At 46.5% G+C, this 41,009-nt stretch carries 39 protein-coding genes and 2 tRNA genes (1 of these 41 only partly in view); 11 read left to right on the top strand and 30 right to left on the bottom strand.

Annotated elements, in window-relative coordinates; all coding sequences use genetic code 11:
• The first annotated feature begins 24 nt into the window (after nucleotides 1-24).
• Both JUB15_RS26525 and JUB15_RS26520 read left to right on the top strand, forming a co-directional pair.
• Nucleotides 25-102 (top strand) — tRNA-Arg (locus tag JUB15_RS26525).
• A gap of 105 nt (nucleotides 103-207) precedes the next feature.
• A tRNA-Cys gene (locus JUB15_RS26520) sits at nucleotides 208-285 on the top strand.
• A gap of 258 nt (nucleotides 286-543) precedes the next feature.
• Here the strand turns inward: JUB15_RS26520 and JUB15_RS26515 are convergent.
• Nucleotides 544-3,000: an ABC transporter permease gene (locus JUB15_RS26515; protein WP_207515686.1), complete on the bottom strand. Its 2,457-nt coding sequence runs from the start codon at nucleotides 2,998-3,000 to the stop codon at nucleotides 544-546.
• A 234-nt stretch (nucleotides 3,001-3,234) separates the two neighbouring features.
• On the opposite strand from JUB15_RS26515, the gene hemN reads away from it, so the two are divergent.
• Nucleotides 3,235-4,605, top strand: a complete 1,371-nt coding sequence (hemN, locus tag JUB15_RS26510; protein WP_207515685.1) for an oxygen-independent coproporphyrinogen III oxidase — start codon at nucleotides 3,235-3,237, stop codon at nucleotides 4,603-4,605.
• 286 nt (nucleotides 4,606-4,891) lie between these two features.
• Here the strand turns inward: hemN and JUB15_RS26505 are convergent, their stop codons facing one another.
• The 17 genes from JUB15_RS26505 to JUB15_RS26425 all read right to left on the bottom strand — a co-directional run bounded on the left by JUB15_RS26505 (nucleotide 4,892) and on the right by JUB15_RS26425 (nucleotide 22,682).
• On the bottom strand, nucleotides 4,892-5,596 hold the full coding sequence (locus JUB15_RS26505; protein WP_207515684.1) for a sulfite exporter TauE/SafE family protein: 705 nt from the start codon (nucleotides 5,594-5,596) through the stop codon (nucleotides 4,892-4,894).
• A 20-nt stretch (nucleotides 5,597-5,616) separates the two neighbouring features.
• Complete coding sequence (locus tag JUB15_RS26500; RefSeq protein WP_207515683.1) at nucleotides 5,617-6,060, bottom strand: FixH family protein; 444 nt, start codon at nucleotides 6,058-6,060, stop codon at nucleotides 5,617-5,619.
• A 40-nt stretch (nucleotides 6,061-6,100) separates the two neighbouring features.
• A complete protein-coding gene (gene ccoG, locus JUB15_RS26495; protein ID WP_242696528.1) occupies nucleotides 6,101-7,528 on the bottom strand; it encodes a cytochrome c oxidase accessory protein CcoG in 1,428 nt (475 codons plus the stop codon).
• 8 nt (nucleotides 7,529-7,536) lie between these two features.
• Entirely contained in the window at nucleotides 7,537-8,643 is a 1,107-nt protein-coding gene (locus JUB15_RS26490) for a cbb3-type cytochrome c oxidase N-terminal domain-containing protein (RefSeq protein WP_207515682.1), read from the bottom strand.
• 22 nt (nucleotides 8,644-8,665) lie between these two features.
• Nucleotides 8,666-8,824 carry a CcoQ/FixQ family Cbb3-type cytochrome c oxidase assembly chaperone gene (locus JUB15_RS26485; protein WP_207515681.1) on the bottom strand — a complete coding sequence of 53 codons (159 nt, stop codon included), beginning with the start codon at nucleotides 8,822-8,824 and terminating at the stop codon, nucleotides 8,666-8,668.
• A gap of 5 nt (nucleotides 8,825-8,829) precedes the next feature.
• Nucleotides 8,830-10,944 carry a cytochrome-c oxidase, cbb3-type subunit I gene (gene ccoN / locus JUB15_RS26480; protein WP_207515680.1) on the bottom strand — a complete coding sequence of 705 codons (2,115 nt, stop codon included), beginning with the start codon at nucleotides 10,942-10,944 and terminating at the stop codon, nucleotides 8,830-8,832.
• A gap of 36 nt (nucleotides 10,945-10,980) precedes the next feature.
• Nucleotides 10,981-11,145: a cbb3-type cytochrome oxidase assembly protein CcoS gene (gene ccoS, locus JUB15_RS26475; RefSeq protein WP_207515679.1), complete on the bottom strand. Its 165-nt coding sequence runs from the start codon at nucleotides 11,143-11,145 to the stop codon at nucleotides 10,981-10,983.
• Nucleotides 11,146-11,320: 175 nt separating this feature from the next.
• Nucleotides 11,321-13,720, bottom strand: coding sequence for a heavy metal translocating P-type ATPase (locus tag JUB15_RS26470; protein WP_207515678.1), 2,400 nt, complete (start codon nucleotides 13,718-13,720; stop codon nucleotides 11,321-11,323).
• Between the two features lie 104 nt (nucleotides 13,721-13,824).
• The gene (locus JUB15_RS26465) at nucleotides 13,825-14,883 is read right to left on the bottom strand and encodes a response regulator (RefSeq protein ID WP_207515677.1); all 1,059 of its coding nucleotides are present in this window, start codon (nucleotides 14,881-14,883) and stop codon (nucleotides 13,825-13,827) included.
• A 16-nt stretch (nucleotides 14,884-14,899) separates the two neighbouring features.
• Nucleotides 14,900-16,141: a sensor histidine kinase gene (locus JUB15_RS26460; RefSeq protein ID WP_207515676.1), complete on the bottom strand. Its 1,242-nt coding sequence runs from the start codon at nucleotides 16,139-16,141 to the stop codon at nucleotides 14,900-14,902.
• A 75-nt stretch (nucleotides 16,142-16,216) separates the two neighbouring features.
• Nucleotides 16,217-16,963, bottom strand: a complete 747-nt coding sequence (locus JUB15_RS26455) for a DUF542 domain-containing protein (RefSeq protein ID WP_207515675.1) — start codon at nucleotides 16,961-16,963, stop codon at nucleotides 16,217-16,219.
• 90 nt (nucleotides 16,964-17,053) lie between these two features.
• The gene (locus tag JUB15_RS26450; RefSeq protein ID WP_207515674.1) at nucleotides 17,054-18,649 is read right to left on the bottom strand and encodes an MFS transporter; all 1,596 of its coding nucleotides are present in this window, start codon (nucleotides 18,647-18,649) and stop codon (nucleotides 17,054-17,056) included.
• Between the two features lie 5 nt (nucleotides 18,650-18,654).
• Entirely contained in the window at nucleotides 18,655-19,704 is a 1,050-nt protein-coding gene (locus JUB15_RS26445; protein WP_207515673.1) for an HlyD family secretion protein, read from the bottom strand.
• 11 nt (nucleotides 19,705-19,715) lie between these two features.
• Nucleotides 19,716-21,062 carry a TolC family protein gene (locus JUB15_RS26440; protein ID WP_207515672.1) on the bottom strand — a complete coding sequence of 449 codons (1,347 nt, stop codon included), beginning with the start codon at nucleotides 21,060-21,062 and terminating at the stop codon, nucleotides 19,716-19,718.
• 106 nt (nucleotides 21,063-21,168) lie between these two features.
• Nucleotides 21,169-22,041: a helix-turn-helix domain-containing protein gene (locus JUB15_RS26435; RefSeq protein WP_207515671.1), complete on the bottom strand. Its 873-nt coding sequence runs from the start codon at nucleotides 22,039-22,041 to the stop codon at nucleotides 21,169-21,171.
• A gap of 81 nt (nucleotides 22,042-22,122) precedes the next feature.
• Nucleotides 22,123-22,314, bottom strand: coding sequence for a hypothetical protein (locus tag JUB15_RS26430; RefSeq protein WP_207515670.1), 192 nt, complete (start codon nucleotides 22,312-22,314; stop codon nucleotides 22,123-22,125).
• A gap of 110 nt (nucleotides 22,315-22,424) precedes the next feature.
• Nucleotides 22,425-22,682 (bottom strand): hypothetical protein, encoded by a 258-nt coding sequence (locus tag JUB15_RS26425; RefSeq protein ID WP_207515669.1) that lies wholly within the window; start codon nucleotides 22,680-22,682, stop codon nucleotides 22,425-22,427.
• A 137-nt stretch (nucleotides 22,683-22,819) separates the two neighbouring features.
• On the opposite strand from JUB15_RS26425, the gene JUB15_RS26420 reads away from it, so the two are divergent.
• Nucleotides 22,820-23,083: a hypothetical protein gene (locus JUB15_RS26420; protein WP_207515668.1), complete on the top strand. Its 264-nt coding sequence runs from the start codon at nucleotides 22,820-22,822 to the stop codon at nucleotides 23,081-23,083.
• A gap of 30 nt (nucleotides 23,084-23,113) precedes the next feature.
• Here JUB15_RS26420 and JUB15_RS26415 read toward each other — a convergent pair whose 3' ends face one another.
• The 4 genes from JUB15_RS26415 to JUB15_RS26400 all read right to left on the bottom strand — a co-directional run bounded on the left by JUB15_RS26415 (nucleotide 23,114) and on the right by JUB15_RS26400 (nucleotide 26,252).
• Complete coding sequence (locus tag JUB15_RS26415) at nucleotides 23,114-23,929, bottom strand: DUF481 domain-containing protein (protein WP_207515667.1); 816 nt, start codon at nucleotides 23,927-23,929, stop codon at nucleotides 23,114-23,116.
• The gene (locus tag JUB15_RS26410) at nucleotides 23,898-24,638 is read right to left on the bottom strand and encodes a metallophosphoesterase family protein (RefSeq protein WP_207515666.1); all 741 of its coding nucleotides are present in this window, start codon (nucleotides 24,636-24,638) and stop codon (nucleotides 23,898-23,900) included. The genes JUB15_RS26415 and JUB15_RS26410 overlap by 32 nt, the downstream gene beginning before the upstream one ends.
• Before the next feature lie 2 nt (nucleotides 24,639-24,640).
• On the bottom strand, nucleotides 24,641-25,387 hold the full coding sequence (locus JUB15_RS26405; protein ID WP_207515665.1) for a nucleotidyltransferase: 747 nt from the start codon (nucleotides 25,385-25,387) through the stop codon (nucleotides 24,641-24,643).
• A 79-nt stretch (nucleotides 25,388-25,466) separates the two neighbouring features.
• Nucleotides 25,467-26,252, bottom strand: coding sequence for a helix-turn-helix domain-containing protein (locus JUB15_RS26400; RefSeq protein ID WP_207515664.1), 786 nt, complete (start codon nucleotides 26,250-26,252; stop codon nucleotides 25,467-25,469).
• 310 nt (nucleotides 26,253-26,562) lie between these two features.
• Between JUB15_RS26400 and JUB15_RS26395 the strand changes: the two genes are divergently transcribed.
• A complete protein-coding gene (locus JUB15_RS26395) occupies nucleotides 26,563-27,393 on the top strand; it encodes an HlyD family secretion protein (RefSeq protein ID WP_207515663.1) in 831 nt (276 codons plus the stop codon).
• Complete coding sequence (locus tag JUB15_RS26390; protein WP_207515662.1) at nucleotides 27,386-28,975, top strand: MFS transporter; 1,590 nt, start codon at nucleotides 27,386-27,388, stop codon at nucleotides 28,973-28,975. Before JUB15_RS26395 ends, JUB15_RS26390 begins: the two co-directional genes overlap by 8 nt.
• Here the strand turns inward: JUB15_RS26390 and JUB15_RS26385 are convergent.
• Nucleotides 28,972-29,322: a DUF6223 family protein gene (locus JUB15_RS26385; protein WP_207515661.1), complete on the bottom strand. Its 351-nt coding sequence runs from the start codon at nucleotides 29,320-29,322 to the stop codon at nucleotides 28,972-28,974. The genes JUB15_RS26390 and JUB15_RS26385 overlap by 4 nt on opposite strands.
• A 176-nt stretch (nucleotides 29,323-29,498) precedes the next feature.
• Here JUB15_RS26385 and JUB15_RS26380 point away from each other — a divergent pair, with 176 nt between their 5' ends.
• The 3 genes from JUB15_RS26380 (at nucleotide 29,499) to JUB15_RS26370 (ending at nucleotide 32,616) form a co-directional block, all read left to right on the top strand.
• A complete protein-coding gene (locus JUB15_RS26380) occupies nucleotides 29,499-30,518 on the top strand; it encodes a sensor histidine kinase (protein WP_207515660.1) in 1,020 nt (339 codons plus the stop codon).
• Nucleotides 30,515-31,222 carry a LytR/AlgR family response regulator transcription factor gene (locus JUB15_RS26375; RefSeq protein WP_207515659.1) on the top strand — a complete coding sequence of 236 codons (708 nt, stop codon included), beginning with the start codon at nucleotides 30,515-30,517 and terminating at the stop codon, nucleotides 31,220-31,222. Before JUB15_RS26380 ends, JUB15_RS26375 begins: the two co-directional genes overlap by 4 nt.
• Nucleotides 31,223-31,299: 77 nt before the next feature.
• A complete protein-coding gene (locus JUB15_RS26370; RefSeq protein ID WP_207515658.1) occupies nucleotides 31,300-32,616 on the top strand; it encodes a glycoside hydrolase family 28 protein in 1,317 nt (438 codons plus the stop codon).
• A 187-nt stretch (nucleotides 32,617-32,803) separates the two neighbouring features.
• Here the strand turns inward: JUB15_RS26370 and JUB15_RS26365 are convergent, their stop codons facing one another.
• The 5 genes from JUB15_RS26365 to JUB15_RS26345 all read right to left on the bottom strand — a co-directional run bounded on the left by JUB15_RS26365 (nucleotide 32,804) and on the right by JUB15_RS26345 (nucleotide 37,877).
• The gene (locus JUB15_RS26365; RefSeq protein WP_207515657.1) at nucleotides 32,804-35,554 is read right to left on the bottom strand and encodes a carboxypeptidase-like regulatory domain-containing protein; all 2,751 of its coding nucleotides are present in this window, start codon (nucleotides 35,552-35,554) and stop codon (nucleotides 32,804-32,806) included.
• 72 nt (nucleotides 35,555-35,626) lie between these two features.
• A complete protein-coding gene (locus JUB15_RS26360; RefSeq protein ID WP_207515656.1) occupies nucleotides 35,627-36,115 on the bottom strand; it encodes a hypothetical protein in 489 nt (162 codons plus the stop codon).
• Nucleotides 36,116-36,427: 312 nt separating this feature from the next.
• The gene (locus tag JUB15_RS26355) at nucleotides 36,428-36,778 is read right to left on the bottom strand and encodes a hypothetical protein (RefSeq protein ID WP_207515655.1); all 351 of its coding nucleotides are present in this window, start codon (nucleotides 36,776-36,778) and stop codon (nucleotides 36,428-36,430) included.
• 92 nt (nucleotides 36,779-36,870) lie between these two features.
• Nucleotides 36,871-37,371, bottom strand: coding sequence for a hypothetical protein (locus tag JUB15_RS26350; RefSeq protein WP_207515654.1), 501 nt, complete (start codon nucleotides 37,369-37,371; stop codon nucleotides 36,871-36,873).
• 2 nt (nucleotides 37,372-37,373) lie between these two features.
• Nucleotides 37,374-37,877, bottom strand: coding sequence for a hypothetical protein (locus tag JUB15_RS26345; protein WP_207515653.1), 504 nt, complete (start codon nucleotides 37,875-37,877; stop codon nucleotides 37,374-37,376).
• A gap of 105 nt (nucleotides 37,878-37,982) precedes the next feature.
• Here JUB15_RS26345 and JUB15_RS26340 point away from each other — a divergent pair, with 105 nt between their 5' ends.
• Nucleotides 37,983-38,747: a hypothetical protein gene (locus tag JUB15_RS26340; RefSeq protein ID WP_207515652.1), complete on the top strand. Its 765-nt coding sequence runs from the start codon at nucleotides 37,983-37,985 to the stop codon at nucleotides 38,745-38,747.
• 89 nt (nucleotides 38,748-38,836) lie between these two features.
• Entirely contained in the window at nucleotides 38,837-39,502 is a 666-nt protein-coding gene (locus JUB15_RS26335) for a DNA alkylation repair protein (protein ID WP_207515651.1), read from the top strand.
• An 8-nt stretch (nucleotides 39,503-39,510) separates the two neighbouring features.
• Here the strand turns inward: JUB15_RS26335 and JUB15_RS26330 are convergent, their stop codons facing one another.
• Both JUB15_RS26330 and JUB15_RS26325 read right to left on the bottom strand, forming a co-directional pair.
• On the bottom strand, nucleotides 39,511-40,659 hold the full coding sequence (locus JUB15_RS26330; protein WP_207515650.1) for a geranylgeranyl reductase family protein: 1,149 nt from the start codon (nucleotides 40,657-40,659) through the stop codon (nucleotides 39,511-39,513).
• A gap of 35 nt (nucleotides 40,660-40,694) precedes the next feature.
• Nucleotides 40,695-41,009, bottom strand: partial view of a DoxX family protein gene (locus tag JUB15_RS26325; RefSeq protein ID WP_207515649.1) — the 3' portion only. Its footprint extends 75 nt past the window's final position; only the last 315 of its 390 coding nucleotides appear in the window; its start codon lies beyond the right edge, outside the window; it ends in the stop codon at nucleotides 40,695-40,697.

Here is a 41,009-nt window from a genome sequence, read left to right as displayed (position 1 = left end):
ACACAATGTGAACCATAAGGTAACGGCGAGTTTAGCTCTACTGGTTTAGATCATCCCGACTGCGAGTCGGGAGGGTCGGCGGTTCGACCCCGTCAACTCCCACAGCGCTCACCGAAAGAGAGCAAAGAAACAGAAAGGTTCACAGCGATGTGAGCCTTTTTTTATTGAATGATCTTATTACGCACACAATGTGAACCATAAGGTAACGGCGAGTTTAGCTCTACTGGTTTAGATCATCCCGACTGCAAGTCGGGAGGGTCGGCGGTTCGACCCCGTCAACTCCCACAGCGCTCACCGAAAGAGAGCAAAGAAACAGAAAGGTTCACAGCGATGTGAGCCTTTTTTATTCCTTTCAAAGAATTACCGGGTGTAGTAGGATCGCTCAGTTGGTTTAATGCATCCCGACTGCAAGTCGGGAGGGTCGGCGGTTCGACCCCGTCAACTCCCACAGCGCTCACCGAAGCTCAGCGAAGGAGAGCAAAGAAACAGAAAGGTTCACAGCGATGTGAGCCTTTAGTTTTTTAAGTTGCTCCGATCGCCCTATCAATCGTTACGCAAGCTATTCACCGGGTTATCCAGAGCCGCCCGCACACTTTGCACACCAATCGTGACGAATGCTACGAACAGCAACAACATTGGCGCCGCTATAAAAACAAGCCAGCCGGGTTGAATATGAAAAGCAAAATTCTCCAGCCATTTACTGGCCAGGTAATACACGATCGGAATAGCGATCACTGCTGCCAGACAAACCAGTTTGATAAAATCACGGTAAAATAAATAGACGATACCCTGCGCCGAAGCGCCCAGCACTTTGCGGATGCCAATTTCTTTTGTCCGCAGTTTGATGGCATAAGTAGCCAGGCCCGTTAAGCCAAGGCAGGCAATAAATATGGCAAGTATTGTAAATAACCCGATGATATTGCCCAGCTGTTCATCTGCTTTGTATTGACGGTTAAAGAATTCATTCAGGAAAAAACGCTCAAACGCATTGCCCGGAAACAATTTATGATACAATTCCTCTATGTCTGCGAGGTTTTTCGACAGGTGAGTCGTTCGCATATTGATGGAAAAATACCCCCACTGGCCGAAGCCATTCAGATAATAAATGATAGGATCATAACCATCTTTCAACGATCGCTGGTGATAATTCTTCACGACGCCGGTCACTTCACTTTCAATTTCGCCGGCCCAAGTAGTAATATAAATGGTTTTATTCAGGGCCGCTTCGTTACTCGCAAATCCCAGTTTTTTAACTGTTTCCTCGTTGATCAGTACCTTGGTTTTCCTGGTCTTGAACATATCGACGGCCGCCCTTTCTGGCAGATTGCTGCCACAAGCCAGTTGCATTTGATAGGTAGGCAGAAAATGCTGATCAATTTCTACCAGGAAAGGCACAAAGCGAAGGTTCTTTTCCTCGCCTGCTTTTCTCACGCTGTTCCGGTCAAATATTCTTCGGCCAGGGATGTCAGAAGAAGGCGCCATATTCAGGACTGCCGGATTCTTTAACAACTCGTTTCTGAACGTATAGGTTTTGCTAATGAAAGTGGAATCAAACACGGCAGGCGCTTTCACGATCAATACCTGGTCCTTATTATATCCGAGGTGCTGGTTACGCATATACATCAGCTGTCTGAATACGATCATGGTGCCGGCTATGAGTAAAATAGACAATGCAAATTGAAAAGCCACCAGGCCTTTACGTAACAGGATGCCCCTATTGGAGCGGGTGAATTTGCCTTTCAGCACCAACGCCGGTTTGAACGCTGATAATATAAACGCCGGGTACACGCCGGTTTGTAATGCGCCGGTTATAAATACGGCACAAAAGATGAGTACAAACTGCCAACTATGCCAGATGCCTGATGATACAAAAGTGTTGCTGATCTTTTTACCTATAAAGCTATCGAACAGTGGCGTGCATGCGAGCACCAGGAGAATGGCTACCAGCAAAGCAATACTGTTGATAATAAAAGCTTCCAGCAGGAACTGCCGGGCTACCTGCCAGCGGCTTGCGCCTGCTACTTTACGCAATCCTACCTCGCGCGCCCGTTCCATCGATTTGGCGGTAGTCAAATTAATGTAATTGATCCAGGCTATGATGAGGATAAAAACGCCTAATACCGACAAGAAATAAACAGTCCTTTTATTACCAGGTGGTTCAGGTTCCATCCGGTAATGATCATTCAAATGTATATCCGCTAAAGGCTGAAGATGGAAATAGGACCTGAAATCGAACTCCTTCATAACAGCTTCCATATGCCTGTTGATAAAAGCCGGTAATTGAGCTTCCAGTTTACGTACATCAGCACCCGGCGTCAGTAATACATAATTATAGAACTCTGGCCAGGCCCAGTTACCCGGTTCAAAATTTTTATCCAGCGCAATGAGCATACTGAATTTAATATGCGAATTCTCCGGTACATCTTTACAAACAGCAGTAACGACTAATGGCTCTGTATTGATCTGAATTGTTTTACCCACCGGATCGGCATTGCCGAAATATTTTTTCGCCATTGTTGCTGTGAGAACAATAGATCCGGGCTTTTGCAGGGCAGTTGCAGCGTCACCGACAAGCAGTGGAAAAGAGAATACATTGAAAAAGGAATTTTCCGCAAAATAAAAATCCGATTCATTGAACCGTTTGGTTTGTCCGTCTTCATCGGTATATGATACTACAGCTGTTTTCAGAAAAACATTGGGCGGCACCAAACGAACATAGTCAACTACTTCAGGAAATTCGGCTTTCATGGCAGGCGCCACCGCGGGATGCGTAGCAGCCGTTGCACCCAGGTGGGCAAAGCTGCCTGAATAGGACATATTTATCCGGTACAGCCGGTCAGCATTTGTATGGAACTTGTCATAACTGCTCTCAAAATACACATACTGAAAAATAAAGAAGCCGGCCGCCATACCAATAGCGAGTCCAAAAATGTTTATGAGTGAATATACCTTTGAGCGAAACAAATTCCTGAATGCGACAGTAAGATAATTTTTGATCATGGATGTAGTATTTGGCTTGCCGTAATGCCAGTTACAGGTGCAATAAAACTGCCATACTAATAAACGATTAAATAGTAAGATCTTATGTATTGGCTGATAATGTAAGCTGTTCGAAAATGAACACTTGTTGTACGGTTTGTTAGGCTACCCGTTGTCTGCAAACACAGGGCGATATCACTTAATAGCATGATTTAGGTCATCTGTAAAAATAGCGGCAACTGCTAGTTTCGCTATATGGAAAGGGAAACTGTCAATTCTTTATTAGTCAAGAAATATAATCAGCCGGTACCAAGGTACACGAGCTATCCAACGGTTCCGTTCTGGAAAGAGCGGCTGAACGCTGATGAATGGACAACCAATTTTACAACCCGGTTCAATGAGTTGAATCATATCAACGGGATCTCCCTGTACATTCACCTCCCGTTCTGTGAATCGCTGTGTACTTACTGTGGGTGTAATAAAAAGATCACCACGAATCATAGTGTGGAAGGCGCTTATTTGGAGGCATTGGAAAAGGAATGGATGCTGTATCGGAAATTAATGAAACAAACACCGCTCATCCGGGAAGTTCATTTGGGCGGGGGCACACCGACCTTCTTTTCACCGGGCAGCCTGGAGCGGTTGATGAAATTTCTGTTGAAAAATACCCTTATCCATGCCCGCCATGATCTTAGTGTAGAAGGACACCCTAATAATACGACTACGCAGCATCTGAAAATGTTGCACTCCACTGGTTTCAGGCGCATCAGTTATGGCGTGCAGGACCTTGATCCTGCCGTACAACAGATCATTAACAGGATCCAGCCTTTTGAGAACCTGAAGGCGGCTACCGACAATGCGAGAACTGCCGGATTCCGGTCAGTGAATTTTGACCTGATCTATGGTCTGCCGTTACAAACCGCTGAAAGCATTGAAAGGACCATCAACAAAGTCCTGGAGCTACAACCCGACCGCATTGCATTTTACAGTTATGCCCATGTTCCCTGGACAAGCAAGGCCCAGCGGCTGTTCGATGAATCGCATCTGCCTGATGCGGAAACAAAACTCCAGCTGTATATAAAAGGAAAAGAATTGCTGATCAAAAACGGGTATGCCGACATTGGCATGGATCATTTTGCACTTCCTTCCGATGATCTGTATATAGCCTGGAAAGCCGGCCGCCTGCACCGGAATTTCATGGGCTATACCACGCAAAATACAGGGCTGCTGCTGGGCCTGGGCGTATCGTCTATCAGCGACACGGGTAATGCCTTTGCCCAGAACACAAAAACCCTGCACGAATATTATGAATATGTGAATGCAGGCCGGCTGGCTGTTCACAAAGGATACTTTTTAAGTGAACAGGATATTTCTTTCAGAAAATATATCCTCGATATCAGCTGCAAAGGCGAGACCTGGTTCAACAACGCCGACCTGCCTGTGCTGGAAGCACTCGTCTTCCCAAAACTGACTGCACTGGAAAATGACGGATTGATAGAATGGAACCACCTGTCCGTAAAACTTACTGTACAGGGTCATTATTTTATCAGGAATGTTTGCAGTGCTTTTGATCTCTACTTACACGAGGTTAACAGCCGGCAGCAATTATTCAGCAAGGCGATTTAACAGGTTTTGTATTTTTCGTAACTTAATAACATAATCTGTTGGTTATGTTGAAAAGTCCGGTTTTTGCAACCAGTGTTGTTACCATCTATCTGCTACTATATACTCTCTTATTCCAATTAGGCGCATCGAAAAACATAACGGCTGTTATGTTTTTCTTTTCGCCATTTTTAGTGATCTGGATGGCTATTACTATAATGAAATACGGAAAGTATTCGGGGGCTGACTTAAACGATAACGAAGAATGGGGCTATCAGGACGTTGATAAGAAGGAATTGTAAGAGATAGCTCAGTGGCAGGAGATAACCGGTTGTGGTGATCGGGCCATTACCGGGCTCACAAATGGAATGCCCAGGTTCAATCCTCTTAAAATAAGTAATACGGCCATTCCGGCGATTATAAAGGGCACTGCTTTTTTGAACTGCTGGCGCAGCGATAGCTTTATTCGAAAACCCAGGAAAGACAGGATCAGCATCGCGGGTAAAGTGCCTGCTCCAAAGAATGTCATGAACAACACGCTTTCGCCCATACTGCCTGTGCTCAATGTACCGGCAATGGCCAGGTATACCATTCCGCAAGGCAGTAAGCCGTTGGCCATACCCAGCAGTAGATAATGCGGTAAACGTGGTGATAGCAATAACCGGCCCATACCGTTTTGTATACTGCTATGAAAGTTTCGCAGCCAGCCGGGGCTGAATGGCCTTTGCTGGTAATAATAAAAGAAAGCAAGCAATAATATGATAACGCCCATGGCAATAGAGAACCATTGCTGAAAGCCGGCAATATAAATGCGCCGGCCCAGCCAGCCAAATAGAGCACCCAGGGCTGCATAAGTGATCACCCGGCCAGTGTTATACAAGATCACCGCTATTACCTGTTGTGTTCGCTGCAATCGATGCACGGGTAATGCCAGGGCCAGGGGACCACACATGCCCACACAATGGAAACTGCTTACCAGCCCGAGTAACAAACCTGCCATTGCTGCCTGCCACATAGAATATTGATATTACCTGGTTATTGAATGGTTACCGGTACCTCTGTGTAATACGATGTACCATTGGCCTGCCACTTTACCCTGGCTGTATAACGCCCGGGAATGAAAGACCGGCTGTTTATTACCTGTATGGCCTGCTCATTAACCTGCAAGGCTATTATTTTATCCTTCTTTGAATCGTCGGCACAGTAAAATAATATACTGCCTGTTACCGCCTGTTGCTGCATTTCGCCGGGCAATTGAATAATCAGCTGGTCGTTTGTACGGGTTATACTAGTACGGGTGCTCAGTTGATTGGCCCGGTACGCGCCGTCGATCACCTGCTGGTACTGCAATTCATCCTTGTAATATTCTTTCGATACCAGGTCGTAATGCGTTTGCATACTTTGAATGACCATATAAACGATCATACCGGCGAAAGCCAGAAATCCGAGTGTTAGTTTATGTCCCCAGTTGAAGGTCATAGTTTGTTATTTAATGTGAATGGTGAATGGTGGTCTACTATCAATCAGCAACCGGTCCCAGGAAATTGGTCCTGATCTCATCAATCCGTTCATCGCCGTTGTATAATCCGATATTGATTGGTAATTTTCTCGAATGGATACTATTCGCCGGTAATACTACGAAGAAGGTGCCGGCGCCCTGGCCTTCTTCTTTTACAGTGATGGCAGGCTGTTCTCCGATGATCTCGATCCTGCCGGGTATGCCTTCCAGCTTCAATTGCAACGGGACCTTTTCAATGGTCTTATTAGCCACTTTAATATTATACAGGTTCGAGATACTGTCGGTTCCCCGTTGCTGATACAACATGCCCGGCGTGCGTATAATGGTAGCATCTACGTCTTTCCTGGTATATAACAGGAAGCACAGAATAATAAGCAGGATAGCCAGCAGCCCGCTGTACAATTTCATTCGGCCGGTGTACTTCAATGGTTCCCGGCTCTCGATCCCGTTCTCAGATGCATAGCGGATCAAGCCCAGTGGTTTATTGATCTTTTCCATAACAGCATCACAGGCGTCGATACAGGCGGTGCAGCCAACGCATTCCATCTGTGTGCCATTGCGAATGTCAATGCCGGTTGGACAAACCTTTACACACTGCATGCAATCGATACAATCGCCTTTGTGCTGCAGCTCTTTTTTAGTGAACTTACTCCGCGGCTCACCGCGTTTATGATCATAGGCTACGATCATGGAATTTCGATCGAGCAGCACACCCTGCAGGCGGCCGTATGGACAAACGACCGTACACGCCTGTTCTCGGAAGAAAGCATATACCGCATAAAAGATCCCCGAAAAGATCAGGATCGAAAACAACCCGCCGATATGTTCAGTTACCGGTTCGGTTATTATTTTGCCCAGTGCTTTAACGCCGATGATGTATGCAAGGAAAGTATTGGCAATGATAAAGGAAAACAGGAAGAACAGCGCATGTTTGCCTGCTTTTTTGAATATTTTCCTGCCGGTCCAGGGTGCTTTGGCCAGTAATCTTTGTTCAGCAGCGCTGCCTTCGATGAAGTATTCGATCTTGCGAAAGAACATTTCCATGAAGATGGTTTGCGGACAAACCCAGCCACAGAACAGCCGGCCAAAAGCGGCGGTGAACAGCACAATGAACACAATAAAGGCGATCATGGCCAGGCCGAAAATGAAGAAATCCTGCGGCCAGAACACTTTCCCGAAAAGGATGAAGCGGGCCTTTGTTACATCAAATAAAAATAAGGGCCGGCCATGCACATATATAAACGGCAATGAAAAGAACAGGGTAAAAAAGAACCAGCTTATATAGGTGCGGGCCGAATACCATTTCCCCTTTGGTTGCTGCGCAAAGATCCATTTGCGTTTCCCTGAAGCATCGACGGTAGCGATGCGGTCGCGGAACGTCGATGCCTTGTCAGTTGAAACCGGGGCGCTATGTATTTCAGGTTCCAATGAGTGATCTATTTTGGAGTGGACAATGCTACTTTATTGGCAAGAGAATCAGTTTTAGCGTCGTTGGCAGCTTCTTCTTTATACAATTCACCCTGTTGTGCTTTGGCATTGGGCGGATTGGTGCCATGTATCGATTTGATATAGCTGGTAACCTGGGCGATTTGCACAGGCGACAGATCGTCTTTCCAGCTGCGCATGCCTTTTTCGGGCCAGCCGTATTTTATGCTTTTGAAAATAGCAGATAAACTGCCGCCATGTAACCAGTAATCATCGGTCAAGTTAGGACCAACGATCCCTTCGCCTGCTTTTCCGTGGCAGGCAGCACAGTTCTGGATGAATAATTTTTCTCCACTCGAAATTTCATTGGCCGCTGTCAGCAGCTGAACAGTATTTTCATCTACATTATTGGCTGACTTTTTCAGGTACTCGGCTTTTTGTTGTTCGGCCTCGGCCATCGCTATTTCCAGTTCCTGTCCGCTTAAAGGAGCAGTATGCGAAACGTGGTAACGCCACAGGTAAATGACTGCAAAGAAGATGGACACATAAAACCCGTACAGCCACCATGGCGGCAGGCGGTTATCCAGTTCGCGGATGCCGTCGTATTCATGCACCATGGTGATCTCGGCTTCCTGCTCAACGGGGCGGAATTTGTTCATTTTATTCCAGATGTTTACCCGCCGTTTTTGTGCAACAGCCGCTTTGGCCGCTGCCGCTTCCGGTGATCTTTCTTTGGAAAGGAAGACCCGCAGATAATGCAACAGCATAAATACAACCAGCAGCTCAATGGCAATAACGCCGGCCATACAATAAAAGGCAGTGGCCGATAAGCCGCCATAGGCATTACCTGTTTGTGTTATGGCGCCTGCTGTCTGGCTGTCCTGCGCAAAGAGCGGCGCAGCAAACAACAGTAAAATAATGGTAGTTGTGATGGCAGTGGCGTTGCCGTTCTTTTCTTGCGCTTTTTCTTTTTGTTGGGCGCTTTCTTTTTGCTGCTGGTAATAATAACCGGCAGCACCTGTTACCACATGGGCCAGTAAGCCAATGATCAACAAAAGTATAAGCATAATAATGATCATGGTAACAACGAAGGGATCATATATAGTTGATTCGGGCATATACAGAGTATTTAGGCTTTGTTTAGTCTAAAGGAATACGGCTGATGTCATAGATCAGTTTCTTATCGGCTTTGATCACCCAGACCAGCATAACGAGGAAGAACAGGCCAAATAAGGTAAACGATATCAGTGGGTAAATGCTTACACCGGTGATCTTTTCCAGGTAATGAATGAACTTCATGGTGTTTAATTTTTAGCGGTTCCTTTTATGTCTTTTCCCAGCCGCTGCAGATAAGCGATCAGCGCTACGATCTCTGCATCTTTGGGCGTTTCAATTTTATCCATTTTAAGGTTCAGGCGAATGCTATTGGCCTGTATAAGCAGGTTTTTATTAGCTACCTGGTCGTAACCTGCGGGGTAGGGCACACCCAGTTTTTGCATGGCCCTGATCCTGGCAGGGGTTGAAGCGGTATCAATTTTATTATCCAGCAGCCAGCCGTATGAAGGCATGATCGATCCGGGCGACATAATGCGTGGGTCCATCATATGGTTGTAATGCCAGCTGTCGGGATATTTGCCTCCTTCGCGCGCCAGATCGGGCCCTGTTCTTTTGGAGCCCCACTGAAATGGGTGGTCATATACAAACTCACCGGCTTTGGAATATTCGCCATAACGGGCCACTTCATCGCGGAAGGGGCGGATCATTTGCGAGTGGCAGGTATAACAGCCTTCACGCACATAAATATCGCGGCCATGCAGTTCAAGCGGGGTATACGGTTGTACGCTGGTTATGGTAGGAACATTGCTTTTCACCAGGAAAGTGGGTATCATTTCAATAGCGCCACCGATCGCTACAACGATCAAACTGAAGACCAGCAAGGTCATTGGTTTTTTCTCGATCCACCGGTGCCAGTGCTCGCGGCCGGTGCTGTGATGTGTTTCCAACGGCGCCGCTTCTGCTGCTTCATTGGCAATGAACTTACCTTTCGCCACCGTTTTATACAGGTTGTACACCATAATAAATGCCCCCAGCAGGTATAAGGCGCCGCCAACACTACGGGTAACATACATGGGGATAATATGGGTAACCGTTTCAAGGAACTGGAATTTCAGCTGGCCTTCCTCGGTGAATGTTTTCCACATTTGCGCCTGTGTAAATCCGGCCCAGTATAACGGTACTGCATATATCACAATACCGATGGTGCCCAGCCAGAAGTGGTTGGTGGCGAGCTTTTTTGAATACAGCGGAGTGCCCCACATGCGTGGAATGAGCCAGTACAGCATACCAAAGGCCATAAACCCGTTCCAGCCTAAACCACCAATATGCACGTGAGCGATCGTCCAGTCGGTGAAGTGGGAAATGGCGTTTACATTTTTCAATGACATCATGGGGCCCTCAAAAGTGGCCATGCCATAACAGGTAACAGCCACTACAAAAAATTTCAGTACGGGTTCTTCGCGTACTTTATCCCAGGCGCCGCGCAGGGTGAACAGGCCGTTCAACATACCGCCCCAGCTGGGGGCCAGCAGCATGATAGAGAAAACAGTGCCGAGCGATTGTGCCCAATCGGGCAGCGCCGTGTACAACAGGTGGTGCGGACCAGCCCAGATATAAATAAAGATCAATGCCCAGAAGTGGATAATAGAAAGCCTGTACGAATATACCGGGCGGTTGGCCGCTTTCGGCAGAAAATAATACATCAGGCCCAGGATCGGTGTGGTAAGGAAAAATGCAACCGCATTATGTCCATACCACCATTGCACCAGGGCATCCTGAACGCCGGCATACCAGCTGTAACTTTTAAGGAAGCTTACGGGTATTTCAAATGAGTTTACAATATGCAGCAGCGCTACGGTCACCCAGGTGGCTATGTAGAACCAGATGGCCACATACAGATGGCGCTCCCTTCTTTTGATGATGGTGCCGAACATATTAATGCCAAACACTACCCAAATGAGGGTAATGGCAATATCAATGGGCCATTCCAGCTCAGCATATTCTTTACCGGTGGTATAACCCAGTAACAGGGTGAGTGCACCGGCAATGATAATACCTTGCCAGCCCCAGAAATGAAGCCTGCTTAGTTTGTCGCTGAACATCCTGGCCTTACATAACCGCTGCAACGAATAATAAACACCGGTGAAAATACAGTTGCCCACAAAGGCAAAGATCACCGCATTGGTATGCACCGGCCGTAAGCGGCCAAAGGTAGTGGGGGCAAAATTCAGCGCGGCACCGGGCGCATAAAATTGTATAGCCACCCATAAACCAGCTATCATTCCCACGATACCCCACAGGGCCGTGGCGAATGCGAACTGTTTTACGATCTTATTGTCATAATGAAACTGCTCTACTTGCATATTGGAATTCTGATTTGAAAAGGTTAAACAGGGTAGTTATTTATCGGTCGTTGTCTTTGGCGGTGGGTTATCGAACAGGATGCGCTGTGGCGGAGAAAAATCATCATCAAACTGGCCATTGCGCACACTCCAGATAAAAGCGCCCAGGAAAATAGCGGCTACTGATATACTCGCGATCAAAAGAAGGACAATAGCACTCATAAAGACGGTTGATTTTTAACAGGGCAAAAGTATTTGTGCATCGCCCGCTGTTTAATGATATGACTCAAAGGAGGGACTGATTTTAATCATGCGGGGAGGTGAGCCACTCTTACCCTGGCGTCGATCAGAGAAGTGTGGCACACCTAACGATAAGGGAAGTGTGGCGCACCTGATCTTATAAGCGAAACAGGCGGGCTGCCACATTACTGGCGCCAAACGTTACCAGTAAAATACTAAGTGAACTGGCCGGCATCAGGATGGCCGCTACAAGCGGTGATAGCAGGCCCTGCACGGCAAAGCTGAGCCCTACGATATTATAGGCGATAGATAATATAAAACTGGCGATCACTATTTGTTTATTGATCTTGCACAGCCGGATGAATGTATGTAAATGCACCAGTTGACGGGCATCCATGATAGCATCACTGGCCGGCGTAAAATTGTTGCAGTTGTCGGTGATGGCAATGCCCACATGGCTTTGTTTCAGGGCGCCGGCATCATTCAATCCGTCGCCGATCATCATTACCTGTTCTCCTTTCTCCTGAAGATCCTTTATGTATTGTAATTTGTCAGCAGGTTGCTGATGGAACAACAGCGTTGCCTGTTTACCCATTAAACGTTGGAGCGTATCCTGTTCATGGGCGTTATCACCCGAAAGAACAGACAGTTTGTATTTTGCCAGTAAGGATCGCATCAATGGGGTTACTGATTCCCGGTAGTGATTGTGGATGGAAAAATGGCCGTACACTTTGTCATCGATGGCTACAAAGACCTCGGTGGTCTTGTTTTCTTCTCCGGTTATACCCATAATAAATTGTTTGGAACCCAGCGAGATCCGGACTTCACCCACCGAACCTTCAATGCCCTGGCCCGCAATTTCGCGGAATGCTGAAACGGGCAGGCGTTTTGTATTTGCCAGCCAGGTTGCCAGCGCTTTACTCAATGGATGGTTCGATTGCGCCGCCAGGCTGGCCACGGCGTTTTGCTGGTGCCCGCTTAATGTCAAACCTTCATAAACAATATCATGCTGGTTCGAGGCGGTCAGTGTGCCCGTTTTATCAAATACGATATGCGTAATGCCGGCGATAGCTTCAATGGTTTGGGCATTGCGTAAATACAGTTTATTGCGGCCCAATAACCGCAGGATATTTCCATTTGTGAAAGTATTCGAGAGCAACAGCGCACACGGACAAGCCACGATCAATACTGCCGTTATTACGTTCCATACTCTGGTGCTGTCTGTAAACAGCCAATAGGCGGCTGCTATAGCGGCGATGATAAATAATAGTAAGGTGAAGTACCGGCTCAGCAGGTGAACGAAGGAACCATTTTGGGGTGCTTTCTTCTTTTTAAAGGCATCGGCTGACCATAAGCGGGTGAGGTAGCTTTGCGCCACTTCTTTTATGACGAGTATTTCAATGGCGCCGCCGGTTTGTTTACCACCGGCATACACCATTTCGCCCATGTCTTTATTAACGGGCAACGATTCGCCCGTCACGAAACTGTAATCTATACACGCTTTACCGCGGGTGCAAATGCCGTCGGCCGGTATCAGTTCTTGGCTGTGGATCAACAAGGTGTCGCCGGCTTTAATGTCGGCCAGGGAAATGGGTGTTTCCTTTCCATCTTTCACCAGGGTGGCCGCCACCGGGAAATAGGAGGTGAAGTCCCGGTCGAATGACAATTGCTGGTAGGTCTTATCCTGTAATACGCGGCCCGTAAGCATAAAAAAAACAATGCCTGTCATGGAATCAAAATAGCCGGGGCCCGTGCCGCTGATCACTTCATACAGGCTGCGCGAAAAGGTAACGATGATGGCAAGTGCTATCGGCGCATCGATATTCAGGAATTTATGCCGCAGTCCTTTCCAGCCGCTTTCATAGAAGGGATAAGCGCTGTAAAAGAAAACGGGAAGGGCCAGTAATACATTCAGCCAACGGAAGATGCCCAGCAATTGCAGGTCGGCTGCCTCCAGGCCCAGGTATTCGGGAAAACTCAATAACATAATATTGGCGAAGCAAAATCCGGCTATCCCCAATTGACAGATAAGGGCCTTTTTAACGCCTGGTTTATGGTTTTGCAGGTCCTGTAAGCTGATATAAGGTTCGTAGCCAATGCTGGTTAACAGTTCTGCAATTCTTTGCAGTGAAATGGCCTTGTGATCGAAAACAAGGCTGACCTCTTTACGGGTGAAATTCACCGTGGCACTGATGATGGCCGGCTGCAAACGGTGCAGGTTTTCCAGGAGGTAGAGGCAGGAACTGCAATGGATCTGGGGCAGGTAAAAGGTGATATGCGTTTGTTCATCATTGTTGAAAGAGATCAGTTGCCGCTGAATGGCCGCATCTTCCAGGAAGGCGAATTTGTCTTTGCGCACCGGTATCCGCTGGTTTAAACCGGGATTCTCATTCAGGGTATAATAATCACACAACCCACTTTTGTTCAATAATTGATATACCATTTTACAGCCTTCACAGCAAAAATGTTTATCAGTTACGGTAATGGCGGTGATACAGGTTTCGCCACAATGGAAACAGGTGAGTTGTTCACCGATATTGGGGTGGGTGGAATGCATGACTGGTATTTTCGAAGTGCTAAAATAGCAGCCATGGTTTGCTGTACAGCTGATACGCCTCAATAAGATAACTGACTTCCGTCAGGTATGCGCCGGGGCGAGCATCAATACAATAAGTTCTTAAGTTTGTCGGGCTGGGTTATTCTTATTTTGCTATCCTTGATCTCTATTAATTTTTCCGATTTAAAATCGCTCAGGGTGCGAATGAGCGACTCCGTAGCCGTACCTACATACTGCGCGATATCCTCGCGTGAAATATCAAGGTGTTGCTGCTCCTGATCCTGTATGTTGAACTTCTGGTAAATATCTATTAGGGCCCTGGCCACGCGTTTGCGCAGGGAATCATAAGCCAGGTTCAGTAACCTCTCTTCTTTTTCCTTTACATCGCGGGAGATCAGTTTTATAAACTTGGTGGCGATATTCATGTCGCTGTATACCGCCTGTAAAAAATGATCTTTGGGAATGGAAATGACTTGTGCCTCTTCCAGTACTTCGGCTGTATCATCGTAATTAATGTCTTCCAGTAAAGTTACATGGCCTATATAATCGCCGGCGCTGTATAAATTAGTAATATACTCCTTGCCGTCTTCGTTCACCTTGAACGTTTTTATTTTACCTTGTTTAACATGGTACAGGTATTTGGGCCGTTTTCCCTCATTGTACAGGATCATTTTTTTGTTTAATTGCTCGCTTTCATATTGGTCAGGGTCAAGCGGCAAAAATCCACTGCCTTTCAGGTCTTTCATCAGATCATTGGCGCCTTTCTCTCCTGAAGGGTACTGCATTTTTATAATATCGACCTTCTTCAACCTTATTTCGATAGCATTCAGCAGCTCAATATCGTCAAATGGTTTACTGATATAATCATCAGCGCCCATTTCCATTCCTTTCCTGAAATCCCGGCGTTCGGCTTTTGCCGTGAGAAAGATGAAAGGAATATGTTCCGTGTCTGGATTCTTTTTCAACAGGTGTAATACACCATAGCCATCCAGCTCGGGCATCATTATGTCACACACAATGAGGTCGGGTTTTTGTTTCACCGCTGCTTCTACGCCCTTTTTACCGTTTTCCGCCGTAAAGGTGGTATATCCGGCCAGGCTTAATATTTCAGCTGTATTTTCCCTGATCTCCGTGTTATCGTCAATGACTAATATCGTTTTCATACTGCTGTTAGCTGTTTTATTGATGCTGCTCCAGTGCAGGTAGTTCAATGGTAATGGTGGTTCCTTTATCCAGTTTACTTTCGAGGCTGATCTTCCCCTGCAGCAAACCTACATAACGATGTACGATATGTAATCCCAGGCCGGTACCCTGGATATTGGTAGCGTTCCTTCCTCTGAAAAAGCTCACAAACATATGTTGCTGGTCGTCTTCTGAAATGCCAATGCCTTCATCTTTTACCAGTAAGCTGAGTTTGCTGTTTTTAAGATCGGCGTTTACCCAAACAGATGATCCTTCCCCCGAAAATTTAATAGCGTTGCTGAGCAGGTTGATCAGGATGTTCTTTAATAATTTTTTATCTGTCACAAACAATCCTTCGCTCTGGCAGGTAACATGAATTTGCTGGTCTTTCTTTATGATCGTTTTCATTTCCTCCGTCACTTCTTCGAGGAACTCTTTCAGGTCTATTTGTTCAGTTGTCACCTGTACCTTGCCTTCTTCCAGTTTTCCCAGCGAAAGAAAGTCTTCCAACAGATCGTTGAGGTGTTTCACCGCATCTTTTATTCGCTTGAGATGCCGTTCTCTTTTATCCTGGTCTTCCGGTTGCGTGTATTTCGATGCCAGGGCTGCTGATGACAGCACCGTACTCAGGGGTGTCCGGAATTCATGGGACGCCATGGAAACAAAGCGCGACTTTATTTCATTCAGCTCTTTTTCTTTATCAAGGGCTTCACTCAAACTGCGCTGTGATTTTTCCAGTTCCTGCAATGCTTCTTTCAGGATCATGGTCCTTTCCTCTACCTTGCTCTCCAGCTCGGCATTCAGCTTCCGCATATCGGTTGTCATCTGCTCCAGCTGCTTTTGTTGCGTCTGGATACTCTCCTCGATCTTTTTGCGGTGGGTGATATCAACGATAAATGCGATCACAAACAGTTCTTCGTCCCGTTTGTAAAAACTGAGGCTTACTTCCACGGGAATTTCCATGCCATCTTTTCGCCTTCCGTACAGGTCGCGGCCATGGCCCATTACCCGGTGCTGGGGCTGCTCGTAAAAACCGGCCCTCAATTCCTTGTGGTGTTTGCTGAACCGTTCGGGGATCAATACTTCTATGAGGCTGCCGATGATCTCGTTCTCCGTATAGCCAAATGTCCTTTGCGCAGCGGGATTAATAAGTATGATCTTCCCTTCTCCATTGGTAAGAATTATACCTTCTGTAGCATGCTCAAATAAGGAAGTAAGATGCGTGGCATCGATATTCATGGTAATTGGCGTCTATAACGCTTTAAGTTACTCAATAGAGCGAACATACAAAAAAATGATGACCCGGCAGCGGTACTAGTACTGAAGGAGCTTCTTTTCCATATCAATGGCCCGGGGAAAAAGAATGTTATTCTCCAGGTGTATATGCTGCCGGAGATCGTTCTCTATTTCGAGTAATTTGAAATACATTACCCTGTGATTGGTGCAGGCGTCAGGTGGCGGGGTGTATTGACCGGTCAGCTGTCTCATTGCCCTGAGTATTTTATGGATCGATTCGTGCTCGTGGTGCATTACCGTTTCAACCGGCTTACGCAGGGTGCGAACCAGCAGGCCTGCATACGATTCTTTATGGTCATACGCATGGGCAATTTGCCGGATATAAGGAAAAATGATCTCTTCTTCATGTACCATATGAGGCAGCATGTCAGTTAAAAGATCATTAAATACCACCTCCAATGCGGTAAGTTCAGGATATTTTCTGCGGTGGCCATTCGCAAATTTTGCTAACTGCTCTTTTGTATCAGGCAGGGCTTTTTTCAAATAGACATGGTGAATATTGATAATGTAATCAATGAGAAAATCAATGTCCCATGTTTCAAACGGTATGGTATACGGGATGGAGATCGTTTGCGTTGATTGCTCCAGTTCTTTTACCACCGCTGCAAGATCGAGGTTCTTCGACTCGCAGACCATTTTCAGCGGCCATTTGCCGCCGCAGCAATATTCAATACCATATTTCCGGAATACCTCGGCCGTTCGATAATCATTGGTTACGATGTCCGAAACAAATGAAAACGGACTTATCTTGCTTCCTGTGTTCATTATTTAATTAAATCTTAAGTCAGGCGCAAAATAAAGTATGGTCATTCGCCATCGACTGATTTTCGTCAGGTGGTTTCATGATTAAATTCATTATGGAGCGGTGGGGGCGTTGGTCGTATCGGCCGCCTTAAACAGATTAATTATCGCAAATATCAGGAGTACGATGACAATAATAGCCATCAATAAGGCAGCCAGGAGGAAAATAGCCCTGAATGTCAATAACTGGCTTTGAATGCCGGATGATCTCGCAATCAGCATATTCGAAATACCGGTAGCTGCATCCGCCGTGTATCCCTTTGATACAAGCAGGCCTTTGTAAAGCTCCAGTCTTTGCAAAAGAAGGTCATTGCCCGGGATCAGCCTGGCCAGGAAACCCAATTTGAACTGTTGGTTATAATTCAGTTGAAGCATATAGAAGCCGGCTATAGAGTTGAGCACTGCAATAAAGCGGGCATACGTGCAGATAATTATTCCGGTCAATCCGGTGTTGGGAGGCGCTGCTGCCATACAGAAGACAGTTAAGGGAACAAATAGTAATCCGCAGCCAAATCCCTGCAGGAACACAGGGATCCTCAGTTCGTTGACCGACAGGTCGGGTGTAAGGTACAGGTATACCCATAAATGGTAAAAGAACAAAACTGCAAACCCGGCTAATAACAGTTTTGGCAGATTTTGTTTGTTTGCCTGAATAAGTTTTACGGCAATGAATGTTGCTATTATTACGCCTGCTATATTGTACAGTCCTGCATTTACTATGTCTGCTGCGCTCCAGCCGAGTACGCCGGCTGAATAACCATAGACCAGGTTTATGGTATCCTTGATGCCCCAGAACAGCACCATGAGCACAATGGCAAATATAAATTTGCCTGATCTGAAAACGCGCAGGTCGATCAATGGCCTTTTGAGCGCTGTTTGCCTGATCAGGAAAAGCGCCAGGAGCGTGATAGCTGTTATTGCGGTAAACCGGATGGCAGGATCGTCCATCCAGTAACGTTTCGGTCCATAGATCATTACAAATGCGATGCCGGCCGCGCCGAACATAAATAAGATACACCCGGTCCAGTCTATTTGATATAAAGGGTAAGGCCTTACAGCAGTCCTGGTATTGAAGATAAAGAGGCAGAGCAGAATAGCCACTACTTGCAGGCCGATCAGTGCATAGAATAATGCCGTCCAGTCTGTTTGCAGCACCACCCGGGATGCGCCTATACCAATGATGAGCCCGCAGGTAAGGATCAGCGAAAAAAATAGAGAAACGCCTACCAGCATTCTTTTGGATGCAGCAAGGGTGGAGAAAATTGCCATGAGCATACAGCCTGCAATGATACAGGTAACTACACCAGTCAGAAAGCGCAATATCGAGAACAAAACGAGGTCGTGTATGTATGCGCTGATCATATTTAACAGTATCCCGGCAAGAAAGGCTGTTAACAGATAAGAGCGGGTATTGAAGTATCTTACCAGCCGGAACTGTACGGGCAACGTGGTGATGATCCCTGCATAAGGGATCTGTAAGGCAAAAGAAATATCTTCCGGTTGTGCGCCATAGAATGACAATACATGCGCCTGAATAAAACCAAAAGAAGCAAATTGGGAAATCGCCGCAAACAATATAACGATCAGCAAAACCCGCACAAGACCCGGGTACCGGCTGAGGCGGTCATTAAAGTAAATGGTAGGCAGCATGTTTTCTACTTTTTAGCTGTTTTTACGGTAACTTTTACATTCATTCCCGCTTTGAGTGCTGACAGGTCGCCCTTATCGAAAATTATTTTAACGGGAACACGTTGAATGATCTTTACAAAGTTGCCGGTTGAATTATCAGCAGGCAGCAACGAAAATTTTGAGCCGGTAGAAGCGGATATGGCTTCAATTTTTCCGGAATATGTTTTTCCGGGGATCGCATCTGCTTCAATTTGTACAGGCTGTCCTGCATACATGCCGTTCACCTGTGTTTCTTTAAAGTTGGCGATAACCCATTTGTCATTGGTATTTACAACGGATACCAGTGGTTGTCCTGCCTGTACCTGCTGGCCTTCCAGAATGGTCTTTCTTCCGGTAAAACCATTGTAAGGCGAAGTGATCACCGTATAGCCCAGGTTGAGTTTGGCCAGATCGAGCAATGCCGCTGCACGTTTACGGGCGGCAAACAGCGAGTTGTATTTAGCTTGTAATTCCTGCACTTTGCTGTCACCGGTCTTTAAACTATTAATGGCGGCATTGTAATCACTTTTGGAAACTTCATATCTTGTTTGCACCTGTTCAAAATCGGCTAATGTAACGGCATCCGCTTTCAGCAGGTTAGTGAATCTTTTTACATCCTGTTCCTGCTGCCAGAGTCTTGCTTTGGCCGAATTGATCTGGTCGCGGTTAATCAACGTAGCTGTTTTAACGGATCGGATAGCAGCGTCGAGTATTTGCTGTTGCGCCCTGGTGTCTTCGAGCATGGATTCGGCTTCCTTTACTTTCTGAACATACTCCCGGTCGTCCAGGATCACCAGGGTATCGCCCTGCTTTACCTGCTGGTGCTCTTCAAACAACACCTTCTTTATAAAACCGCCGGCCCTGGCAGAAACCGGATTGATAAAAGACTCTACCTGTGCATCATTCGTATCTTCATAATACTTTGTATAGATGATATATTTTATAAAATAAATGAGCGCGATAACGATGACCACCAGGGCTATTCCCACGGTAAGCCAGTTCATAAAACCACGTTTGGGTTTCTTTTTATTTTCCATGTTTTTATGCTTTAAAGTTTTCCGAGTGTAAAAAGTAAGCGATAATAAATTGACAGGGCGGCGATATTCGCCTGGATATAATTGAACCTGGATTCATGGTACAGGTTATCGGCTTCCAGGAGGTCGGTCAACAGGGTGAGTTGATTCAAATATTTTGTGTTTTGGATATTATAATTTGTTTCAGTCTGCTCTATGGATTTTTTGATGACATGCATGCGGTTGACCGCTTCATAATATTTTATGGCCAATGCCCTGGCCTCCTGTTGCACATTGTCTTCCAGCCAGTCTTTCTGTTCTTTCAGTGCTGTTTCTCTCAGGCGTGAAGATCTGATCTTGTTCTTATTCTGATATAGCGATGATATTTCGTAGGTGAATCTCACGCCAACAACACCTACCGCAAATGTTTGCGGCACCGGCGGAAATACAAGGGTGTTTGGATAATTGAATCCATATCCGCCGAACAAGGTTGCTGTGGGGAGATTGAATGATCGGGCCAGCTTTGTTCGGTTTTCCTGCAGCTCGATATGTTTGCGTGCTTTTACAACAGACCAGGCGCCAGAATGATCTTTCAGCAAACTTTCCACTTCCAGGCTGTCGGCCAGCAGCAATGAAGTGGTGTCGGCCGGGATGATCGTTGTATGCTCGTCCAGGTTCAGCAGCGTATTTAATTTTTGATTGCTGATACGGTAATCGTTCCGATTGGCGGTTTCATGTAACAGAACGTTGGACAGTAGCACATCGGCCCTTAGTACATCGCTTTTGGTTACTTTGCCATTCGCATAAAAAGCGTTGATGTTTTTTGAACGCGTTTCCGCTCTCGTTACCTGGTCTTTTATTAAGTGATCCTGAAAATAAAACTTCACCATGTCCAGGTATTGAAGCGCCACCTGTAATCCAATGGCTGCTTCCTGTTCTTTCGTATTCAAGCAGGCCAGTTCATTTTTATGTTCCAGGTCCCTGATCACTGCTTTCTGCCGGCCGCCTGCATACAAATTGAATGCGGCTTCCACGCCCAAAGCGCCGGCATTCGCATTCGGTGGTTTCCGTATCCTGCGCGAATCGCCCAGTACATCTTCGTATAAAGTTACTTTGGTATACCGCTGGTAAGCGGCATTACTGTGAATGCGTGGAAATACGCCCATCTTCGCATCTTCCACATCTGATCGTGTAGCGCTTTCTTCCGTGTTCATCACTTTTACCAATTGGTTTGATGCTTTTGCATGACGGATGGCTTCCTGTAAGGAAAGGGTAAGCGATAAACCTGCTTCGGTCTGCCCTTTTAGGCTGGCTGCCGTTACTTCGAAGAGCAGTAGATAAATGCCAGCCTTCCATATATTTTTCACGTTGACTAGTCTCATAATTTTATAAGTAGCTGTTTTCAATATTTTCCGTTCGAGACAATAGATAGCCTGCCCCGGGTTTCAACCGCGGTGAATGTGCCTGGGCGTTGTTGTTAGTAGGAACTTAGGTTTGAAGTGTTTTGAAATTATGCCTGAAGCGGCCAGGCGAAACATCAGCCAGTTTGGTGAAGATCCGGTTGAAATATTTGGGGTCGTCATAACCCAGGTAAGTAGAGATCTCCTTTTGGCTGAGGTCGGTATAGCAGAGCAGTCGTTGCGCTTCTCTAAGCATTTCCTGCTGAATGAAATAAGAGGCGGTAAAACCCGTCACCGATTTTATTGTGTCATTCAGGTAGCTGGTAGTGAAGCTCATCAAACCCGCATATTCACTCGGCTTCTTCAATTGCCGGTAATTCTTTCTGACCAGCCGTTTAAAATTTATGGTAAGCTCGATGCTTCGTTGGGAGTGTTTTCCTGATACGAATTCCGTAGTTGACTGAAAGGCGGCGGCTATTTTATAAATACAGGGCGTTGTAAATGTATTGACCGCTGATTTATGAAGACTGCCAAATGAATGATCATTGTAGGTTTGAAACAGCAGCTCAAAATACCGGGTAAACCAGTCCAGGTGTGATTTGGATAATAATAACAGCGGTCCCTTATGCAGGGAATCCTCGATCATTGATCTTGCGTGTTCCTCTACCAGTTTATTGTCCAGGAATAATATCCAACCTTTGCTTTTATTATTAAACTTAACCACACGCTGGATCTGTCCCGGTATAAGAAAAGCAAGCTTCTGCCCGGTAATTTGCACTTCTTTGAAATCGACTATCAGTTCCACCTTGCCCGAGATCAGGAACAGGCAGATGTAATGATCATTACGATGTAATTTACTGACGTCGTTTATGAGTGCTGATATAAAGGCGTCGTTAATTCGTTCGATACGAACGCCGGATATATTTTCTTTTAATTGCCAGATGGGTATGTTGCTTTTCATCCTGCTCTGATTACATCACAAAATTACCCATCTCCATGCCCGAATTATCCTATTTTTCACGGCATTTGGTGGACAAATCACTTATTTCACGTTGCCACCCCTGGTCTTGCCAGGATCGCCGGGCTTTACTTTGCCAAAACGGTAATTGAAGGATAATATGATACGCCTGGTAAAGATCCAGGATTCCTGCAACTGATAAAATGCCGGACCGTCGGCTTCTGTAAAAGAGCGCCTTTGAGGAGGAAAAAGGTTGTTTGCCGACAGGCTTATCATTGCTTTCCTGTCCTTTGCAAATCATGGCATGCATATAATATACTATCCTGGCCATCGGTTTGTACTTTTGTCCAGCATTCACAGCATTCACATTGGAGATGGCTCTCTCTTTAGCTTTTCTCTTCCGAAGGCCCGTTAATGGTTTTGTCCTCGGCATGTGGTTCACCCCGCAAAACAGCATCGTTGTTCACCTGGCCATCCATTGGCACATCGGTGTCAGCCTTGCTGCTGACAATTTCTTCCGGTTCCATGTCAGAATCGGAAGTTGCTGTTTTCCCGGGGATATCATGCTTGTTGCCGGCGTCCTTTTCAGCCGCCTTTTCAGCCTCTCCGGTTAATTTTTCCGGGTTTTTCTTTTTGGTATCCATAGCCAAAAATTTAAAGGTCCCTTAACCAGAAAATGCAATTTTCAAGCCTGTGGAATTATTGATAAAACATTGAAAATTATGGCCCCTATGGCATAATATTTTTATTTATTTTTTAAATAAAAACAAAAGGAGGGCGTATGGAAGGGTGGAGAATTTTTCAATCCTGTGATCTCAGGGGAAGTTATAAAAAAGAAGAATTTATTCATTTGGTGAGCCAGATGCCGCAGGAACAGTTCAATAAGTTTTGCAGCGAATACTGGGCCTTACTCCATTTTTACGATTCCCATGTAAATACGTATTGTACCAGTGACAAAGATATTGTTGATAAATATCCCAGGGCATTCAGGCGGCTGGCTCCTATTGAAGGTGACCTGGCGCGGCAATTTGAAAAGATCTTTTAATGGATGATCAATACTGAGTTATGGGCCGGGCTAAAAGTACCTTTCCAGCATCAGCCCATAACTCAGTAATAAATTCTCTGTTGATGTAATGTTCTGCCTGTTGTAATTAAATGCAGTGGTGAAGTTCAGCCATTTGTACAGCTTGAGCGAAACACTGGTATTCAGTTTCAGGATATAATCTCCCGCTTCTGACAAAGCAGGCTGAAAAAAGTTTACCCCGTCGATGGTGACAATATCTTTGATTATGAAACGGTATTTCAGGCGCAGGGAGTTACGAACGGTCTGGTAGCTGGTTCGCCCGTTTTTGTCGGGTACACTCAGATCGGCCGTTTCAAAAAGAAAGCCGTCGCTTATTTCCAGGTTCGTTTTTTCACTGTTTATAAAAGAGTATCCCACTCCTGCGCCGGCCTGGAACCGGCTGTCGACCTTTAAGGAAAAACTTTTCTCAAAGCCGGTAAGTCCCCAGTAATAAAATTTTTGTACGCCCTTCAGGATATCGAGATTAAGTATAGCCAGCACATCGTCATTTGTTTTTAAGGCAGGGTTGCGGCCATAAACATGACTGGCCATACTGTTGATGGAAAATTTCTTTTTATCTGCCTGGAACCGAAGCGAATTATTAAGCAGGTAAGTGGTACCGGTATTCGTTCTGTTCAAATTACCTGTTCCCGAAAAATTAATGTAATAATTAACGGTATCACTGAATTGGGCAAGCGCTGTTCGTTGAGCCATGCACAGGCTTGCCAGCAACAAAGTACATGTTACGGTCTTCCTCATGGGCAAATATACCAGGTTCAGCCATTCGTGCAGTGCCTCAGATCTCATACAGGAAATAAGGATGCTCATAGCCCGATTTTTTCAGAACATGGCGGGCTACATTAAAGACTTTCACTTTACCACCGATGTTCCCTTCCAGCACCCCTATATGTGCATGCCCATGGAAAACTACTTCTACATTGCGCCGCGATAATGGCTCGGCAAGCCTGGAGGATCCTAAAAACGGGAATATCTGCTCGGGTTCGCCCTTAACAGTTTCCTGAACGGGTGAATAATGCAGCAGGGCTATTTTTTTAATGTTGTTGTGCTCCTGGTCGAGGCGTGCCAATGCGCGGTCGAGGTGCAAAGCTTCTTCTACGGCTTCCTGAACAAAAGATTTCATAGCGCCTTCGCCAAACATCGACAGCATATGATTATCGAAACCGCCGCCAAAGCCTTTCACCCCTGCAAAGCCAATACCGGCAACTACCACCGCTTCACCATCGAGGATATGTACATTGGGATGGTTCTGTACGATCTGCCTGATCAGCTTATGGCGGCTTTTTTCATGGTCATGGTTTCCGAGCACGCCAACCACGGGGATCGTACAGGCTTTCAATTCTTCTACCAGGATATGTGCTTCCGATTCATCGCCCGTATCGGTGAGGTCGCCACAAATAGCAAGCACATCTGCATGCTTCGACACGTCGTTAAAGAAATCGACCCATTTGCCTTTGTCCGTATCACGAATGTGAAGATCGGCAATAGCGGCAACGCGTGTTTTGTTTTCACTGGTCATAATTAAACAGTTTTAATGGTGCACGTTTTATAGCCCCAATCCTTAATGTCGATCTCGTATTGCGTTTGATCGATCACGGGGCCTCTGCATACTCTTTCCATGGGCGCGGGTAGATCATACTGTTCTGCTGCTCTTGTGAGCAGTTCATCAAAAAGCCATTTGGGAATTATCTCATGGAACTCTGATGGGTAAACAAACTGGAAGGAGAGGAGCTGCATCAGTAAAAGGTGCCAGTGCTGGTCCATTTTGCGGGAGAGTCTTTTCCAGTCGAAATTTTTTCCCTGTTTCAGCAACAGGTGGTTGATATCAGCAGCATCGTATCTTTCGCGGTTTTGGACATACAACTTACACCACACCAGGTCTACCGGCGATAATATGTTAATATGATAACCCAGGAAATCCGCCTGGTGCGCATGTTGCAGCCATTCATCATCAACGCGGCAGATGTTATTGGCAGTATCGAAAATGATATCGAGAAAATAGTCTCCTTTAAAAACTTTGGCGAGCCAGCGGATATCTGTGAGCTCTGTACGATATCCTTTTGAGCCGAAAAATTTCAGGATCTTTGGGTACTCGCTGGCCGGACAAAATACATCCAGGTCCTTTGTATCTCTGTAGATACCTGTATGATGAAAGATCGCAAAAGCGCCCCCGAGCATATACCGGGCTTTACATTCCTCCAGCAGCTGAAGGGCTTCCCGGTAAAAATCGAGCGCTTCTTTATTCCCCTGTGTACTTAATGTAGTCATGGCTTATTTTTAGCAAAATTGCTGCCTGCCTTTGGCCATGATCGTAGTTCCCCGTAATGGGGAATGGCAGATGTATTGATTAGTACCGCCGGAAATCGGAAGGCCGCGCATGCGTGAACTCCTGGAAGGCATCACTGAATGAACTCAGGGTAACATAACCTACTTCATAAGCTATTTCACCGATCGGGCGCTGCGTTTTCACGAGTATTTCAATGGCTTTTACCATTCTGATGGTTTTAAGATATTGCAGAAAGGTCATCTGGATGTTTGACTGAAACAAACGCGACAGGGTTCGCTCGCTGATATTGAAATGACTGCTTACGCTTTTTACGGTAAGGCGTTCCGCGATATTTTTCTCGAGGTATTTAATGATCCGTTGCATCTGCTCATTATCGGTAGTAGGCAAAATAATAGGCAGTGCCTTATTGTTGAACTGTGGCAGAATATTCTTCAGGGCTACCAGAAACTCAAAATTCTCATCCTTCCGGCTTACATGCCTGCCATCCCATCGCTCGGTATAATTGATCATCTGGATCAACAGCTCAGTGGCGGGATAGATGCCCAGCTTAGTGTAGAAAGGGTTAGAGGCGTCGTCATGGGCATAGAAGTAGAGGGAGCGCAGCACAGTGGCAGAATAGCCGATCCGCAGAATATGCTCAAGGCCCTTTGGTATCCAGAAATAATGTTTTGCCGGTACTACATAAGTGCGGTTCTCACAGGTGATATAGGCAATGCCGCCTTCCACATAGCTCAATTGTCCTTTGGAATGTTTATGCAGCGGGATCAGTTTTTCGCTTTTTTCGTGCATTACGAACACGCTTTCTTTCTGCTTTTCTATCTCTGGCAGGGAAGCTATTAATCCCATATTCTTTATTCGGAAAATTGATGTTACTCCAATTCCGTAAAGATACTTCGGTTTTTAGTAAGAAGTATGAAGCAGGAAGTAAGATGTAAGAAAAACCCTTATTTCAACCTTGATACTTCGTATCTCATACCTCGTACTTCATACCTCGTACTTCGTACTTCTGAATTTCAAGCCCTCCGCGACAGTGGGAATGATATGAATAAAGAAGGCTTTTGGCCGTAATGACGAAAATGTTGGCTTATTTAGGGAAACAAAACAGCCGGCCGCCTGATATTTTTGCGTGCGCGTTGCTTGCCCTCTCTAAACAGCCATGAAAAAGAAATACACCGTTACAGACAGGCTTATTACCAGGATCACAGGATGGATGTCGGCGACGATCATTGCAGCATTGGCCATCTGGGGCATCATTACCCTCTGGGGTTATTACCATTACGTGCAAACCAATGATGCACAGGTCGAGGAATATATAAACCCCGTGATCTCCCGGGCCGGCGGCTTTATTACGGCCGTTCACTTCGAGGACAACCAGTACGTGTCAAAAGGCGATACCCTGTTGATCATCGATAATCGCGAGTACTTACTGCAGCAACAGGAAACAGAAGCAGCCATTCAGAAAGCAAATGCCCAGTTACAGTTGCTCGGCAATAAAGCAGAAAAGGCAATTGTGATCGCCGAAATAGCCCGGTTAAATGCCCAGCTGAACAGGCACAGGCTGGATGTTAGTTATACGGTCATCAGGGCCCCGTATAATGGCCGCATGGGCAAAAGGACGGTAGAAGCAGGACAAATGATCAATGCGGGTGAACCGCTTGCCTTCATCGTAAACGATGAAACGGATAAATGGGTGGTGGCTAATTTCAAGGAAACACAGGTGGCGCACATGCATACCGGTGATTCGGTAAAAGTGATTGCAGATGCCTATCCCGGCCGGCCTTTCAAAGGAACGATCATTTCCATTTCGCCGGCTACGGGTTCCAGGTTTTCGCTGCTGCCGCCCGATAACGCTTCCGGGAACTTTGTAAAGATCGTTCAACGTATTCCCGTGCGCATCCGCATCCACGGGAACAATAAAGAGCTCGATATCCTCAAAGCAGGCATGAACGTGAACGTTTATGTGCCCAAAAACCAACGTCATGGATAACGCCATTCCTGTCTTCAGGAAATGGGCGCCCGAATGGTTGATCAGGATCAGCCTGTTCCTTGTATTGCTGCCCAGTATTGTGCTTTTCTTTTTACCACTGGCCAATATCAATGCCGCGGCAGGCCATTATGGCGCTGCACCGGCAGACATCCAGTTTGCGGTGATCTTGTTCTATGCCGGTTATGTGGGCTTTTACAGCCTCGAACACCGGTTCTTTGCTTATCTGGCCTGCAAGGAATATTTTATCCTGCTTATGTCCCTGCAAATGATGTGCAGCTTCCTGTGTTATCAAACCCATGAACTGCGGGTGTTGCTGCCCGTGCGATTCCTCCAGGGTCTCATATTCTGCAGCACGGTGAGCCTTTCCCTCTCGCTGATGTTTACCCGCCTGCGCAGCGAACGCGCCCGGGAAGTAAGTTTTTCGGTATTCTTCGGTCTGTTATTATGTGCTATCCCTTTCAATAATCTCGTAACAGCCGACCTCATTGATTCCTCCAATTACAATATTGTTTATAAAGCCGCCCTCTTCTCTTTTGTGCCCTGCCTCATCCTGCTGTTACTTATTATGAACAATGTGCGGCTCAAAGCCCGGTTCCCCCTGCATAAGCTCGACTGGCAGAGTTTTGTTCTTTATACGCTCATGCTTTGCCTCACCGGGTATATCCTGGTGTATGGCCAGAAATATTACTGGTTGGAAGACCATCGAATACAGTACAGCATGATTGCGATCGTTCTGCTTTTAATAATATACCTGTTCCGCCAGAAAAGCATGAAACGGCCTTATGTAAACCTGCAAATATTCAGGTACCGGAATTTTTGGGTAGGACTTTTTGTGTTATTCGTAATGTACATCTGCCGGTTTGCAGCAGGTGTTGCCAGCAGTTTCCTTGCCGGTGTTCTGCGCTTCGACCCGAGGCATGTTTCTTATATCAACCTGTTCAATCTGGCCGGACTGGTAACCGGGGTCATCATCGCCTGCTGTATGATCCTGCAAAAAAAGCCGATCAGGTATATCTGGCTGCCGGGATTTATCCTGCTGCTGGCTTTCCAGGTTGCTATGTTCTTTTTGTTCAGCGGGCAGGCCAACGAAAGCCATTATTTCATCCCGCTTTTTATGCAGGGGCTGGGTGTTGGAATGATCATGGTGCCTACCATCGTTTTTACGATTGCTTCGGTGCCCGTTTCCATGGGACCGTCCGCCGCAGCTATGTCCCTGGCCATTCGATACATGGGCTTTTCGGTGAGCATTGCGCTCATTAATTACTTTGAACTGTTCGGCAAAAGCAATCATTACAATGCTTTCCTCGACCACCTCACCAAACTCGACCTGGTGCTAAGGAAAAACATGCAACTACAGGCGCAGCAGCTGGCAGATAGAGGTATGGCGCCGGGGGCGGCTGCCAGGGCTTCCAGCAAATTGCTGGTTGACGGCATGAACAGGCAGGCGCAACTACGGTTTGCAATGGACTATTTTGAGCTGCTGTCATGGCTAATCGTAGGCATGCTGTTACTGATCGCTTTTTTCCCTTACCTGAACAAAACAGTGGTGTATTTAAGATCGAGGTGGCTGGCGCCGGTTTAGTCCCTGGCCATTCGCCGAAAACGGGCCAATGCCAGCCAACTGATCACTACGCCGATCAGCGAGAACAGCAGCGCTACGATGGCGCCCAACCGACCCGAACCTGTGCCGATAGCGCCGGTAGCACGCGCCAGGTGCAGTCCGCTGAAGACGATGCCCATCAATGCCAGTATTATGGCAGCAATGGCCATGGCGCGGCCGGAAGGGCTATTGCGTTTAACGCGAGCCAGCGCCATACAACCAAACACCACACTGATCAATCCCATCACCGCCGGCAGCAGGGCGGCCGCCCGGCCCGGTGTAATTCCGCTAACCTGCAAGAGCATGTCCATCTGAAGCAAAGTTTGCATATTCATACGTATTGTCTTTAGCTCTGCAAAACTATCAGTGGCCATCATTGCTTTTCAGGTAAAGCGACAAAGACGCCAAATGTTGCGACAATACCGGCAGATGCTGCGATCATTTTTAAATCTGTTCCTCCTACAGGTAAAATCGATAAGTTTGAGCCGGATTGATGCGCCGTTACATGCTTACAATAGTCAAATACCGTTATTTCAATGTTATTCTCCATGCGCTGGCCTGGAGCATCGTGCTGTTCTTTCCTTATTTTACCGGCAGTGCCGGCAATCAATACAAAATAGGTCCGCTGCCGGGGATCTATTTTACATTGTCGCAGTTGATCCATATAGTCATTTTTTATGGAAATGCTTTTTTTCTGTATCCGAAATTGTTGAATCGCAGGTACTGGTGGCTGTATCTTGTTTCCGTGGTTTTACTTATCCTTCTTTCCGTACGGGTAAAGTTTTATATACTGGAAGGCTGGTTTCCCAACGATCTGCCCGATGTGCGCGCACACGTGCTGTTTCCGTCGGTACTGGCGTTTATTGTAAGTGTCTTCTATTGTATAACGCTTGAAAAGATCCGGGCTGAAAAAACGCAGCAGGAGCGGGAGGCGAAACAATTGGGCATGGAGCTGAAATTCCTTCGTTCCCAGATCAGTCCGCATTTCCTGTTTAATATCCTGACCAACCTGGTCTCACTGGCAAGAAAGCGTTCAGACCAGCTGGAATCATCGCTTTTAATGCTTTCCGGTTTAATGCGCTATATGCTGTATGATGCCGGCAAAAAGATATCCCTGCAACAGGAGGTGGAATACCTGCAAAGTTATGTAGCCCTGCAGCAACTACGCTTTGGGCAGGATGTAAAGATCGGGTTCAACCTGGCGTTGCCCTACGCTGCAAACAATTATTGTATAGAACCGATGCTGCTGATCCCTTTCGTGGAAAATGCATTCAAACATGGAACGGGTTACGAGGATGAACCCCGTATAGATATCAACTTGACTGTGCAGGAAGGCATATTGGTGTTCCAGGTAAAAAATAAATTCGACCCGGGAGAAGCAGCTGCCAACAAAGATGAGGTGTCGGGTATCGGCCTGGGTAATGTTCGTGCGCGGTTAACGCTGTTGTATCCGGGCAGATATGATCTGGTCATTCACCGGGACGGTGACCTATTCAGCATTCATTTAACACTTAACTTATTATGATGCGCTGTATTATTGTCGATGACGAACCCCTGGTTCGGGAGTTGCTGGAAGATAATGTAAGCCGGGTGCCTTTTCTGGAATTGGTGAAGTCGTGCAAAACTGCGCTCGAAGCATTGAACACCTTACAGCAGGAATCAATCGATCTCATCTTTCTCGATATTCAAATGCCGCGGTTGAGCGGACTGCAATTGCTGCAATCGCTGCAGCATCCACCACTGGTCATCATGGTATCGGCTTATGAAAAATATGCAGTGGAAGGTTTTAACCTGCAGGTGGCAGATTATTTGTTAAAACCTTTCCCTTTCGACCGGTTCCTGAAAGCGTGTAACCGGGCGGCTGAATTGTTCCGGGCCAAGCGGGCCGCCAGCCTGACGGAACCAGTGAAGAACAATGACTTCTTCGTAAGTGTTGATTATTCGCTTGTAAAGATCGTGACAGCCGATATCAATTATATAGAAAGCAGCAAAGACTACATCAAGATCTATCTGGCTTCAGCGGCTAAACCGGTTATAACGCGGATGTCGCTAAGAACTATTGAGGCCAAACTGCCTGCAGGCGCCTTTATTCGCACGCACAGATCCTTCCTGGTGGCCATTGCAAAGATCACCGCCATTAAACGCGACCTTGTTTGTATCGGTGCAACTGAAATTCCCGTAAGCGAAACTTTCCGCGAAGATCTTAACCGGGTTTTGCGTTCGCATTGATCTTTTTAACCTCTTTCTAATGACTATGCCGGATGAACCGGGACAGTTGTATGCGGCAGTTATTTGTAAATTTGACAATGAACAAATTGTTATTGCTTACCATAGTTGGCAGTGTGACCCTGACCAGGGTCGACGCCAATAACGACCATCGATTCACGGCGTTTGAAAGAACGATAGTACACAACCGGGAACAGCGATATAATATTGCCGAACGCGGCGCGGTGGGTGACGGCAAAACACTCAATACAAAAGCCATTCAGGCTGTCATAGACGAATGCGCCAAAAACGGTGGCGGAACCCTCGTTATTCCCAAAGGTATATTTGTAAGCGGGGCCCTTTTTCTGAAACGCGGTGTTCACCTGGAATTTCAGGCGGGCGCTGTACTCAAGGGGTCTACAGATATTAATGATTATCCAAAATTAAATACCCGCATTGAAGGTCATTTTGAACCCTGGCGTGCAGCGCTGATCAATGGAGATGGGGTCGATCATTTACGCATCAGCGGCCCCGGTACCATTGACGGCAGCGGCGAACCCTTCTGGAAAGAATTTTATAACCGGCGGAATGCTGACCCAAAGACGACCAATTTAAATGTTGAGCGCCCGCGGCTCGCTTTTATTCAGAATTCCAAAGACATACAGATCAACGGCATTACCTTTTTGAATTCGGGCTTCTGGAACCTGCATATTTATCGCTGTGAGCAGGTGAGCATAACTTATTGCCGTTTCCAGGCGCCTTCAGGCCCCAAACCATACCATCATGCACCCAGCTCTGACGGTATCGATATAGACAGTTCTCATGATATTGCCATTCGCCATTGCTTTTTCTCTGTAGGCGATGATTGTATTGCATTAAAAGGTTCCAAAGGACCGTTTGCGCTGCAGGATAAGGACAGTCCACCAGTAGAGAACGTTCAGATCAGCGATTGTATCTTCGAAGCGGGTGGGGGTATTGTAACTTGTGGCAGTGAAGCAACCATTGTTCGCAGGGTAAATATTCAGCGATGTATAACGCTTGGTCCAACCGTGTTGCGGTTAAAGCTTCGTCCGGATACTCCGCAACAATACGAGGATGTGACCATGAGCGATATTACCTTAAAAGGGAGCGGTGTTATTTTCAAGGTTTCGCCCTGGACCCAGTATTTTGATCTGAAAGGCCAGGCACCGCCAAAGTCTTTGGTACGGAATATCAAAATTTCCAATGTCCGTGGAACGGCGAATTCATTGGGCGAGATCACCGGTCATGACCAGGCGACGATCCGGGATATACTTGTATCAGATGTAGATGTGCAATTGCAAAGCACCGATTTCAAAGTAGGTAAGGTGCAAGGGCTGCATTTCAGGAACGTAAAAGTGAATGGCAAAAAGATGGCTGATCCAGTGTCGAAGCGTTAATGAGTTATTCAGTTATTCAGTTCCTCAGTTATTCAGTTATTTGGTAAACTAGCAATGAGGCGCTTCGAAGTTTAAGCTTGGCAACATCCATCTGCCAACTGACAACTGCTAACTGCCAATTGCTCATTGCCGATTGCCAATTGGTTTTCGTTTGCCCATTGCCCATTGTCAATTGCCAATTGGTCTTTTATTCCCGTTTTATATTTATCACCCGTTTTTTCTGCCTGATCTCGAATTGCAGATGCAGGCGCTGGTTATTCACCAGGTCAGCAGCCTTACTGGTTTCAGTCACTTTGAAGGTGTCATCGAACACGGCCTCGTTAACACTGACGATATACAGACCGGCAGGCAGGTTGAATGTATATTCCCCTTTGCTATTGGTAAGTGTATTATAAACGGTTCCATTGGCTGCGGCAGCTATGATCCTGATACCATCCAGGGGCATGGTCAGGGAACTTTGTTCGTCACGCAGCAGCACCAGTTTGCCGGTTATGACACTACTGTGGGTAAAAGGGAAAAAATAAATTTTTTGTTCTTTTCCCGGCCTGAATGTCTGCCTGAAACCCTGTTTGGGCATCCAGCCATCGAGCCCCGCAATCTGGCTGAAATCAATAGTGAACTCTTTGTCGTCGGTATTGGTAAAACTTAGTTCGCCTTTACTGTTGGTTTGCAGCAGTTCGCCATTTACCAGCACCCGGGCCTTTGATACCCATGACAGGTGCTCATCAGGCCAGTTGTTATTGTTTTCATCGAGGTATAACACGATCTTGAAAGAGCGCGAGCTTTCATTTTTAATAACAGGCAGTTGCAGTCTTTTGCGAATGGTGAGGTTAACGAGCGGGTCATCTTTTCGCGACAGGTTTACCTGTGTGGTGAGTCCTACATCGATGCCTGTTGCTGGCGTTGAGTACTGGATATTATTGTACAGCAAAAAGAAGGACACCCCGGTTTGTTGTTCGTTTAGGTAATTTCCCTGCAGGCGGTAAAAGATGTTTTTCCGCGTCCACGGTATTTCTATGAAGGGCGATACCTGCAGTCGATCATAAGCTACCGGTGATTGCAGGTACTCTTTGATCTCATAATAATAGTAAGGGCCTTTGTCATACCGGAGCTGCATACCATAACGGCCATTCTGTATATTCACAAAGTTGGTAAAGCTGTTAAAGTTAGTGAGGGTCGAAGCAGGGATAGTTACCCGGCCGGCATTGGAGAAGGCCGACAGCCACCAGCGATCGGTGATCTGCCAGTTAAGATTTACCGCCAGTTTATACATTTTCGATTGCAGGGCCGTTGTGCTGTCCTGCACCTGTTTCAACAGGCCTGGCGATATTACCAGCGAAAGCCGTTTACGTTGCCAGCCGAACCGGAGTCCGTATTCCCGGTTATTGATATTGAACAGATAATTGATCAGTGAGTCGCCGGTATTGTTATAGGCTCTTTTATTGATCTCGAAATAGGGTCCGGCGAAGCAGTTATTTATCAATAAACGCGCTTCGTGTAACTGGTAATGAAAACCTTTATTCAATCCGGGAAAGTTTTCAGAATAGCGGTTGATCGTGGAAGTGAACTGGTAATGCTTTTTCCTGGTTTCAAAATGATAACCGGCCTGCCAGGCTACCAGGGAGGTATCCAGCTTTGAGCGGGCTATTTTTTCCAGGCCGGTTCCGCCTTCAACAGCCAGGCGGGTGTCCTTGTCGATCGTCCATTCCAGTTTATTTAACAGCAGCGAGCTGCTTTGTTTTTTCAGCCCGTCGCGGTTTACAAACCCATTGGTTTGCCAGTTAACTCCCTTTAATACGGGAAGGCTGAACTTTACATTGAATTGCCGGGTATTGCCAATACGGCTTTGTGCGCCCATTACTTCAATGGCCTTATGCTGTGCACCGGCATATTGCAGGCGAAGGCCGGTGCCATCTACCAGGAAATGGTTGAAGTCGATAATGCTGCCGCCGGTAAGGCGCCAGGGACCATGTACATATTCCACGGCAGCTTTTTGTGTATTGGCGGCTGAATGCCGGTAATAGTTGTTGGTTTGCAACAAAACGTTCAGCTGTCGGTCATTTTTCAGCTTCAGGTTACCGCGAACATTCAAAAAGGCAAAGGGCTGTTCGCCGGCCAGGTTCTGCATGTTCAATTCCAGCGTCAGCGGCATTTTTTGATAGTTGTAGTTCTCCCCGCTGTAAATATAGCCGAGCCGGTTTATCTGCTGGTTCAGCATCCTGGTGTCGCCCTGCGTATTCTTTATAAAAATGGTTATTTCATCCTTTTTCAGTTGTTGTATATCGTTAGGCGATAACAAAACCTGGACAGGAATGGTGCGGGCTTCACCGGGTTGTAAAGTGACCGAATAATTTTTTTTGGCAAGGTTCAGTGAAAGGCTGGTGCGGAAATCGAAGCTGTAGGTATCCGGACTATTACCTGTATTCTCCAGGTAAACAGTAAAGGCTACCTGTTTGTCATTTTCGGTGAAAACGGCAACCGGTTGCTTCAGGGCAGCCTTCCATTTCACATTGGCTTTGGGTCTGATGTAAAATTGGGTATGGATGACCTGGTTCAGTTCGGGGATGCGAATGTCAATGATAAAAGGAACCCAGCTTAAAGCAGCCGTTTTAGTGGCGAGCGTGAAACGGATAGGGATAAGCTGGTTCTCCCGTGGCCGTAATTCAGTGTCTATTATATTGGCTGTGATGAGAGAAGTTATCTCCGGTGATCTTACCACCAGTTGCACCGCTAAGGGACGGCTGCTGCTGTTGTAAATGCTTACATTGTTGAATGCATAACTGTTTTCTTCCACGGCTACAGAATCGTTCAGGAAACGAGATCGTAGTATATCCGGTAGTCCATTGTTTTGCCGGGCCATTGCCACCTGTATGCCGGCGAATAATAACGCCATTAGCGTCAGGGTACGGGTAAACCAATAGGTAGCAACTGTTTTCAACGTTTTGATTTTACATCGGGCGGTGGAAAGAATAACCGTGCCACGGTTTTGAACCGTGGCACGGTTGGGGATCTATTGCTGTGTGGCAGTGTACACTACAGAGAGGGTGTAAGTACCTGCATCATGACTGAAGCCAGGGTTGGCATTGTAATCAACAGTAAAGCTGCTCACCCCTCTGTCGCCGCTGGTCAGCGACTGGGCGCTTGTTGACAAAGCACCGAAGGAAGAACCGCCGCTCAGGCGAACGCCTAAAACTGAAGCAGGCATAGCAGGAGAGGGGGCTGCCGGGCCGCTGAAGTTAGCACTTGCAGCACCCACTGTTACGGCCCAGGGGCGGTTCGATTTTACCTGGAGGCTCGATGCTCCCAGGTTGGTAAGTCCGTTTTGGTAGTCACTCGTGTTGGTAAAAGTAAAGTCAGTGCCCGTAGCAGCAGTGAAAGCAATGTCGATAGAGTTCTGCAGATTTAATGTTACTGTGTGGCTCGCTTGAGCAGAAGACTGGGCGTTAGCAGCAATAGTACCAGTAATAAGGGCGGCGGTGATCAATGCAATCTTTTTCATGTTGTTCGTTTTTTTGTTTGTTAAAGAGGTTTTTTAAAATTGTTACGGTTACATATAGCCAATCGCCGTGCCATTTCAGCAATTGATTGAAAACCAGATGGTACCTGTTTGGTATGACCGAAAATTGTTCCATGCACTGGAAATTATTTCCGAAAAATAAACCGGGTGTGAAATAGGAGTAGCGACTGATCATCTCTGATAGCAAATCTGTACTCATGTAAGTGCAAATAAAAACCCGGAGTTAGATAACTACATCCGGGCTTTTGCGTAGAAGGTAATAATGCTATGCTGTCTTAATAAATCACCGTGTACTTACAAAGAAGTGACCGTATACAGTATTAAACGGTTTTTGGAAGTGTTATTAGTCTCTTCATTCTTTTTAGCGGGAACATTGGCTGCCGGCGGCTTTTTCTCCTCAATATCCATTTCAATCACCTGCTTATCTACCAATATGTGTTTGTTCGAGGATAAGCCCAGCTCTTCTTTTAACTGTAGTTTATCGTCATTGCCCCTGCCCTTATCTTTTTTGACCTTGGGAAGATGTATGGGGCCGGCGGGCATCAGTTTTAAAGTGATTACCTGCTGCGCCTTTTTCGTGGGTGGCTGTGCGTTGGTCAGAAATTGACCAAAAACAAGAAATGGTAATAAAATAAGCTTTTTCACCTGAAATAATATTTACTGTTATTAAGTTCGGTATTAAGATCAGCAAATGCAAGCCAGCCTGTATATAAAACAAAGCCGGTAAATAAAAATGCTTATTGGGCGCTAAGGGTGTAAACGATGGTAAGTGTATAAATGCCCGGACCGTATGCATAGCCGGGATTGGCCATGAGGTCCATATTAAAGGAGTTGCCTGAAATGCCGGCGTTACCGCGGTTGCCCGTTGCCAGTACCTGGTCGGTTGAAGATAGTTGTTTAAAAGGGGATTGACCACTTTTTACTACGCCAATGACCGATGCCGGCATATTGTTGGAAGCATAACTGCCGCTGGCTGAAAAGTTAGGCGTAGCGGCAGAAACTGATAATCTCCAGGGCTGGTTGCTCTTTATATTAAAGGTGTTGAAATTACTGATCGTGTACCCGGAAGCATACTGCGCGTTCGTAAAATTTATGGTGGAAGAAGCATTATTGGTAATAGACACTGCCATCACCGATTGAATACTTATTACTGGGTTGATGGTTCCATTGAATGACTGTCCCATACCCTTTGTTGAAACTAGTGACAGCAATACTATATAAAGGCGGCTGTTTTTCATGATCATGGTTGTGTCATGGTAAATAATATGGTGAGGTTATAATTGCCCGGTGCGTAATTGTACCCAACCGGGTCAAGCAGCAGGTCATAGTTGAAAGTAACATTGTTTTTAGTGGAATTTATCTGCTGTAAGAGCTGATCGGTATTGCTCAGGGTGATCGTGTTGGTATTGGCAGTGACCGGCGGACTGGTAGAATTACAACGGAGGGACAGCATCGAGGCGGGAAAAGGGGTACCTGTACTGCTGGTTGAGGCCGAAACCCTTGCCCGCACGCTAAAGAGGTTGCTCGATCTTGAATTTACCACGATTTGAAAAGCATTGGGATTGATTTGCTGCGTTTCAATGGCTGACACATTGTTCAGGGTGAAGCCGGTATTGATGGCCGTAAGTGTGAGGTTATTGCTATTGTTCTGCGCCCGTATTACCCCGGCAGCCGTTGTACAAATGAGTAACATAATGATGTTGCGGAAAAGCAGGCGGCTTGTGTTTATTCCTGTATGGCACATACGATACAAGGATTTTAATGTATAGCAATTTATTTTATTTTTTGGATCGATCAAAAACAAAAAGCTATGAAATGTCTAATGTGTACTTTGTTAGCATTGGTTTTTATGTCAGTAAACGCTGTTTCGCAAAAGATAGGGATACAGCCATCCATACTTGAATTTCATGGAGTGCCCGGCGTTACCGAATCGCAGGTAATAAAGATCACCAATTTGTCGGATGCCAAAGTAGGTTTCCAGGCTTACCTGGCCGATTGGTTACGCGATTCAACCGGAGCGCATCAGTATTATAAACCGGATACACTCAACCGCTCCTGCGCCGCCTGGATAGCCACCGATAAAAATTTTATAGAAGTAGAGCCCGGCAAAAGTGCAGACCTGCTGGTGCGGCTGCAGGCGCCTTCAGATACCTCCCTTTTCAACAAGATGCGGTGGGCGATGTTGTTCCTGCAAAGCGCCGAAGAACAGGATAGCGCCGACCGTAAGAACAAACAGTTCAACACCAAAATAAAAGAACTGTTACGCGTAGGCATTCATATCTATCAAACGCCGCCATCAGTTACGAAAATGAGTGCCAAAGCGCTTACCCTGAAACCGGTGCAAGGCGATCAGCATGCGTATGATTTTTATATGGTGAATACGGGGGAAACGATGCTGCAGTGTAAAGCGCATCTGGCGCTTACGAATATTGAAAGCGGCCGGGAATATAAGTTAGAGAAGGTGGAATTCCCTGTTTTCCCCGAAGGGAAAAGAACGGTGCGGCTCACCATTCCCCCTACGGTGCCCAGAGGCAAATATTCTGCCCTGGCTATCTTGGACATTGGTGAAGATGCTTCGCTCGAAGCGATCGAACGTACCATCGAGGTCAATTAAGCGCCTGGTTCCAATTGCGTAAAAACGTTTTCCTGCAAGCGAGTGCTGCTGAAATAGTAAATTTGTAGTGTACCATTAATTATTACAATATGACGGTAAAAGAAGCACTTGCAAAACTCAGGGCGCTGGGGGATGAGAAAGTGCGTAAGCACAATAAAAAATCAGGGGCTGATGACAACCAGTTTGGGGTGAAGATGGGAGATATAAGAAATCTGGCTAAAGAAATCAAAAGCGATCATGCCCTGGCGTTGGAACTGTGGGCAACAGGGAATGTAGAGGCCAGGCTGCTGGCTACATTGATCATTGATGTGAAGAAGCTGTCGATGAAAGAAGTGGAGGATATGGTGAAATCCATCAATTTTGTGGGTGTGGCCGATTGGATGAATTCGTATGTGGTAAAGGAGCATCCCGATAAAGAAGAGCTGCGGAAAAAATGGATGAAGGCCAAAGATCCTTATTCGGCCCGTGCCGGCTGGAGCCTCACCGCCGGGCGTGTAACGAGGGATGCTGATGGGCTCGACCTGCCGGCGCTGCTCGATCGCATTGAAAAAGAAATGCCGGATGCGGCTCCCGAAGTGCAATGGACAATGAACACTACGCTGGCGCAGATTGGCATTAATTTCCCGGAACACCGCAAGCGGGCGTTAGCCATTGGAGAGAAATTAGGGATCTACCGCGATTATCCGGTTTCCAAAGGTTGTACTTCGCCGTTTGCGCCTATCTGGATCAACGAAATGGTGCGCAGACAGGGATAGTACGCTGCTTACTTCATAAACCTTTTGATGATGCTGTTCTGACCGGCGATAAACGCCGCGTCAAAGAGGAAGGGCAAACGGGCCATTGTTTTCAGCACTTTGGTTTTTTGACGCATGTCGGCGCCGGCCAATTTATAGAGGCGGTTGGCGTAATTTTTCACAAAGGTGGCCCTGAAATTACCGGTAATAAAACATTGTATCACCTGTTCAGCCGCCAGTTTGCCACTGAGCACGGCATTGCCAATGCCATCGCCGCTTACGGGGTCTATCAGCGATGCCGCATCGCCCACCAGTATAAAATGATCTCCGCACATCTCTACCCATCGTGAGCCCATGGGAAGTCCGCAGCCTTTTAATGTTTCCATGGGCTGTGCGTTGCCAAACTTTTGACGTAATACGGGTGACCGTTCAATGAAATCATAAAAGGCGTTTTTGACGTTGATCTTTTTTTGTATGACCATGTCAGATAAAATGCCCATACCTGCATTCACAATACCGCCTTTGATGGGAAACACCCAAAAGTAACCAGGCAGGTATTTTCTGTCGAAATACACTTCTGTGCAGGAATCTTCCATACCTGAAACACCGCTGTAGTAGGCGCGTACGCCAGCCACATGATGTTGCCTGTCGAGCTGGCGGCCGGTAAGTTTCCGGGCGGTAATGCCATTGCCGCCGTCTGCACAAATGAGCATGGTGCACGCATAGCAGGTGTTATCTTTGGTAATGACTGTATAGCCGTTGGCAGACTTTACAACATCACTTACCGTAACACCTTCGATGGTTCGAATGCCAGCACTGTTTTTAATGGCCGAAAAAAGAAAGTTATCAAAGCATTCCCGGGTGGCGGTATAAGCTTCGAGGCGCCAGGTAAAATCCAGTTTTCGGTTGTTATAGTAACATGTTGTTCTTCGGGTGAGCAGCTTTTCGGTGAAAGCAGAAAGCCTGGTGGCGAAGGAGGGGTCTATTTCGTGCAGGAATTTAATGGCCCGGCCAGGTATAGCGTCGCCACAAACTTTATCGCGTGGAAAATGGTGTTTGTCGATAAGCGCGATGCGCAGTCCGGTTTTCCTGAGCGCCATAGCGCAGGCGCAACCTGCCGGTCCTGCGCCAATGATGATCACGTCGTAATGGCAATCGTTAGGGTGAGCTGGGGTCATGAAGGGTTAATTGAATTTATGGGAAATTATGAGCTTTACGGCTTCAACCCCGCTTTGATCTTTCTCTTCCAGAAATAATAAGACAGGATGCCCGGTACAAACCATACCAGCATAAAAAGCATCATGGGATGGAACGCTTTGGATACGGCGATACTGGCATAAACAGCACCCACGAGATCAAAGAACAATCCGGCATACGCCCATTCTTTGATCGTCTTTAATCCGGGAATTAAAATAGCAATGGAACCAAACAGTTTCGCATAACCGGTGAATGGAATAAAATATTCAGGAAAGCCAAGATAATCACGTATCAGTTTTTTTGAGTCCTCGTTTACCAGGATGCTGCCATA

This window comes from Longitalea luteola, assembly GCF_017356035.1.
Lineage (GTDB): Bacteria > Bacteroidota > Bacteroidia > Chitinophagales > Chitinophagaceae > Niastella > Niastella luteola.
This window is presented reverse-complemented; position numbering and strand designations above follow the sequence as displayed.

Coding starts and splice junctions, on each gene's coding strand:
- JUB15_RS26515 (WP_207515686.1), bottom strand. CDS start 3,000: ATGATCAAAAATTATCTTACTGTCGCATTCAGGAATTTGTTTCGCTCA.
- hemN (WP_207515685.1), top strand. CDS start 3,235: ATGGAAAGGGAAACTGTCAATTCTTTATTAGTCAAGAAATATAATCAG.
- JUB15_RS26505 (WP_207515684.1), bottom strand. CDS start 5,596: ATGTGGCAGGCAGCAATGGCAGGTTTGTTACTCGGGCTGGTAAGCAGT.
- JUB15_RS26500 (WP_207515683.1), bottom strand. CDS start 6,060: ATGACCTTCAACTGGGGACATAAACTAACACTCGGATTTCTGGCTTTC.
- JUB15_RS26490 (WP_207515682.1), bottom strand. CDS start 8,643: ATGCCCGAATCAACTATATATGATCCCTTCGTTGTTACCATGATCATT.
- JUB15_RS26485 (WP_207515681.1), bottom strand. CDS start 8,824: ATGAAGTTCATTCATTACCTGGAAAAGATCACCGGTGTAAGCATTTAC.
- ccoN (WP_207515680.1), bottom strand. CDS start 10,944: ATGCAAGTAGAGCAGTTTCATTATGACAATAAGATCGTAAAACAGTTC.
- ccoS (WP_207515679.1), bottom strand. CDS start 11,145: ATGAGTGCTATTGTCCTTCTTTTGATCGCGAGTATATCAGTAGCCGCT.
- JUB15_RS26470 (WP_207515678.1), bottom strand. CDS start 13,720: ATGCATTCCACCCACCCCAATATCGGTGAACAACTCACCTGTTTCCAT.
- JUB15_RS26465 (WP_207515677.1), bottom strand. CDS start 14,883: ATGAAAACGATATTAGTCATTGACGATAACACGGAGATCAGGGAAAAT.
- JUB15_RS26460 (WP_207515676.1), bottom strand. CDS start 16,141: ATGAATATCGATGCCACGCATCTTACTTCCTTATTTGAGCATGCTACA.
- JUB15_RS26455 (WP_207515675.1), bottom strand. CDS start 16,963: ATGAACACAGGAAGCAAGATAAGTCCGTTTTCATTTGTTTCGGACATC.
- JUB15_RS26450 (WP_207515674.1), bottom strand. CDS start 18,649: ATGCTGCCTACCATTTACTTTAATGACCGCCTCAGCCGGTACCCGGGT.
- JUB15_RS26445 (WP_207515673.1), bottom strand. CDS start 19,704: ATGGAAAATAAAAAGAAACCCAAACGTGGTTTTATGAACTGGCTTACC.
- JUB15_RS26440 (WP_207515672.1), bottom strand. CDS start 21,062: ATGAGACTAGTCAACGTGAAAAATATATGGAAGGCTGGCATTTATCTA.
- JUB15_RS26435 (WP_207515671.1), bottom strand. CDS start 22,041: ATGAAAAGCAACATACCCATCTGGCAATTAAAAGAAAATATATCCGGC.
- JUB15_RS26430 (WP_207515670.1), bottom strand. CDS start 22,314: ATGATAAGCCTGTCGGCAAACAACCTTTTTCCTCCTCAAAGGCGCTCT.
- JUB15_RS26425 (WP_207515669.1), bottom strand. CDS start 22,682: ATGGATACCAAAAAGAAAAACCCGGAAAAATTAACCGGAGAGGCTGAA.
- JUB15_RS26420 (WP_207515668.1), top strand. CDS start 22,820: ATGGAAGGGTGGAGAATTTTTCAATCCTGTGATCTCAGGGGAAGTTAT.
- JUB15_RS26415 (WP_207515667.1), bottom strand. CDS start 23,929: ATGAGCATCCTTATTTCCTGTATGAGATCTGAGGCACTGCACGAATGG.
- JUB15_RS26410 (WP_207515666.1), bottom strand. CDS start 24,638: ATGACCAGTGAAAACAAAACACGCGTTGCCGCTATTGCCGATCTTCAC.
- JUB15_RS26405 (WP_207515665.1), bottom strand. CDS start 25,387: ATGACTACATTAAGTACACAGGGGAATAAAGAAGCGCTCGATTTTTAC.
- JUB15_RS26400 (WP_207515664.1), bottom strand. CDS start 26,252: ATGGGATTAATAGCTTCCCTGCCAGAGATAGAAAAGCAGAAAGAAAGC.
- JUB15_RS26395 (WP_207515663.1), top strand. CDS start 26,563: ATGAAAAAGAAATACACCGTTACAGACAGGCTTATTACCAGGATCACA.
- JUB15_RS26390 (WP_207515662.1), top strand. CDS start 27,386: ATGGATAACGCCATTCCTGTCTTCAGGAAATGGGCGCCCGAATGGTTG.
- JUB15_RS26385 (WP_207515661.1), bottom strand. CDS start 29,322: ATGCAAACTTTGCTTCAGATGGACATGCTCTTGCAGGTTAGCGGAATT.
- JUB15_RS26380 (WP_207515660.1), top strand. CDS start 29,499: ATGCTTACAATAGTCAAATACCGTTATTTCAATGTTATTCTCCATGCG.
- JUB15_RS26375 (WP_207515659.1), top strand. CDS start 30,515: ATGATGCGCTGTATTATTGTCGATGACGAACCCCTGGTTCGGGAGTTG.
- JUB15_RS26370 (WP_207515658.1), top strand. CDS start 31,300: ATGAACAAATTGTTATTGCTTACCATAGTTGGCAGTGTGACCCTGACC.
- JUB15_RS26360 (WP_207515656.1), bottom strand. CDS start 36,115: ATGAAAAAGATTGCATTGATCACCGCCGCCCTTATTACTGGTACTATT.
- JUB15_RS26350 (WP_207515654.1), bottom strand. CDS start 37,371: ATGAAAAACAGCCGCCTTTATATAGTATTGCTGTCACTAGTTTCAACA.
- JUB15_RS26345 (WP_207515653.1), bottom strand. CDS start 37,877: ATGTGCCATACAGGAATAAACACAAGCCGCCTGCTTTTCCGCAACATC.
- JUB15_RS26340 (WP_207515652.1), top strand. CDS start 37,983: ATGTCAGTAAACGCTGTTTCGCAAAAGATAGGGATACAGCCATCCATA.
- JUB15_RS26335 (WP_207515651.1), top strand. CDS start 38,837: ATGACGGTAAAAGAAGCACTTGCAAAACTCAGGGCGCTGGGGGATGAG.
- JUB15_RS26330 (WP_207515650.1), bottom strand. CDS start 40,659: ATGACCCCAGCTCACCCTAACGATTGCCATTACGACGTGATCATCATT.